This is a genomic window from Corynebacterium sp. HMSC062A03, assembly GCF_001811145.1.
In the GTDB taxonomy this organism is placed as follows: Bacteria; Actinomycetota; Actinomycetes; order Mycobacteriales; family Mycobacteriaceae; genus Corynebacterium; species Corynebacterium aurimucosum.
Map to the genome: position 1 here is coordinate 67,486 of NZ_KV803701.1, position 56,200 is coordinate 123,685.

General features: G+C 62.7%; 50 protein-coding genes and 1 pseudogene (1 of these 51 cut by a window edge). 32 read left to right on the plus strand and 19 right to left on the minus strand.

The genetic code is table 11. From position 1 onward, the window contains the following. A pseudogene (locus HMPREF2781_RS12440) lies at positions 1 to 379 on the minus strand (beta-ketoacyl synthase N-terminal-like domain-containing protein); the annotation flags it as partial. Between the two features lie 484 nt (positions 380 to 863). On the opposite strand from HMPREF2781_RS12440, the gene HMPREF2781_RS10125 reads away from it, so the two are divergent. Beyond that, the gene (locus HMPREF2781_RS10125; RefSeq protein WP_070645764.1) at positions 864 to 2,024 is read left to right on the plus strand and encodes an RtcB family protein; all 1,161 of its coding nucleotides are present in this window, start codon (positions 864 to 866) and stop codon (positions 2,022 to 2,024) included. 137 nt (positions 2,025 to 2,161) lie between these two features. Here HMPREF2781_RS10125 and HMPREF2781_RS12575 read toward each other — a convergent pair whose 3' ends face one another. Both HMPREF2781_RS12575 and HMPREF2781_RS10135 read right to left on the minus strand, forming a co-directional pair. Then, positions 2,162 to 3,439 carry a Fic family protein gene (locus HMPREF2781_RS12575; RefSeq protein WP_070645765.1) on the minus strand — a complete coding sequence of 426 codons (1,278 nt, stop codon included), beginning with the start codon at positions 3,437 to 3,439 and terminating at the stop codon, positions 2,162 to 2,164. Between the two features lie 390 nt (positions 3,440 to 3,829). After that, on the minus strand, positions 3,830 to 12,802 hold the full coding sequence (locus HMPREF2781_RS10135) for a type I polyketide synthase (protein ID WP_070645767.1): 8,973 nt from the start codon (positions 12,800 to 12,802) through the stop codon (positions 3,830 to 3,832). A gap of 372 nt (positions 12,803 to 13,174) precedes the next feature. On the opposite strand from HMPREF2781_RS10135, the gene HMPREF2781_RS10140 reads away from it, so the two are divergent. Continuing rightward, positions 13,175 to 14,101: a hypothetical protein gene (locus HMPREF2781_RS10140; RefSeq protein WP_070645769.1), complete on the plus strand. Its 927-nt coding sequence runs from the start codon at positions 13,175 to 13,177 to the stop codon at positions 14,099 to 14,101. On the opposite strand, the gene HMPREF2781_RS10145 is transcribed toward HMPREF2781_RS10140, so the two are convergent. Together HMPREF2781_RS10145 and HMPREF2781_RS10150 are read right to left on the minus strand one after the other, a co-directional pair. Continuing rightward, complete coding sequence (locus HMPREF2781_RS10145; RefSeq protein ID WP_070645771.1) at positions 14,098 to 15,837, minus strand: long-chain-fatty-acid--CoA ligase; 1,740 nt, start codon at positions 15,835 to 15,837, stop codon at positions 14,098 to 14,100. The two genes, HMPREF2781_RS10140 and HMPREF2781_RS10145, sit on opposite strands and share 4 nt — an antisense overlap. Before the next feature lie 165 nt (positions 15,838 to 16,002). Further along, a complete protein-coding gene (locus HMPREF2781_RS10150; RefSeq protein ID WP_070443956.1) occupies positions 16,003 to 17,715 on the minus strand; it encodes a long-chain-fatty-acid--CoA ligase in 1,713 nt (570 codons plus the stop codon). Positions 17,716 to 17,791: 76 nt separating this feature from the next. Here HMPREF2781_RS10150 and mshA point away from each other — a divergent pair, with 76 nt between their 5' ends. The 4 genes from mshA to HMPREF2781_RS10170 all read left to right on the plus strand — a co-directional run bounded on the left by mshA (position 17,792) and on the right by HMPREF2781_RS10170 (position 21,932). Further along, positions 17,792 to 19,057, plus strand: a complete 1,266-nt coding sequence (mshA, locus tag HMPREF2781_RS10155) for a D-inositol-3-phosphate glycosyltransferase (protein WP_070443953.1) — start codon at positions 17,792 to 17,794, stop codon at positions 19,055 to 19,057. Positions 19,058 to 19,146: 89 nt separating this feature from the next. Then, the gene (locus HMPREF2781_RS10160) at positions 19,147 to 19,896 is read left to right on the plus strand and encodes a phosphoglyceromutase (protein ID WP_070645831.1); all 750 of its coding nucleotides are present in this window, start codon (positions 19,147 to 19,149) and stop codon (positions 19,894 to 19,896) included. A 75-nt stretch (positions 19,897 to 19,971) separates the two neighbouring features. Continuing rightward, the gene (locus tag HMPREF2781_RS10165; RefSeq protein ID WP_070443950.1) at positions 19,972 to 21,237 is read left to right on the plus strand and encodes a sensor histidine kinase; all 1,266 of its coding nucleotides are present in this window, start codon (positions 19,972 to 19,974) and stop codon (positions 21,235 to 21,237) included. Beyond that, positions 21,234 to 21,932, plus strand: coding sequence for a response regulator transcription factor (locus HMPREF2781_RS10170; RefSeq protein ID WP_070443947.1), 699 nt, complete (start codon positions 21,234 to 21,236; stop codon positions 21,930 to 21,932). The genes HMPREF2781_RS10165 and HMPREF2781_RS10170 overlap by 4 nt, the downstream gene beginning before the upstream one ends. Here the strand turns inward: HMPREF2781_RS10170 and HMPREF2781_RS10175 are convergent. Continuing rightward, the gene (locus HMPREF2781_RS10175) at positions 21,929 to 22,810 is read right to left on the minus strand and encodes a DUF3109 family protein (protein WP_070645773.1); all 882 of its coding nucleotides are present in this window, start codon (positions 22,808 to 22,810) and stop codon (positions 21,929 to 21,931) included. The genes HMPREF2781_RS10170 and HMPREF2781_RS10175 overlap by 4 nt on opposite strands. A 33-nt stretch (positions 22,811 to 22,843) precedes the next feature. On the opposite strand from HMPREF2781_RS10175, the gene HMPREF2781_RS10180 reads away from it, so the two are divergent. From HMPREF2781_RS10180 to HMPREF2781_RS12315, 5 genes are all read left to right on the plus strand, one after another. Further along, positions 22,844 to 23,773, plus strand: coding sequence for a Ppx/GppA family phosphatase (locus tag HMPREF2781_RS10180; protein WP_083276404.1), 930 nt, complete (start codon positions 22,844 to 22,846; stop codon positions 23,771 to 23,773). 9 nt (positions 23,774 to 23,782) lie between these two features. Beyond that, a complete protein-coding gene (locus tag HMPREF2781_RS10185; protein WP_070645774.1) occupies positions 23,783 to 24,595 on the plus strand; it encodes a hypothetical protein in 813 nt (270 codons plus the stop codon). Between the two features lie 161 nt (positions 24,596 to 24,756). Continuing rightward, positions 24,757 to 25,548: a pyrroline-5-carboxylate reductase gene (gene proC / locus HMPREF2781_RS10190; protein ID WP_070443935.1), complete on the plus strand. Its 792-nt coding sequence runs from the start codon at positions 24,757 to 24,759 to the stop codon at positions 25,546 to 25,548. Between the two features lie 200 nt (positions 25,549 to 25,748). Further along, on the plus strand, positions 25,749 to 25,937 hold the full coding sequence (locus HMPREF2781_RS10195; protein ID WP_010189818.1) for a helix-turn-helix domain-containing protein: 189 nt from the start codon (positions 25,749 to 25,751) through the stop codon (positions 25,935 to 25,937). Between the two features lie 244 nt (positions 25,938 to 26,181). Then, positions 26,182 to 26,283 carry a 30S ribosomal protein bS22 gene (locus HMPREF2781_RS12315; protein WP_003855542.1) on the plus strand — a complete coding sequence of 34 codons (102 nt, stop codon included), beginning with the start codon at positions 26,182 to 26,184 and terminating at the stop codon, positions 26,281 to 26,283. Between the two features lie 119 nt (positions 26,284 to 26,402). Here HMPREF2781_RS12315 and HMPREF2781_RS10200 read toward each other — a convergent pair whose 3' ends face one another. After that, positions 26,403 to 27,623 carry an HNH endonuclease signature motif containing protein gene (locus tag HMPREF2781_RS10200; RefSeq protein WP_083308562.1) on the minus strand — a complete coding sequence of 407 codons (1,221 nt, stop codon included), beginning with the start codon at positions 27,621 to 27,623 and terminating at the stop codon, positions 26,403 to 26,405. Positions 27,624 to 27,820: 197 nt separating this feature from the next. Here HMPREF2781_RS10200 and HMPREF2781_RS10205 point away from each other — a divergent pair, with 197 nt between their 5' ends. Further along, entirely contained in the window at positions 27,821 to 28,399 is a 579-nt protein-coding gene (locus HMPREF2781_RS10205; RefSeq protein WP_070645775.1) for an LURP-one-related/scramblase family protein, read from the plus strand. On the opposite strand, the gene HMPREF2781_RS10210 is transcribed toward HMPREF2781_RS10205, so the two are convergent. Beyond that, entirely contained in the window at positions 28,396 to 29,412 is a 1,017-nt protein-coding gene (locus tag HMPREF2781_RS10210) for an HAD-IB family hydrolase (RefSeq protein WP_070645776.1), read from the minus strand. The two genes, HMPREF2781_RS10205 and HMPREF2781_RS10210, sit on opposite strands and share 4 nt — an antisense overlap. 106 nt (positions 29,413 to 29,518) lie before the next feature. Between HMPREF2781_RS10210 and HMPREF2781_RS10215 the strand changes: the two genes are divergently transcribed. The 9 genes from HMPREF2781_RS10215 to HMPREF2781_RS10255 all read left to right on the plus strand — a co-directional run bounded on the left by HMPREF2781_RS10215 (position 29,519) and on the right by HMPREF2781_RS10255 (position 38,721). Continuing rightward, a complete protein-coding gene (locus tag HMPREF2781_RS10215) occupies positions 29,519 to 29,758 on the plus strand; it encodes a glutaredoxin family protein (protein WP_070645777.1) in 240 nt (79 codons plus the stop codon). 105 nt (positions 29,759 to 29,863) lie between these two features. Further along, on the plus strand, positions 29,864 to 31,240 hold the full coding sequence (locus HMPREF2781_RS10220) for a glutamyl-tRNA reductase (RefSeq protein WP_070645781.1): 1,377 nt from the start codon (positions 29,864 to 29,866) through the stop codon (positions 31,238 to 31,240). Further along, positions 31,241 to 32,131, plus strand: coding sequence for a hydroxymethylbilane synthase (hemC, locus tag HMPREF2781_RS10225; RefSeq protein WP_070447912.1), 891 nt, complete (start codon positions 31,241 to 31,243; stop codon positions 32,129 to 32,131). It abuts the gene before it with no gap. 179 nt (positions 32,132 to 32,310) lie between these two features. After that, the gene (locus HMPREF2781_RS10230) at positions 32,311 to 33,993 is read left to right on the plus strand and encodes a bifunctional uroporphyrinogen-III C-methyltransferase/uroporphyrinogen-III synthase (protein WP_070645782.1); all 1,683 of its coding nucleotides are present in this window, start codon (positions 32,311 to 32,313) and stop codon (positions 33,991 to 33,993) included. Positions 33,994 to 34,078: 85 nt separating this feature from the next. Next, on the plus strand, positions 34,079 to 35,056 hold the full coding sequence (gene hemB / locus HMPREF2781_RS10235; RefSeq protein WP_070645783.1) for a porphobilinogen synthase: 978 nt from the start codon (positions 34,079 to 34,081) through the stop codon (positions 35,054 to 35,056). Between the two features lie 10 nt (positions 35,057 to 35,066). Further along, positions 35,067 to 35,765: an MFS transporter gene (locus tag HMPREF2781_RS10240; RefSeq protein WP_070645785.1), complete on the plus strand. Its 699-nt coding sequence runs from the start codon at positions 35,067 to 35,069 to the stop codon at positions 35,763 to 35,765. Beyond that, the gene (locus HMPREF2781_RS10245; RefSeq protein WP_070645786.1) at positions 35,762 to 36,259 is read left to right on the plus strand and encodes a tellurium resistance protein TerC; all 498 of its coding nucleotides are present in this window, start codon (positions 35,762 to 35,764) and stop codon (positions 36,257 to 36,259) included. Before HMPREF2781_RS10240 ends, HMPREF2781_RS10245 begins: the two co-directional genes overlap by 4 nt. 38 nt (positions 36,260 to 36,297) lie before the next feature. Further along, positions 36,298 to 37,338 (plus strand): uroporphyrinogen decarboxylase, encoded by a 1,041-nt coding sequence (hemE, locus tag HMPREF2781_RS10250; protein ID WP_070645787.1) that lies wholly within the window; start codon positions 36,298 to 36,300, stop codon positions 37,336 to 37,338. Then, the gene (locus HMPREF2781_RS10255; RefSeq protein WP_070645788.1) at positions 37,339 to 38,721 is read left to right on the plus strand and encodes a protoporphyrinogen oxidase; all 1,383 of its coding nucleotides are present in this window, start codon (positions 37,339 to 37,341) and stop codon (positions 38,719 to 38,721) included. On the opposite strand, the gene HMPREF2781_RS10260 is transcribed toward HMPREF2781_RS10255, so the two are convergent. From HMPREF2781_RS10260 to HMPREF2781_RS10280, 5 genes are all read right to left on the minus strand, one after another. Then, positions 38,718 to 38,972: a Txe/YoeB family addiction module toxin gene (locus HMPREF2781_RS10260; protein ID WP_070645789.1), complete on the minus strand. Its 255-nt coding sequence runs from the start codon at positions 38,970 to 38,972 to the stop codon at positions 38,718 to 38,720. The two genes, HMPREF2781_RS10255 and HMPREF2781_RS10260, sit on opposite strands and share 4 nt — an antisense overlap. A 5-nt stretch (positions 38,973 to 38,977) precedes the next feature. After that, the gene (locus tag HMPREF2781_RS10265) at positions 38,978 to 39,235 is read right to left on the minus strand and encodes a type II toxin-antitoxin system Phd/YefM family antitoxin (RefSeq protein ID WP_070645790.1); all 258 of its coding nucleotides are present in this window, start codon (positions 39,233 to 39,235) and stop codon (positions 38,978 to 38,980) included. A 68-nt stretch (positions 39,236 to 39,303) separates the two neighbouring features. Then, the gene (locus tag HMPREF2781_RS10270) at positions 39,304 to 40,815 is read right to left on the minus strand and encodes an ATP-binding cassette domain-containing protein (RefSeq protein ID WP_070645792.1); all 1,512 of its coding nucleotides are present in this window, start codon (positions 40,813 to 40,815) and stop codon (positions 39,304 to 39,306) included. A gap of 85 nt (positions 40,816 to 40,900) precedes the next feature. After that, entirely contained in the window at positions 40,901 to 41,920 is a 1,020-nt protein-coding gene (locus HMPREF2781_RS10275) for an ABC transporter permease (protein WP_246821842.1), read from the minus strand. Further along, positions 41,917 to 42,495, minus strand: a complete 579-nt coding sequence (locus tag HMPREF2781_RS10280; protein ID WP_070645795.1) for an ABC transporter ATP-binding protein — start codon at positions 42,493 to 42,495, stop codon at positions 41,917 to 41,919. The genes HMPREF2781_RS10275 and HMPREF2781_RS10280 overlap by 4 nt, the downstream gene beginning before the upstream one ends. A 386-nt stretch (positions 42,496 to 42,881) precedes the next feature. On the opposite strand from HMPREF2781_RS10280, the gene HMPREF2781_RS12655 reads away from it, so the two are divergent. Beyond that, positions 42,882 to 43,109 (plus strand): hypothetical protein, encoded by a 228-nt coding sequence (locus HMPREF2781_RS12655; RefSeq protein WP_210386031.1) that lies wholly within the window; start codon positions 42,882 to 42,884, stop codon positions 43,107 to 43,109. 21 nt (positions 43,110 to 43,130) lie between these two features. Continuing rightward, positions 43,131 to 43,505: a Fic family protein gene (locus HMPREF2781_RS12660; RefSeq protein WP_210386032.1), complete on the plus strand. Its 375-nt coding sequence runs from the start codon at positions 43,131 to 43,133 to the stop codon at positions 43,503 to 43,505. A 9-nt stretch (positions 43,506 to 43,514) separates the two neighbouring features. Here HMPREF2781_RS12660 and HMPREF2781_RS10290 read toward each other — a convergent pair whose 3' ends face one another. Further along, entirely contained in the window at positions 43,515 to 44,354 is an 840-nt protein-coding gene (locus tag HMPREF2781_RS10290) for an NAD(P)-dependent oxidoreductase (RefSeq protein WP_070645837.1), read from the minus strand. A 72-nt stretch (positions 44,355 to 44,426) separates the two neighbouring features. Here HMPREF2781_RS10290 and HMPREF2781_RS10295 point away from each other — a divergent pair, with 72 nt between their 5' ends. Continuing rightward, positions 44,427 to 44,741 carry a DMT family transporter gene (locus HMPREF2781_RS10295; protein WP_070645797.1) on the plus strand — a complete coding sequence of 105 codons (315 nt, stop codon included), beginning with the start codon at positions 44,427 to 44,429 and terminating at the stop codon, positions 44,739 to 44,741. Between the two features lie 33 nt (positions 44,742 to 44,774). Here the strand turns inward: HMPREF2781_RS10295 and HMPREF2781_RS10300 are convergent, their stop codons facing one another. The 4 genes from HMPREF2781_RS10300 to HMPREF2781_RS10315 all read right to left on the minus strand — a co-directional run bounded on the left by HMPREF2781_RS10300 (position 44,775) and on the right by HMPREF2781_RS10315 (position 48,953). After that, a complete protein-coding gene (locus tag HMPREF2781_RS10300) occupies positions 44,775 to 46,070 on the minus strand; it encodes an ABC transporter permease (RefSeq protein ID WP_070645798.1) in 1,296 nt (431 codons plus the stop codon). Beyond that, on the minus strand, positions 46,067 to 46,741 hold the full coding sequence (locus HMPREF2781_RS10305) for an ABC transporter ATP-binding protein (protein ID WP_070645801.1): 675 nt from the start codon (positions 46,739 to 46,741) through the stop codon (positions 46,067 to 46,069). The genes HMPREF2781_RS10300 and HMPREF2781_RS10305 overlap by 4 nt, the downstream gene beginning before the upstream one ends. Beyond that, entirely contained in the window at positions 46,738 to 48,348 is a 1,611-nt protein-coding gene (locus HMPREF2781_RS10310; protein WP_070645803.1) for a permuted SH3 domain-containing protein, read from the minus strand. Before HMPREF2781_RS10310 ends, HMPREF2781_RS10305 begins: the two co-directional genes overlap by 4 nt. 125 nt (positions 48,349 to 48,473) lie before the next feature. Beyond that, the gene (locus HMPREF2781_RS10315) at positions 48,474 to 48,953 is read right to left on the minus strand and encodes a hypothetical protein (RefSeq protein WP_070645805.1); all 480 of its coding nucleotides are present in this window, start codon (positions 48,951 to 48,953) and stop codon (positions 48,474 to 48,476) included. Between the two features lie 203 nt (positions 48,954 to 49,156). Between HMPREF2781_RS10315 and hemL the strand changes: the two genes are divergently transcribed. The 7 genes from hemL (at position 49,157) to HMPREF2781_RS10350 (ending at position 55,626) form a co-directional block, all read left to right on the plus strand. After that, positions 49,157 to 50,491: a glutamate-1-semialdehyde 2,1-aminomutase gene (gene hemL, locus HMPREF2781_RS10320; protein WP_070645807.1), complete on the plus strand. Its 1,335-nt coding sequence runs from the start codon at positions 49,157 to 49,159 to the stop codon at positions 50,489 to 50,491. Between the two features lie 31 nt (positions 50,492 to 50,522). Continuing rightward, complete coding sequence (locus HMPREF2781_RS10325) at positions 50,523 to 51,131, plus strand: histidine phosphatase family protein (RefSeq protein WP_070645809.1); 609 nt, start codon at positions 50,523 to 50,525, stop codon at positions 51,129 to 51,131. Further along, the gene (locus tag HMPREF2781_RS10330) at positions 51,131 to 51,739 is read left to right on the plus strand and encodes a TlpA disulfide reductase family protein (RefSeq protein WP_070645811.1); all 609 of its coding nucleotides are present in this window, start codon (positions 51,131 to 51,133) and stop codon (positions 51,737 to 51,739) included. The genes HMPREF2781_RS10325 and HMPREF2781_RS10330 overlap by 1 nt, the downstream gene beginning before the upstream one ends. Beyond that, positions 51,736 to 52,542, plus strand: a complete 807-nt coding sequence (locus tag HMPREF2781_RS10335) for a cytochrome c biogenesis CcdA family protein (protein ID WP_070645813.1) — start codon at positions 51,736 to 51,738, stop codon at positions 52,540 to 52,542. Before HMPREF2781_RS10330 ends, HMPREF2781_RS10335 begins: the two co-directional genes overlap by 4 nt. Positions 52,543 to 52,554: 12 nt before the next feature. Beyond that, positions 52,555 to 54,186, plus strand: a complete 1,632-nt coding sequence (locus HMPREF2781_RS10340; RefSeq protein ID WP_070645815.1) for a cytochrome c biogenesis protein ResB — start codon at positions 52,555 to 52,557, stop codon at positions 54,184 to 54,186. Positions 54,187 to 54,327: 141 nt separating this feature from the next. Then, positions 54,328 to 55,368 (plus strand): c-type cytochrome biogenesis protein CcsB, encoded by a 1,041-nt coding sequence (ccsB, locus tag HMPREF2781_RS10345; protein ID WP_070645817.1) that lies wholly within the window; start codon positions 54,328 to 54,330, stop codon positions 55,366 to 55,368. Next, complete coding sequence (locus HMPREF2781_RS10350; RefSeq protein WP_070447960.1) at positions 55,369 to 55,626, plus strand: helix-turn-helix domain-containing protein; 258 nt, start codon at positions 55,369 to 55,371, stop codon at positions 55,624 to 55,626. It begins immediately after the preceding gene. On the opposite strand, the gene HMPREF2781_RS10355 is transcribed toward HMPREF2781_RS10350, so the two are convergent. Next, positions 55,623 to 55,940: a hypothetical protein gene (locus tag HMPREF2781_RS10355; protein ID WP_070645819.1), complete on the minus strand. Its 318-nt coding sequence runs from the start codon at positions 55,938 to 55,940 to the stop codon at positions 55,623 to 55,625. The genes HMPREF2781_RS10350 and HMPREF2781_RS10355 overlap by 4 nt on opposite strands. Before the next feature lie 43 nt (positions 55,941 to 55,983). On the opposite strand from HMPREF2781_RS10355, the gene HMPREF2781_RS10360 reads away from it, so the two are divergent. After that, positions 55,984 to 56,200, plus strand: partial view of a DUF4229 domain-containing protein gene (locus tag HMPREF2781_RS10360; protein ID WP_070645821.1) — the 5' portion only. Its footprint extends 125 nt past the window's final position; 217 of the gene's 342 nt are visible here — the first part of the coding sequence; its start codon is at positions 55,984 to 55,986; the stop codon falls past the right edge of the window.

Below are 56,200 nucleotides of genomic sequence, written 5' to 3' on the forward strand. Positions count from 1 at the left end.
GGGAGCGCAGCCACACCAGGTTCGGCGCCTTCGGTGCGATGAGCGGGTCGACGCAATCCAGGGACACGTTCGCCGGGATGGAGGTGTGGGCGCCGTCGCCGTAGGAAGCGGCGTGGGCGACCACGGCGAGCACCGGAAGGCCCAGCTCTTGCGCGGGACTACCTCGCACAAGCAGGACGGTGCCGCCGCCCTCGCCTTCGAGGAAGCCGCCGCGGCGGCGGTCGTTGGCGCGGGAGATGAAGCGCTCGTCGATGCCCTTCGCAGCCATCGCTGCAGTCTCTGCGGTGGCGTTCATGTCGCCAAAGCCTTGCAGCGACTCGACTTGAACGTCGTCGATGCCGCCGGCGACGACGACGTCGGCCTTGCCCAGCGCAATCTTGCTGTATAACCCAGATAAAGATCCAGCCCACTCTCGACTAGGTCGAGGCGGGCTGAATGATTGAACAAAGCTTATCACGGCGCACGACACCCCGCCAGACGGACGAACAAATGAGCAGGCACTGAATGCGGCTGAATGGACGGTGTCAAGTTTTCGTGGCTGGGTGAATTTCCTTGCATCATCAATCGCATGCAGAAATCGCGTACATCGTGTAGGCTCACACGCAGCACTAACAGCCCGAAAGAAGAACAAGAAAGCAAAAAGGAGGCGAACCGCGATGATGACCTATAACAATCAGCCGCTAGGACGCCTCTTTAAGCAACTCTTCTAACAGGCTGACTTGACCATTCCCCGGGAAAGCGGCCCTGCTTATCCCGGACGTTGGTGCCAGCCGCGCGACCCGCGCGCACAGCTTACAAGTCAGCCGCCCAAGCAGGCCCTTTCTCACGAACTGCGTTACGCAAACGCAGAGAAAGGCTCTCTTATGCGCCTGCACAACTTCGCCTCCATTGTTGAAGACAAGACGGTGGCGCAGGCACAACTCGTCGCTGACCTGCCCTTCGTCCACCCACACGTGGCGCTCATGCCTGATGCCCACTTTGGCAAGGGCTCCTCGGTCGGCACCGTCTTCGGCACGCTGCGTGCCGTCATCCCGGCGGCCGTCGGCGTGGACATCGGCTGCGGCATGATCGCCGTGCGGACCCACCTCACGCACGCGGATATCCAGGACTTCGCTCTCGAGGACCTGCGCACCGCAGTCGAAGACTCCATTCCGCTCTCGCCCGGAAACTACAACGGCTGGATCATGGACCCGCGCACCGAGGCCCGCACGCGTGAGCTCGCGCAGCTGGCCCAGGACACCGGCGTGGACCTTAGTCATTCGAAGAATTGGCGTCAGCAGCTGGGCAGCTTGGGCGGCGGCAACCACTTCATCGAGCTGTGTCTCGACGAATCAGACCGCGTCTGGCTGTTCCTGCATTCTGGCTCGCGCGGCGTGGGTAACAAGATTGCACAGAAGCACATCAAGGCCGCGCAGCGCCACTGCAAGAAGCACTGGATCCAGCTCGCGGACAAGGACCTGGCCTACCTCGTCGAGGGCACGCCCGAGTTCGACTCCTACATTGCGGATCTCCACTGGGCACAGCACTTTGCGCTGCTCAACCGCGATGAGATGATGGATCGTTTCCTCGACTGCGTCGCCACCTGGTCTGGCGCGGATCGGGAGACGCTTGAACTTGAGCGCATCAACTGCCACCACAACTACACCCAGCGCGAGAACCACTACGGTAAGAACGTGTGGCTCACGCGTAAGGGCGCCATCAAGGCGGACGAAGGCGACCGCGGCCTCATCCCCGGCTCGATGGGCACCGCTAGCTACGTCGTGGAAGGCAAGGGCTACCCGCCGGGCCTCAAGTCTGCGCCGCACGGCGCGGGTCGCGTCATGTCGCGCACCCAGGCCAAGGCCCGCTTCACCGAGGCGGACCTTGCCGCACGCATGGAAGGGATCGTCTATCGTCCCGGCGCCGAGTTCGTCGATGAGATTCCGGACGCCTACAAGGACATCGACCGCGTGATGGCCGATGCCGCCCAGCTCGTTGAGGTCAAGCACACCCTGCGCCAGATCCTCAACGTTAAGGGCACCTAACCTGCGCCATGATGGGACCGTCACTTTTAGTGACGGTCCCTTTCAAGCTTTCCGATGTCCCCTCCTGCAGCGTCGCACCAGCACGACGCTTTGCCTTGTGTAAGGAAACGAAGGGCGTGACCACTAGTGATTACTGCTTATTTATCGCGAAGGGCTGGAACTGCTCGGCCGGTCGGAGGTGAAAGCCGAGTATTAAACTGCGTCGAGGCGAGTTGGCGTTCAGCATCGTCGACTAACATGAAAACATCGTCAGCGAAGTACCCGAGAAGCCCGCCCGCACCGATTACTTTCTTACGCAGAATGCCAGCGTCGGTGAGTGAATCGAGAGCATCTCGGGCCGTGCTTGTCGATGAAATCCCCAGCTCGGACTTCACGATGGGCACCGTGACCAAAGGCATGGCAGGAAGCTTCTTGAGCAGTTGGAACTCCGTCGAATTCGATTTCAATGCGCGCTTGCTTCCTTGCGTAGTGCGATGGCGATTGACCTTGTCCATCCATTCTGCTTCTAGGGCGGCGACGCTATCCGCAAGTTCAGCTGCTTTGGTGGTGGCGACTTGTGCTGCCTCGACGAAGAAAGAGATCCATGCCAGCACGTCACCCTCGCGGAATTTCGTGAGTCCGTCGACGTAACGGTCACCGAGCGTTGCCAGAACCATACTGACGGGGAGAACTGCAGCATCGGTGAGCCCTCTGCGCTGCAAAAGCGCGTGAACCATAGCTCGCCCCACGCGTCCATTCCCATCCGGGAATGGGTGGATGGTCTCGAACTGCGCATGAACGAGCGCTGCTTGAACAAGCGCGGCGTGGTCTGCCCCGTTGAAGTATTCAATGAGATCGTCGAGGAGTCCTGGGACTTGTGCAGGAGGCGGGGGGACAAAAGCCGCATCGATGGGGTGATAGTCAGACCCGCCAATCCAGTTTTGAGTAGTACGTACTCCTTGTAAAGGCTTTTCTGCAACGAGCGCTGTCTGCATTGCAACAATGTCATCCAGGACCAGCTCGTCTTTGTAAGCCAAGTCCGTATTGATGGTGTCGAGGATGGCGACATTGCGGGCGACAGCTGTTGCGGATTCTTTGAAACCCCGAATTTCGGAATCTGATTCACGCGCGAGGATCGCCATGGCCACTTTGTCGGAGTTGGGAGCGATTCCCTCGATCCTGGAGGAAGCGACGGCCTCAGAACGGAGCAGGAGTCGCGCAACTCCTTCAAGGGAGTGGGTATTGTCTCTCATCCCAAGATTGTGAATCTCCCGCTCGATGCGAACGATACGTCGTGAGAGCTCGGACGGCAGCTTCAAAGACATGTCTGCGAGGGGATCGGGAACAAAAGCATAATACTTCCCGCCTTGCTTGGCGCGTCTAGAAAGACCGCTGCCATCAGCAGGGATCCATTCCAATTCGACTGTCTTTGCCACAGTTGACTCCTGTCATGCGCTTGGGGCATCGGGGATAAGGCTTATCTCGGTAGATCGATATCTTAGTTTACTGGGATAGCTGTTATCCCGGTGGGCTGCGAGCGCAATGCGCCAGATAACTCTTATCGTGAGTCACTGCTTTGTTAAAGACTATTGGAAACAGAACGGTGCTGAAGGAAGCTATCAAGTTAGACGGCGGATTCTAAGCGCAATATTTGCTCCGTTTGAGAGGCATGTCGAAGGCCTCGAAGATGCGCAGCTTCAAGGAGAATTGGCTTCTCCTGATTGAAAAGAGTCGGTGAGCAAACATCGTCGCGACATAAAGCGAAACGATGCTTGGGCAAAAGTAAAGGGCCAGTTCAAGTACGAACTGGCCCTGATTGCTAGAGGCTACGCACTCGGGAACTCCCCGTTTGTGCCCAGGCGCGCATCGGCGTCGAGGAGCATGGAGATTTCCGCGGCCTTGTCGGCGTCTACGAGGCCGTAGCCGTCAATCATCACCTTGGCGTCGCGTGCCGGGAGGCGGCGGCCTTCGATGACCTCGAAGAGCGGGGCGCGGCCCAACATGCCGGCCTCAAAGTGGGCGCGGCCAGTACGCAGGCGCTGCTCGGCGCGCTCACGCCATTGGGAAGCGGCATCCACCCCACGCTGCTGGGACACAGCCTGCTCAAACACGCCGGGGTGGGCGTAAACGATGAGCGCGCTGACGTGGCCGAAGCCAAGCGAGGTCAGTGCGGCGGCCTTCACGCTGTGGCCCGCCGCTGCGAGGTCCAGCGGGGAGCGCAGCCACACCAGGTTCGGCGCCTTCGGGGCGATGAGCGGGTCGACGCAGTCCAGGGACACGTTCGCCGGGATGCGGTGCGTGCGGAAGACATCGATGATGCCGCCAGTCTGGAAGAGCGCGGCACCCGCTTTGGAGTGGCCGGTGAGTGTCTTCTGGGAGATGACGAACATCGGCTGATCCTCATCGCGGCCAATCGCTGGCCACAGCAGGGAGTGCAGCTCGGACTCGTTGGGATCGTTGGCGTTGGTGGAAGTGTCGTGCTTGGACAGGACGCTGACGTCGTTGGGGGTGAGGCCCAGTCCGCGCAGCGAACGTGCCAGGCGGGAGTTCTCCCGGCCGCGGCCAGCGCCCAGCGCACCCAGGCCAGGGGCCGGGATGGAGGTGTGGGCGCCATCGCCGTAGGAGGCTGCGTGCGCGACCACCGCGAGTACCGGCAGTCCTAAGTCGGCTGCTAATGAGGCACGAACGAGCAGGACCGTGCCGCCGCCCTCGCCTTCGAGGAAGCCGCCGCGGCGGCGGTCGTTGGCGCGGGAGATGAAGCGATCATCGATTCCCTTGGCGGTCATCTTGGCGGTCTCCGCGGTGGCGTTCATATCGCCGAAGCCCTGGAGGGACTCCACCTGGACATCGTCGATACCGCCGGCCACGACCACATCGGCCTTGCCCAAGGCAATCTTGTCCACAGCTTCCTCAATCGACACCGCTGCGGTAGCGCAGGCGCCGATGGGGTGAATCATGGAACCGTAGCCGCCCACCAGGGACTGCATGGTGTGCGCCGCGATGACGTTCGGCAGGGCCTCCTGCAGGATGTCGGACGGGCGCTCCTCACCGAGGAAGCGGGTGACGAAGACCTTGTGCAGGGATTCCATGCCGCCGATACCGGTGCCCTGCGTGGTGGCCACCTGACCCGGGTGGATGGAGCGCAGCAGCTCCGCCGGGGAGAAGCCGGCCTGGGTGAAGGCATCCACCGCGCTGACCAGGTTCCACACCGCCATGCGGTCCAGGGAGTCGAGCATGTGCTCTGGGATGCCCCACTTGGCAGCGTCGAAGTCATCCGGCATCTGGGCGGCGACGGTGCGGGTCAGCGTGGCCTTGCGCGGGACCTTGACGGTGGCACCCTGGCGGCGGGTGACCTGCCATTCGCCGTCCACCTCGACGATGCTGACGAACTCCGGGTCCGCGTCCTGGATATCGCGGGCGGTGGCCTCCGAATCCACGGTGAAGGTGACGTCGCGGTCGAGGAAGACGGTGGTCAGGTCGATGGAGCCGCGGTCGGTGAGGTGGTACTTATCCGTCAGGGTGCGCACGCCGGAGCGTGCGACGACCTCATCGCGGAAGCGCTCGAAGATGTCCTCCTCGGCGATCTCCTCATCGCTCTCCACGACGAACCAGCCCGGGTGTGGGTCCTCGCGCCATTCCACCAGCCCGGTCATCCAAGCCAGCTCCAGCACACCGGCTGCGGTCAGTTCCGCGGAACCATCGCGCTGCAGGCCATACTCGGCCTCGAAGCGCGTGCGGCCGGAGCCCCACGAGGAGACCTCGCCGATACCGGCGATGACCACCATGTCCTCCAGGTCCGTGGTGACTTGGCCAACTTCTTCCTCCAGGCCAGGCTGTACTGCTTGTACCTGGTTGGGCAGTGCGGTGATGGTGGCGGGGGCGTCCTTTTCCTCATGTGCAGCTGCGCCAGTGGTTCCTGCCGGCTCCACATCTGCGGCGAGCTCCTTGAGGGAGAAGCCCTCCAAGCCGCCGGTGAGGTCCTTCTCCAGCGGGGCGTGAGCTGCCTGCTCGCGCGAATCGGCGCTGGCCAGGTCCATGAGCTCGGCGGAAATCTCCTCCGGGCTCCACACCTTGATGCCGGCCTTCTCGGCGGCGGGCACCAGCCCATCGTTGCCGCCCATGAGGTGCGTGCCGGCGACCCAGCCGATCTTGGCCTGCGCCAGCGTGACACCCTGCGGCCAGCCGGCTTCGACTTTCCACTTGTTGAGGATGGCATCGAGTGCTGCCTTGACCTCGCCGTAGGCGCCGTCGCCACCGAAGGTGCCGCGGTTGGGCGAGCCCGGCAGGACAACGTGGCAGCGCTTGTCCACATCCTCCTGGCTCAGCCTTGCCAGCCCCGCGATGGTGCGCTCGACGGACCACAGCAGCAAGCGGGCCTGCGCCTCGGTGGTGCCGGAGGCATCCGCCAGCGAGCCGGATACGCTCGGCGCGGCGAAGGGGAAGGCCAGCGTCGGAGTGAGGGCCGGTTTGAGGATCTTGACCTCGTTGCCCACGGACTCGCGTTGCTCGGAGCCGATCCAGTCGATGAGCGCATCGATATCGCGGAAGCTCGACAGGTTTGCCGGGACCAGCCACAAGGCGGAACCAGCAGCCCCGTGCTCGGCGTAGAGCGTGCGCGCGAATTCCTTGCGGGCCTGGCTGACACGAGAGGCAGTCATGATGACGGTTGCGCCGCCCTCCAGCAGACGCTCCACCAGCGCGGTGGCGATGGAACCAGGGGCAGCACCCGTGACCAGGGCAACCTCACCGGCAAACGCGCCGGGGGTGGTGTCCATTGCGGCCTTGGCGATATCCTCGCGCTTCCACCAGCGCGCCTGACGCGCCAGATCCTCGCCGGCACCGCGGAAGCTGTTCACCGGGTACTCGGCCTGGCCCAGTGCCAGGCGGGCGAGGCGCTCGCGGGCGATGGCCCAGGAGTCGTCGAAAAGCACGGCCTTGTTCGCATCGAAGGAGGGCGTGACGGACTTGAGCCAGCCGGAGCCGAGCTCTGCCTCGACGGCATCGATGACGGTGGTATCCGGTGCCTCGATGAGCTCCGGTTCGGAGTCCAAGCCCAGCTGGGAAAGAACCTGGCGGGCAACAGTAGCCAGCACACCGCTCTCACCGGTGACGGTCTCGGCGAAGGCATCCAAAGCAGCAGAGTCAACCACGGCACCGCCACCGGCACCACCGGCGGCCGCGCCCTTGGACACGGAGGCACCGTGGGTAGCGGCGACGGCTTGGACGGCGGCGTCGATCAGCTCGTGTGCTGCGGACTTCGAGGTAGTGCTCGCCGGCACGGTGCTCAGCGAGCCGCCGCGCACGGAGTCCTCTTCACGGGAGCCGAGCAGGATCTCCGCCTCGACGTGGGCAACCCAGGATTCGGGCAGGCCCCAGGTTCCGGTGACGTAGTCCGCCACGGCGGTGGGCTTGAGACCCGCAGCGCCGAAGAGCTGGCGCAGGCGCGCGCCGACGGCCTCACCCAGAACCGGGCCGAAAGCGGAGTAGCCCGGGGCGGCGGTGGCGACCTTCTCGCGCAGCGTGGCCACGTCGGCATCGGCGGCGCCATCGATGGCCGGCACGCCGATTTCCGCGGACATGTCCATGAGCAGCTGATTACGGCGCGAAGACACGCCGTTGGTCAGCTCTTCCACGGTGTCGGAGTCCGTGATCTGGTCCACGCGGATCTTGTTCTGGAAGGCGAAGAGCACCATGATGGCCTCCGCCGCACCAAAGCGCAGCTCGGGGGCGTCGCCGGAGGCAGCTGACGCGGTAGGTGCAGGAGCCGGTGTAGCTGGCTCGGCCGCAGCCGGAGCCTCGGCAGCCTCGACTGGTGCTTCGCTGGCTTGCGGAGCTTCCTCCGCAGCGGATTCCGGTGCCGGTTCGGCGGTGGGGGCTTCGGAGACGTCGGCAAGCATGACCTGCTCCTGGTCGCGCTCCACATTGAGCACGCGGATGGTGCCCTCCGGGATGCCGGCGACGGCCAGCGAGCGGGTAGCCAGGTTGGTCAGCGTCGGGGAAGAAGCCAAGCCGACCTCGATGATCTGCTCGACCTTGCCGAAGAGGAGCTCCTGGGTCTCAATCCAGCGCACCGGCGAAGCGAACTGCCAGGACAGCAGCTCGATGAGCAGCAGGCGGGCGAGCTCGTGCTCGTTCAGGTCCTCCGCCTTCAGCCCGTCCAGCTTGCCGGAGGGAGCCAGCGGTGCCACGGCGTCGACGAAGTCCTGGGTGAGTTCGAAGGGGCGGGCCACCAGGTTCGGGATGTAGCGGCCTACCAGGGCATCCAGGTCCAGCTCCTGCGGCAGCAGCTCATCGAGCTTCTCCGCGAAGGCCGGAACGCCCTCGCGCAGTACGCGGGAGTGGAAAGGAACATCGATACCCGGGACCATGACCGCCGCGCGCGGGGCGATGGCATTGGCCTTATCCACCAGAGCTTTGAGTCCTTTCTTGGTGCCGGCGACGGAGTACTGCTGGCCGCGGATGTTGTAGTTAACAATCTCCAGGAACTCACCGGTGGCCTCGGAGACCTCAGCCACCCAGGCGTCGACGCTGTCTGCATCAATGCCGGCCATGTTCGGGCGCAGAGCCGCCATGGCGTACTCGGAGTTGCCCTCCGCATCGCGCGGGACGAGGCTGCCCATGGCGGAGCCGCGGGAGTAGACGATGTCGATGACCCCCTCAAGGTCAAAGATATTCGCCAGCGAAGCCAGCGCGGTGTACTCGCCCAGGGAGTGACCGGCGAAGTAGGAGGTCGGGGCCAGGGCGTCCTCGGCGCGCAGGCGCTCGGTCTGGGCATAGGCCACCACAGCCAGGGCCACCTGCGTGAACTGGGTCAGGTGCAGCACGCCCTGCGGGTGGCGGAAGGTGGTGCCGCGAACGGTCAGCTCCGTCGGGTTCTCATCGATGACTTTCTGGATGCTAAAGCCGAGGTTCTCGCGGGTATGCACATCGGCGCGGCGCCAGGCTTCGCGCGCTGCCGGGGAGGCCTGACGGTCGCCCTTGCCCATGCCTTCGGCCTGGATGCCCTGGCCGGGGTAGACGTACGCCGTGGTCGGCGCGGCAAGCAGGGCCTGGCCGCGGGAGACGACTTCGCCCTCGATGCGGCAGGTGACTTCGAGGGCCTGGTGGATGCCCTTGCGGCCGACGCGCTCGACGGTGACCTCGATGTCATCGCCCAGCTGCACCATGCCGTACATGGAGTAGGTCCAGCCCACCACGCGGCCGTGGCGTCCGGCCACCTGCTGTGCCGCGGCCGAGAGCCACATACCGTGCACCAGCGGTGCCTGCAGGTTAACCAGCTGGGCCGCGTTATAGGAGGTGTGAATCGGGTTATAGTCGCCGGAGACCAGCGCAAAGGGCGTCATGTCCTGCGGGGCGGTGACGGTGGCGCGGTCGATAAAGGAGCGCGGTGTCGGCACCACCTTGGTGGCGGACTTGCCGCCTCCCCACTCCGGTGCTTGGCTCGGTGCGGCGGTGCCGGTGGCGCGGCCGCGGATGGCAAAGCGGTGCATCTGCGTGGCTACGATGTCACCGGAAGCGTGATCCTTGAGCTCGAGCTCCACCGTGACGATGCGTCCGGAGACGGATTCCTCGATGGCGGTGCAGGAGGAGGTGACGTCGATCTGGCGGCCGTCGGCAAGCTGCTCCAGCGGCACGCGCAGGTCGATGACGTGGTCCAAGTGCACCGCGTTAAGCAGGCCTTCGATGACCGGGTAGCCATCCTCTAGGCGGCCGGAGCCGAGCGCGGCATAGATGGCCGGCCAGCACGGGCCGACCAGAACATCCGGGGTGCCGGCTTTCTCTGTGGAGGACTCACCGCAGGTCACCGCGCTGTGTGCGGAGAGCAGCGAAGCAGGGAAGTGGAAGGAGTAGCCGGACTCGACGGTGGGCATCTTAGTGATCTCATCGCCCTGCTCCGCCGTGGAGCCGACACCAGCCAAGCCCTCCAGGAGGGTGAAGACGGAGTTAGGCAGGCGCTCCTCGGAGACCACCGGGGAGCCACCTGTGGCTACATCCTCCGGCAGGTCCACAGGGACGGTGACCTCGCGAACGTAGAAGGGGCGCTGCTCCTCCGGCAGGTCATCCCAATAGGAGTCCGCCGTGATAACAATCTCCCAGTTGCCTTCAGCATCCTGGCGCAGGTCGAAGGCGTTCTCATCCATCTCATAAGCCGGGTTGGCCATGAGGTGGCCGTGCCACAGAAGGGTAGGAGAAGTGCGCAGGAATGCGGCCTCATCGGCGGCGGAGTTCAGGCGGGAGAAAGCCTTCTGCGGCTTGACTCCTTGCTCCAGCAGCGCATCCGTGGTGGCCTGCTCGAAGCGGGCAAGCAGGTCCGCCACGGGCTCGTTCTTCTTGGTAATGCCGGCCACGGCCACGGGGCCGGGGATGATGCGCACCTGGTCAGCGGTGTAGCGCTCATCCTGTGCCTGCCAGAGGGTGTCCTTGCCAAACCAGGACTTCAGGTCACCGTCCAGGGCCGGTACCCACGGCATGGGCTTGACGTGCTTGTAGTGCAGGGAAATCCACCAGGCGGCATCGCGCGCAGAGACCTCGGTGCTGCGTGCGGCAGGGTAAGCATCCAGCAGCTTGGCCACGGCCTGCGGGGCATCGTGGACAGCTTCCACAGCGGGGAAGAGGGTTTCAATCTGGCCGTGGTCGGCCGGGTTCAGGCGGGCCTCAACGCGGTGCAGGAGATCGAAGAAGCGATCATCCCAGCTGGGATCCACGAACGGGTGGGCCAGCTCCACGAAGCGCTCGAGCCACTCCGCGTAGGTCATGGACTCCACATCGCCGAAGTAAGGCTTGCAGGTCTTGGCCAGGGCGTCGATGATCTCCTGGCGGTGGGCCGGGTATTCCTCGATGCTCAGGGAAGTAATCAGGCGCGAGGCCGCGGCGAAGGAATTATCCAGGTCGTGGATGTCCGCCAAAAGGTGCGACTGCGAGGATGCAACGCCGTGCGCGCCGGTGCCGCGGCCGACCCATCCGCCGTTCTTGGAAGGCGAAATGCCTTCCGTGTTGACCAGCAGGTCCTTCACCGAATCGGTGGCCTTGGCTTCCTTGGTGGCCATGGCGACGGTGCCGAGGAAGACGGCGTCGACAGGCATGGCCGGCATAGCGTGCTTCTTCGCCCACTCACCGGTGAGGTAGGAGGTGGCGCGATCCGGGGAGGCGATGCCGCCGCCGACCGCCAGGTAGACGTTGGGGTGCTGGCGGATTTCGGCGTAGGTATCCAGCAGCATGTCATCCAGGTTGACCCAGGAGTGGTGGCCGCCGGCGTGGCCGTCCTCGACCTGCATGATGATGCGGTCCTCCGGGTAGGCCGTGGCGATGGCCAGCACATCCCGGATCTGCTTCGCGGTGCCGGGCTTGAAGGAGATGAAGGGGAAACCATCGGCGTGAAGGCGGTCCAGCAGCTCGCCAGCTTCCTCTACTTCCGGGATACCGGCGGAGATGCACACGCCGTTGAAAGCCGCACCGGCCGCGCGTGCCTTGGGCACGATGCGCGCCTGGCCGAAGTGCAGGTTCCACAGGAAGCGGTCAAAGAACATGGTGTTGAACTGCGCCGTGCGGCCAGGGCGCAGGTGCTGCTCCATTGTGGCCAGGTGGGCGCGGAAGACCTCATCGGAGTACATGCCGCCGCCGGCCATCTCCGTCCAGTGGCCAGCGTTGGCTGCCGCGGCCACGATCTCACCATCAGCGGAGGTCGGCGTCATGCCGCCCAGCATGATCGGGGACAGGCCCGTGAGATCGGAGAAGCGGGTCTGGGTATAGGTGCGACCGTTGGGAAGCTCGATGGTGCGCGGGGCGAAGTCAGCGTAGTTCAGGGCCTTGGGCAGTTCAGCGCCCGGCGTCGCCAGCGCATCAAGCTCCTGCGGGGTGGCGGCCGAGACCACCGTGACTCCCGTGCCTTCCACCACGCGGCGGGTGATGTTCGCCAAGGCGCGGTCGAGAACAATGAGGTGCTCGGAGTCGAGCGCGGCGAGCGTGGCCGGCCAGTCGTGTTCGGTGACCAGGATGGCTTCGGCCTGCGCGCGGGCCTCATCCGCGTCGAGGCCGCACTGCTTAGCCAGCGTCACGGTGCGCTCGGCCGCTGGGGCGAGCACCGGGTTGTGGAAAGGAAGGGCCACGGGCAGCTCATCAAAGCGGGGGCTGAGCTCATCGCCGCCGACGGTACGCTTCTCCAGCTCGGCGTTGAAGCTCTTCACGGCCTCGTCGATGGCGGTGCGGGTGGCAGCCAGGTCCTCCGGGCTGCCGGACAGCGCAAAGTGGCGGCGGCCGTTGACCACGGCGATGGCGGCGGTGCCGTGCAGGTACTCGGTGATGAAGCTGCGCTCCAGGCCGCGAATGGACAGCATCTGGGAGCGCGGATCGGAGCCGTTGACCGCGCTGGCGGCGGTGCCCATCAGGATGGCCAGGGCCAGGGCTTGCGCTGGCTTGTCGACGGCCAACGCGCCCAAGCTGCCCTGCGAATGCCCAGCGCGCTCGTCGATGTCGACGCCCAGGTCACGCAGCTGCTCGATAGCGGCAATCTGGCCGAGGACGATGCCGGGGATGGAGACCGCCGGCAGGGCATCGAGGGACGTGGACTCGGTGGAACCCGCAATGAGCTGCTCGAGGCGCTCGAGCGCGCCGGGGCACGTGGAGGCGATGGTGCGTGCGGCGGGGCCGGTGAGGCTGCGTGCCTGGGCGAGGGTCTCGCGCAGGGTGTCAGCAGTGGCGGCAGACTGCGCGGCGGTGGTGATGAAACCCTGCCAATCGGAGCCTTGTCCGGCGAAAAGCACGGCCGGGCGGGGCATGGAATGCAGCATAGTAACAGGCATCTTTCCTCTTTTGAGCTGATGGGGAACGGTTTTATGAAGAGCTGTGGGCAAGATTAGTTAGCCCTACAGAACAATCATGATGTGCCACCGTAGTCGAAGCTTTCACGCAAAGCTGTCTCCCGCGCGGAAAATGTGAGGTTTTTCTCACGTTTGGGTTGTGGGGGTACTCGCCGCGTCTCCGCCGCGCGAAGTTGCGCAACCTTTTGTATTCTTGGCCTCACTGCAGCGGCTCGGGGAGGAGCAGGGGTGGCTCAGCATCGGTTCGCGCAGCATGAAAGAAAAGAAAAACAAGGGGGGACTATGTCTCAATCAGCAACCGAGAAAACAAACAAGACACCAGCTCGGCTCAGCAAAAGCCGAGTAATCAAAACTATGACCAAGCTGGCCGGAAAGCTGGAGGAAGATTCCTCCACCGGCTTGCCCACCATCAGAATTGCCGGCGGGCTCTTAAGCATCGACGTCAACGAGGACAAGGGCGGCCTCTGTGTCTTCGGGTATTGGGGCGGTGCAGTGCGCTTCAACCCGGACCGGCAGCCTTTGCGCATGGAGGTCAATGATCTCAACGGCGGTGGAATCTCTGGCAACCTCGTTGCCGAGCCCTGCGGAAGCTCCACTATGCATACCCACCTGCTGGTCCTCGCGCCGCCTTATCTGCCGTCGACGGCCACGAATGCCCAGCTCAAGAGCATTATCGCGGGCTATGCGGCCGAAATGTCGGCGGTCTTCGCGCGCCTGGATGAGCAGTTTCCGGAAGAGCCCTCCAAGCCACGGAAGGGGTCTGGGCTTAAGCCGGTATCGCCCCACTATTTCAGCGAGGCCTATGGGGTTTCAGCGGTAGGGATGTGGCGAGTGTACGAGCGCGCCACGCGCCTGGCAATGATCGGCACGCCCGTTCACGTGGTGGACCACCGGAATAGGGCCGTGAGCATCCTCATCAATGAACACGCGATCACTATTGAATCCGCTCGTGATGGCTCCGGGGATATTGAACTCAGCCTCGTAACGCCCTCCGGCCGCTGTGCGTGCGACCTTGATGCGCTCGTGCGCTGGGCTGAGTTTATGAACGATGATCAGTACGTCTACTCCGCGCGCATCGAGGCGGTGAACCTCGACGGTGCCGAAGAACAGGACCTGGTGTTAGTGACCACGGCCCGCATTCCCACGAAGTGGGGCTACACCGATGAGCAGCTGGATTGGCAGCTCAGCACGTTAGTGAGCCAGCTTGTCGGTGCGGGTGAAGCGTTCTACCGAACCTTCAACCCCACGCGCGTGATGCGCTATATCGACCGCGCGGCTTAGGCGGAAGCTTCTTTGCCGAGCAGTTTCAGGAGGTCCTGCTGCACTTCGCGGCGGCGGACCTTGCCCAGCTGGTCGGAGGCCAGGTGCTCGAAGTGGTAGAAGGTGCGCGGCACCTTGTAGCGGGTCAGGCGCTCGCGGCAGTAGTCCTTGAGGCCCTCCGGATCGAGCACCGCGCCATCCTCCAGCACGATGCAGGCCACGACGTCTTCGGAACCATCTGCGCGCGGGCGGCCGACGATGGCCACGTTGGTAACGTCCGGGTGCTGGCGGATAACGTCTTCCACTTCGGCCGGGTACACATTGAAGCCGCCGGTAATGATCATCTCCTTGATACGGGAGACGATCTTGATGAAGCCATCGGACTCCATGAGTGCCATGTCGCCCGTGCGGTACCAGCCATTATGGAAGGCGTTCTCCGTGGCTTCTGGCATGTTGAAATAGCCCTTGAATACCTGCGGTCCGCGCACGAGGAGCTCGCCCGCGGTGCCGTCCGGCTGAGTTTCATCGAGGTTGTCTGGGTTGCCGATGCGCACCGCGGTATCCGGGAAGGGGATGCCGATATAACCGGGACGGCGGTTCTTGTTGAGCGGGTTCGCGGCCACGATCGGAGAGGTTTCCGTGAGCCCATAGCCCTCCACGAGCAGGCCGCCGGTCAGCACCTCCCATTCCTCAACGATCTCCGCTGGTAGCGCTGCTGCACCCGAGAGGCTGTTCCCGATGCCGTGGAGATCGATGTTCTGTTCCTTGGCTGCCTCCATAACCTTGGAGTAGATCGTGGGCACGCCCGGCATCCAGGTGGGGAGGCGCTTCTTCATGATGTCAAGGAGCAGCGGAACCTTCGGTGCGGGGGTGAGGACGAGCTCGCCACCAATGTGCACGCCGAGGGCGGCGATGAGGGTGAGTCCATAGACATGGAAGAGGGGGAGGGCGGCGAGCATGCGCTCGGGCTTCTTGCCCAATTCAGGGACCCACGCTTCCGCCATCTTCATGTTGCAGTACAGGTTGGAGTGGGTCAGCTCCGCTCCCTTGGGTCTGCCGGTGGTTCCGGAGGTGTAAAGGATTAGTGCGGTATCGTCGCGGTTGACCTTGGCGTCTTCGAGCTTCTGGCCCTGCCCGCCGATGGCGCGGCCTGTGAGCGTGCTCCACGGAACGGTGTTGGGGGCGGGAACTGAAAGCTCGGCCCGCTTGTCCTTAATGAAAGGAAGGGGCAAGCGCAGGAGCAGCTGCTTGGGGCGCGGCATGGCCTCAATCATGTTGACCGTAACGATCGTTTCCAGCGGCGTGGAATCACGCAGCTCCTCAAAGACCGGGCTCGCCTTATCCCAGACCACGGCCACGCGGGCGGCGTGGTCCTGGAAGAGGGGCTCGAGCTCAGCCGCGGTGTAGAGTGGGTTGTGCTCCACGACGGTCGCCCCGAGCTTCAAGATGGCGTAGAAGACCGCCACGTGCTGGGGGCAGTTGGGGAGTGCCACGGCGACGCGGTCGCCGGGGCGAATGCCGAAGGCCTTGAGGCCCGCTGCGGCGGCGCGCACGTGGGTGTCGAGTTCGCGGTAGGTCATCTGGTGACCAAAGAACCACGTGGCGGGCCTTTCGCCGAATTCCTCCACGGTTTCTCGGTAGGAGTCCAAGAGCGTTTCGGTACCGTAATCCAGATTGGGCTTAGTCCACTCAGGGTAATACTGGAGCCAGGCTTTCGTCTCAAAGGCGGAGGAGGCCTGGGCAGGGGATTCGGTCATGTTCGCGAACTCCTTAGGTGGTCAAACTTGTTATGTTTGGAACAGTATAACCAATCTGTGACAGAAGTCTCGCAAAACTTAGCAAAGTTGCTTCGAGGAGTGAAAATACTATAACCCCGGTGATATGCGTCTATCACGCAGGGATCGCTCCGGGGCTATGGAGTGCTACTTCTCCGCCTTGAGGCGCTCGAGTAGATCCGCCTGAACCTCGCGGCGGCGAATCTTGCCCAGCTGGTCCGTGGCCAGCTTCTCAAAGTGGTAGAAGGTGCGCGGTACCTTGTAGCGAGTCAGGCGCTCGCGGCAGTAGTCCTTGAGGCCTTCGGGGTCGAGCGCGGCGCCGTCGTTCAGCACGATGCAGGCCACGACGTCCTCCGAGCCGTCCGAACGCGGGCGGCCCACCACGGCGGCCTCCGCCACATCTGGGTGGTCCAGCAGCGTTTCCTCAACCTCGCCGGGGTAGACGTTGAAGCCGCCGGTGATGATGATTTCCTTAATGCGGCTGACCAAGCGGATGAAGCCATCTTCCTCCATCACGCCCATATCACCGGTGCGGAACCAGCCATTGTGGAAGGCCTTCTCGGTGGCTTCCTCATCGCCGAAGTAGCCCTTGAAAATCTGCGGGCCGCGGGCCAGGACCTCACCTTCTTGGCCGTCCGGCATGGTCTCATCCAGGTTCTCCGGGTTGGCGATGCGAATTTCGGTATCCGGGAAGGGGATGCCCACGTAGCCGGGGCGGCGGTCGTTGCTCATGGGGTTGCCCACGATGATAGGCGAACACTCCGTCAGGCCATAGCCCTCCACGAGCAGGCCACCGGTGTACTTTTCCCACTTCTCCACGGTATTGACCGGCAGGGTCGAGGCACCGGAGAAGGCCGCGCGCACGCCATCGAGGGAGACGTCGTTTTCTTCCGCCTTCGCCACAATGCGCTCGTACAAGGTCGGCACACCCGGCACCCAGGTTGGGGTGTGCTTCTTCATGAGATCCATGATGAGCGGCATCTGCGGGCTCGGAAGCAGCACCAGCTCGCTGGCGATGAGCGGCGCCAAGGTGGCGTTCATGGTCAGGCCATAGGCATGGAAGAAGGGGAGGGCGGCGAGCATGCGCTCAGGGGAATCGCCCAGGCCCGGTACCCAGTGCTTGCCCATCAAGATATTGGAGAAGAGGTTGCCGTGGGTCAGCTCCGCACCCTTGGGGCTACCAGTGGTGCCGGAGGTGTAGAGGATCAGCGCGGTGGTGTCCTTGGTGACTTCCTCCGGGGTGATGACATCGGAACCATCGCCGCCGATCGCGTTGCCCACGAGGGATTCCCACGGCACCGTATTCGGAGCCGGGGCGGTGAGCTGATCGCGCTTGGACTTCAGCGGCGGAATAGGCAGGCGCAGGGCTAGGCGCTGCGGAGTCGGCATCGCGTTGATCATGTTGATGGAGACGACGGTCTCCAGGGAGGTCGTCGGACGCAGCTTCTCCAACGTGGAGGCCGTCTTATCCCATGCAATGGCGATGCGTGCGCCGTGGTTCTTAAACAGGCCCTCCAGCTCGTGGGCGGTGTAAAGCGGGTTGTGTAGCACCGCGATGGCGCCCAGCTTGAGTACGGCCCAAAAGGCGGAGATGAACTGCGGGCAGTTGGGGGCGACGATGGCAACGCGGTCTCCCGGGCGCACGCCGAAGGCGCGAAGGCCGGCGGCTGCGCGGCGAACCTGCTTGTCCAACTCGGCATAGGTCTGCGTGCGGCCGAAGAAGTAGGTTGCCGGCTTGTCGGGGTGGAGCGCGAGGTTGTTGTCGTAAACGTCGAGAAGCGTGGTGTCCCCGTACTCCAAGCTGTGCGGGGTCCACTCCGGGTAGTACTGGAGCCACGCCTTGGACTCGTATGCCGACATCGATTCACCTTTCGGTCGCGTAGGTTGAGGTACGGGCCAGTATAACGCGGCTCGTTTCGGGATACACTGGAAAATTATGCGCATCGCGATGATTTCCATGCACACCTCGCCCCTTGAACAGCCCGGTTCCGGGGACGCGGGCGGCATGAATGTCTATGTTCTTAACACTGCCCGCCAGCTCGCGCGCCTCGGCGTAGAGGTCGATATTTTCACTCGCGCCACGCGCCCCAGTCAGGGGGAAGTGGTGGACGTCGAGGAGCGCCTGCGCGTCATCAATATTGTGGCGGGACCCTATGAAGGCCTCAGCAAGGAGGAACTGTCCACGCAGCTGGCCGCGTTCACGGGCGGCATCTTCAACTTCGCGCGCTGTTTTGAGGTGGAGTATGACGTTATCCACTCCCACTACTGGCTCTCCGGCCAGGTGGGCTGGCTGCTGCGTGACCTTTGGGACGTCCCTCTTGTCCACACCGCACACACGCTGGCCGCGGTGAAGAACGTGCACCGCACGCTCGATGACACCCCGGAAACCGAAGCCCGCCGCATTTGCGAGCAGCAACTGGTGGATAACGCCGACATCCTGGTGGTCAACACCGCCCAGGAAACCCGCGATCTGATCGAGCATTACGACGCCTCGCCGGAGAATATCGTCGTGGTCTCCCCGGGTGCAGATACCGAGCTGTATACCCCGGGTACAGACCGTATGACGGAGCGCGCCCGCCGCCAGCTGGGCATCCCGCTGCACACCAAAGTCGTGGCCTTTGTGGGTCGCCTGCAAAAGTTCAAGGGCCCCGACGTGCTCATCCGCGCCGCCGCGGAGCTGATGGAGCGCGATCCGGATCGTCGCCTGCGCGTGATCATCTGTGGCGGTGCCTCTGGGGCGAATTCCTCGCCGGATGCCTACCACAACCTCGCTCGTGAGCTGGGGGTGGAGCGCGTCGTGCGCTTCCTGAGCCCGCGCCCGCCGCAGGAGCTCGTGGCCATCTATCAAGCCGCGGATATCGTCGCGGTGCCCAGCTATAACGAGTCTTTCGGGCTGGTAGCCATGGAAGCGCAGGCCTCCGGAACGCCCGTGGTGGCAGCGGCCGTCGGCGGCTTGCCTATTGCCGTCGCGGATGGTGACACGGGCTTGCTCGTTCACTCCCATTCGGCGCAGGATTGGGCTGACGCGCTAGAGCAGTTGCTTGACGACGACCCCCGCCGCATCGCCATGGGCGAAGCCGCCGTCGATCACGCCCAGCAGTTCAGTTGGGCAGCGGCCGCCACCCAGCTGGAGAATATTTATGCCGATGCGATGAGTATCGAGATTCCGGACTGTCATGCGCGCCGGGCAATCGGATACTAATCCCACATAAATGGGCATAAACCCACACTTAGGGGTGATGTGCTCGGGTTCACAGGCGAGCCGCCGAAAAACGTGGCATGCTGGTGTTTATGAGTAACGGAAAGCTGATTCTACTTCGACACGGACAGTCCGAATGGAACGAGTCCAACCAGTTCACCGGTTGGGTTGATGTCAACCTCACCGCCAAGGGTGAGGGCGAGGCCAAGCGTGGCGGCGAGCTGCTCAAGGAACAGGGCATCTTGCCGAATATCGTCTACACCTCCCTGCTGCGCCGTGCCATCCGCACCGCCAATATTGCGCTCAACGCTGCGGACCGCCACTGGATCCCGGTCGTGCGCGACTGGCGCCTCAACGAGCGCCACTACGGCGCCCTGCAGGGCCTCAACAAGGCAGAGACCAAGGATAAGTACGGTGAGGAGCAGTTCATGGCATGGCGCCGTTCTTACGGCACCCCGCCGCCGGAGCTGGAGGATGGCGCCGAGTACTCCCAGGCCGGTGACCCGCGCTACGCCAACCTGGATCAGGTTCCGCGTACCGAGTGCCTGAAGGACGTCGTCGAGCGCTTCGTTCCTTATTTCGAGGAGGAGATCCTCCCGCGCGCCAAGAAGGGTGAGACCGTTCTCATCGCCGCACACGGCAACTCCCTGCGCGCGCTGGTCAAGCACCTGGATCAGATCTCCGATGAGGAGATTGCCGGCCTTAATATTCCAACTGGTATCCCGCTGGTCTACGAGATCACCGAGGACGGCTCCGTGGTGAACCCGGGCGGCACCTACCTCGATCCGGAAGCTGCTGCTGCCGGCGCTGCCGCCGTGGCCGCTCAGGGTGGAAAGAACTAAACACCGAGCAAGCTGCGTGCTGCGCACAATCCCCAGGGAGCATATACTCCTTGGGGATTCTTTGTAGGGGCGTGAATGATTGTGGAACTGGTTTTAGCTTTTCTTGCCGGCGTGGTGGCCTGTGGTCTGGCCATTCCGGTGCTGGCTCGGTTCCGTGAACGCATGGAGCGCCGCCGCGTCCGCGATGCGGACGCCAACCAGGTCACCAGTGTGAGCCAGGTCCTGCATCTCGCCGTGGCGGGCTCGCCGGCCGGTATGACGGTGCTCTCGCGCGACAAAGAGGTCATCTTTTCCAACCCTGCGTCCCATCAAATGTCGATGGTGCACGACCGTGCCGTGAACCCCGATATTTGGAAGGTCGCGGAGGAGGTCTTCGACGATAAGGAGACTCGAACGCTGGACCTTGCCATTCCCAAGCGGCGCACGGGTAACCGCGTGATTCAGGTACGCGCGGTGGTTCAGCCGCTGACGCTGAACGACGATCGCTTCGTCATCGTCTACGGCACCGACGAGTCCGAATCGGTGCGCATGGAATCTGCCCGCCGTGACTTCGTGGCTAACGTGTCGCACGAACTGAAGACCCCAGTCGGCGGCATCGCCCTGTTAGCCGAGGCCCTCCTCGAAGACACGGGGGATCCCGAGCATGTCGAGTACTTCGGCAGCAGGGTGCAAAAGGAAGCCGCTCGCATGGCCGAGATGGTCAGCGAGCTCATTTCCCTGTCCAAGCTGCAGGGTGCGGAGGCGCTGCCAGAGATGGAGCCGCTTGACCTCGATGACGTCATCGATGAGGCCATCACCCGCAACCAGCTCGCCGCCGATTCCCACCACAACCAGCTCACCCGCGGCGAATCCGCAGGTGTTCACGTCATGGGAGATAAATCCCTCCTGGTTACGGCGATCTCAAACTTGATCTCCAACGCCATCCACTATTCGCCGGATGAGCTTCCGGTATCGGTGACGCAGAAGGTCGTCGGCGGGAAGGTCGTGCACATCCGAGTCACGGACCGCGGCATCGGCATTGCTCCGGAAGACCAGAAGCGGGTATTTGAGCGCTTCTTCCGCGTGGATAAGGCACGCTCCAGGCAGACCGGCGGGACTGGCCTTGGCTTGGCCATTGTGAAGCACGTCGTGGCTAATCACGGCGGCAATATCAAGCTGTGGTCACGCCCCGGAACTGGCTCGACGTTTACTATCGAGCTCCCTATATACGCCGAAGAGAAGCCAGCGGATAATCTTATTAACCGGGATAATATAGAAGACGGAGCCGTCAGCTCTGCCGCCCCTGGTTTGCAGCGCGCTGTGGCGCGTGTAGCAGCTCGTCGAAAGGATAAAGCGCAATGACCACCATCCTCATCGTTGAAGATGAAGAGTCGCTGGCCGATCCCCTCGCCTTCCTCCTCCGAAAGGAGGGATTCGACGTTCTCCTCGCCCCCGACGGGCCCAGCGCGCTCGAACAGTTTGCGGCACATAACGTAGACATCGTCCTGCTGGACCTCATGCTGCCGGGAATGTCTGGAACGGACGTCTGCAAGCAATTGCGCACGACGTCTTCTGTGCCGGTGATTATGGTGACCGCGCGCGACTCGGAGATTGACAAGGTTGTGGGCCTGGAGCTCGGCGCGGATGACTATGTGACTAAGCCTTATTCCTCCCGCGAGCTCATCGCCCGCATCCGCGCTGTGCTGCGCCGTGGCCAAGATGTCTCTTCCGAGCACGCCGAGGAGGAGCCCGACGAGCAAATCCTGGAAGGCGGCCGCGTGCGCATGGATGTGGAGCGCCACACCGTTCTCGTGGCCGGCGAGCCGGTATCCATGCCGCTCAAGGAGTTTGACCTCCTCGAATACCTACTGCGCAACGCCGGACGTGTACTGACTCGCGGCCAACTCATTGACCGCATCTGGGGAGCGGATTATGTGGGCGATACCAAGACCCTCGACGTTCACGTCAAGCGCCTCCGCTCCAAGATTGAGGCCGAACCTTCCCGCCCACAGCAACTCGTGACGGTGCGCGGCCTGGGCTATAAGTTCGAGGCTTAAACGCGGGGGTCAGCCGGGTGCCGCGGGAACTCGACTCCGGACCGTGCCCGGGCCTCGCAGTGTGTGGCCAGGATGTCGTAGCACTCCTCTCCGAGTAGCGCGATCAGCTCGGTTTTCTGCGACTTCCACAGCGGTTCTTCCGCGATGTGGCAGGAGGGATCTGCCGAGCAATACCAATCAAAGTCCTCGCCGCCGTTACCCCACCCGCGGCGGTCATATTCGCCGATAGTGGTGCGCAGGATTTCCTCCCCGTCGGGGCGCTCCTCATAGTCCTCGTGCCGGCGAATCGGCAGCTGCCAGCACACCTCGGGCTTGACCACGGTGAGTTCCTCACCCGCCTCGAGCGCCCATTGGTGGATAGCGCAGCCCGCGCCCGTGGGCCAGCCGGCGCGGTTGGCAAAGATGCAGGCGCCGTCGACAAGCGGCGTCTTCAGGGCCGGTTCCGGCTCGCCATCATCGCCGTCGAGCTCATCCCACTCCAGCCAGGGCTCCAACTCCTCAGGTTCTCCGTGTTCCAGGAACTCATCTACCCCCGCAGGGCGGTGCTGCCAGAAGCGGGCGGGCATGCGCGCGACGGCGTCGCGAAGCTGCTCCCGATCCGTCTCATCAGCCATGTAGGCGCCGTGCACGCAGCAGCCGACATCGGGCTGCTGCTTATCGATGCCGTGGCACCTCTCCGTCCCAAACTGGCAGGCATAGTGCGATTCGAGCCAGGTCAGGTCGATGGAAAAGATGTGGAGTGGATCGTTTGGATCCGTAAATTCAAACCACTCTCTGGGAAAATCGGGGGCCTTTTCGCGGCCGGCCAAGATGGACGCCGCCGCCGGGGAGGAGGCGGGAAAACCCAGGTAAACTTCATTTGATTTCGGGCGATTCACACCTACCCACGGTAGACCTACTACTCTAGAGGCGTGCGATTAGGTGTATTAGACGTCGGAAGTAATACCGTCCACCTCGTTGCGGTCGACGCCGCAACCGGTGGGCGGCCTTCGCCGATGAGCGATTGGAAGACCCCGCTGCGTCTGGTGGAACAGCTAGACAAGGACGGCAACATCCACGAGAAGGGCATGAAGAAGCTCATCTCCGCCGTGAGTGAGGCCGCTGAGCTGGGCCAGAAGCTGGGTTGTGATGAATTCATCGCTTTTGCTACCTCCGCCGTGCGCTCGGCCACGAACTCGGCCAAGGTTCTCGATGAAGTTGAGAAGCAAACCGGCGTCCGCCTAGAAATCTTGTCGGGCGAGGAGGAAGCGCGTTTGACCTTCCTCGCCGCCCGCCGGTGGTATGGCTGGTCCGCTGGCCGCATCACCAACCTCGATATCGGTGGCGGTTCGCTGGAGCTGTCCACCGGTACCGATGAGCATCCGGAAATGGCTTTCTCCCTCGACTTGGGAGCAGGCCGCCTGACTCATAATTGGTTTGATACCGATCCTCCGCAGAAGTCCAAGGTAAATTTGCTGCGGGATTACATTGACGCGGAATTGGTCGGCGTGGCCGATAAGATGCGCGCCCTGGGCCCTGCGGGATTGGCCGTGGGAACCTCGAAAACATTCCGTACGCTGGCCCGTTTGACCGGTGCTGCGCCCTCGTCTGCGGGTCCCTACGTCAAACGCACCCTTACGGCGCCGGGTTTGCGTCAGCTGATTTCCTTCATCTCCCGTATGACTGCAGCTGACAGGGCGGACCTTGAGGGTGTAAGTTCTACCCGATCGCATCAGATCGTCGCCGGTGCTTTAGTGGCGGAGGCGAGCATGCGTGCCCTGGGAATCGAAAAGCTGGAGATCTGCCCCTGGGCTCTCCGAGAAGGTGTCATTTTGCGCCGTACCGATAAGGGACTGGAATAGGAAAGAAACGTGGCTGACAAGAAACAGTTGACAGTTGCGGAGCTGCTGGCCCGTAACGCGAAGGACCGACCCGGCGAGGAGAAGACCCCGCGCCGCCGTCGCCGGAGCCTCGATGAAGGCGGCATCTCAGTTGCGGAGCTGACCGGCAATCTCGAAAAGGTGAAGGCAACCCCGGCTGAGGCAAAGCACTCGAACGTCTCCATCGATGAGACGGCCCCGGTCATTCCTGCTCCGAAGAAGGAGACCAAGAAGGAGTCCAAGGAAGAGACTCCGAAGAAGGAAGCCCCCAAGCAGGAAGCAGCCCAGAAGGTGGACAAGCCCCAGGCCGCTGCCGTTCCTGTGGAGAAGCCCGCGGAGTCCGAGTCCAAGCCTTCCCAGCCTTCTGATGATGACACCCGCGTCATCCAAAAGGTCAAGGACGAGCCAGAGAAGCCTGAGGTAAAGACCGCCGCACCGGTCGATGAGAAGCCGCAGGACGCCGCCGAGGACACCTTCACCACGGGTGAGCTCGAGGCAGTCGATGAGGACGTTGACGAGTATGACGAGGACTACGACGAGGAAGACGAAGGCAAGCTCAACCCCTTCGCCGTCGTCCTGCTCGCCCTCGTGGGCATCGTGTTCGGCGCCATCGTGTTCAAGGGCTTTGAGATCCTCTGGGATCGCTTCGACCGCCTCGTTGTCCTGGTGCTTGGTGTAGTTGTCACCGGTGTCATCGTTGGCATCGTCCACGCACTGCGTACCAGCCGCGATGGTCTTTCCATGTTCCTCGCAGCCGTGGCCGGCTTGGTGCTGACCTTCGGCCCGCTCCTCGTGGTGATGTAAGAACCAGCTCCATAGGACACCTTCTCATAAGGCATCTGTTAAAAGGTATCTTTGCCCTGAAAACGCCTTCTGGCAGATGCCTTTTGCATGCGCGGGGTCAGCCTGCGTGCACAGCCTTGACCTGGTGGCCGCATCCTAGCCTTTCTGGCACCCTGGATAGCATGACAAAAATTGCAGTACTTGGTGGAGGACAAATCGGCGAAGCCCTAGTTTCCGGGCTGGTGAATGCGGGCTATGACGCCGCGGACATCGTGGTGACCAACCGTCGTTCCGAGCGCAGCGAGGAGCTAAAGAGCGCCTATGGCGTGTCGGTCACGAGCGATAATGCTGCGGCTATCGACGGCGCGGAATACATTTTCGCGTGCGTGAAGCCCTATGCCATCGAGGAGCTCCTTGAAGGCCTCGACATCCCCAAGACGGCCGTGGTTGTATCCATGGCTGCCGGCCTGACCCTCGAGACGTTGGAGAAGGCCGCCGGCGAGGGCGTGCCAGTCGTCCGCGTCATGCCGAACACCCCCATGTTGGTGGGCAAGGGCATGTGCACCTGCGCGGGTGGTTCCCACGTCACCGAAGAGCAACAGGCTGGCGTGGTCAAGCTTCTGGAAGCCGTCGGCGAGGTTGCTGTCATTGAGGAGAAGCACATCGACGCCGCCACCGCACTGGCAGGCTCTGCTCCCGCGTATTACTTCCTTGTCACCGAAGCGCTGATCGACGCCGGTGTGCAGCTCGGCCTCACCCGTGACGTCGCCGAAAAGCTAGCCACCCGCACCGCCCAAGGCGCGGGCACCATGCTGGCTGAATCCGGCAAGGATCCGGTGGCTTTGCGCGCAGGGGTAACCTCCCCGGGGGGAACCACTGCTGCCGCCCTTCGTGAACTCGAGGAGTCTGGCCTGCGGGGCGCGTTCTTCCGTGCCGCCGAAGCATGCACCCAGCGTGCGCAGGAACTTGCTTAAAATTTCCCGCCGTTCTGGTAGCCCTGTGGCATATGTTGTCACACGGGCTTGATGGGGAACAGCGGTGCGAAAGAGGAAAAAATTAGCTCTTGGGTCGCATTAGTCACACGTTTCACGCTAAGCTGGCAGGAGCGCGTGCGTGATAGTCCTGTGGGAGGGGAAGCCTACAGCGCGTCACGTGCTGAAGGGTTAAATAAACTATGACGAATGAAGATAAGGGAACTTTCCTGACCATCGCCGAAGTTGCGGAGATCATGCGTGTCTCCAAGATGACGGTGTACAGGTTGGTTCATGCAGGTGACATGCCGGCCGTGCGCGTGGGACGCTCCTTCCGCGTCCACGAATCTGCCGTCAAGGAATACCTTGAGGCCTCCGTATACGGAGCCTAGCGTTCACCTCTTTCTGGCAGCGCCCACCACTGCGGACCACTCGCGGTCCGCGGCGGTGGGCGCTGCCCTTAGTTTTGGTGCTGGGCAGGCCGCTAGGTAAGATAGTGAACATTCGTTTCGGCACTGGTATGCCTGTGTCTCCCTGTTTCGCAGGGGCCGCCACGAGTGCACCGTGTGTGGTTTCATTCCAGGCGTTGCCGGCCGGTTTACGTACGTACTGATACCGAAAGTGAGGAAACCTACTATGGGTTCTGTCATCAAGAAGCGCCGCAAGCGCATGTCCAAGAAGAAGCACCGCAAGATGCTGCGTCGCACCCGCGTTCAGCGTCGCAAGCTGGGCAAGTAAAGCTTCGCCTGTAACTCCCCGCATGGTCCTTTCAGGATCGTGGCGGGGAGTTTCTGTTATCTTTTCTCCTTCCCGCCGTTTCGGATGACTGCGCCGTCGTTTCAGACGACGGGAGCCGCTTAGAACGGAATGTCCTCCTGCGGGGAGGTCGGGGTACGGGGTTCCTCGGCAGCGGCCTGTGCTTCCTTAGCTTCTTGCTGGGCGCGCTCGCGGGTGGCCGAAATCTTTTGAGCCACCGTTTGTGCCCAACGCTTCGTCTTCTGTGCCAGCGGGCCAGTCGGCTCCGTCATAGCCCAGGTCCCGTCTTCGTAGAGCCACACGATGTCCCCGGTGTGCGGGTCCATGATGTAGTGCGCGCGCCCATCAGTCTTCATATTGTGGTGGTGCTGGCACAAACTGGCCAGGTTGCGTGGGTGCGTGGCGCCGCCGTCGGCGTAGTTGACGCGGTGGTCCATCTGGCACAGGTAGGCCGGCCGGTTGCACCCCGGAGCGCGGCAGGTGCCATCCCGGCCTTCCACGTATGTGCGGATGAGCTCCGAGGCGATGTAGCTGCGCGATTCCGGTGGCTGCGAGGAGAGGTCGCGCGTGCGCGTGACAGGCATGTCCTGTGACGTCCACCCATGGCCTTGGGCGAAGGTGGGGGCGTTGTCGATATCGCTGGCTTGGTAGGTGTGCAGAATGACAGTCGCCGGCGGCGAGATACTACCGGCGATGAGCTTTTTCAGGGCATCAGCCTGTGAGAGTCCGTTCTCCTTTGCCGCTTGTTTGATGTAGCTATCCAGAATCATGCCCGTGGCGCTATCGGTATTGAGCTCAAGGATGCCGCGCTGGCCAGTATCGGTGAAGGTATACGTATCTTTCTGCGGGGAATTGCGAAAGCTAAAAGTCTTGTCAATACTCTTGCAAATATCGCGCAGTTTGCGCCCAATCTGCGCCGGGGTGGGAAAGACCTGATTCGGGGAGGTGGGGGTGAAGAAGGTGATCAGGGCATCGTCGATAAGCGCGAGCGTTTCTGGCGGCAACGCGCCCAGCTTTGTCAGGGTGCGGTCAATAGTGATGAGGGCCTTCATATCCAGCAGGAACTGGCTGTCCTGTAACGCCTTGACCTGCGGGAGCTCCGTGAGTCGGTGCACGGCCAGGCAGCATTCGCTCACGGTATAGTCGCCGACGCCAAGCTTGGCGACGAGCCTCTGGCACGCGACATCAAAATCCTCATCGAGGTCTGGCATGGCAGCTACCCACGAGCGGTAGTCTGCGCGGCGGGCGGCGCTGCGCTCCACAGCGAGGGCGCAGTCAGGGTTCATATGGGAAAAGTAGGCGGTTTGGGTAGCAGTATTCACGATGTCCTCTAAGCTTCTATCTCGATTCTATGTTCTAACAGAACTATAAAACACGCTTCGGACATCTATTCTGACCTGCGTCTATGCTAATAGTTGAGTGGGTGTTATGGGGTGTATATTTGCCTCTATAAACTAGGCGGGGGAGTGTCATCCTTCTGGCCCCACAGGAGCCCATCACGTACGTAAAATGGCGAACTATGTTGCCTCGACTCCTCACTCTTGACAGCCTGGTTATCTCACAGACCAAGTCCTTCATGCAGGATGAATTCCTGATCGCCGATGAACAAGGCGTGCCCGTCGGGACGATTCTGCAGTCGACGAGCCTGAAGGACATGTTCTTCAACTCCTCCCGCAGCCTCGAAGTCGCCTTCACTGATGAACAGGGCAATCCGCAGCAGCCGCTCATGGTGATTAAGGATCCGCCGAACTTCGTGCGGGATACCTATGAGGTGTACCTGCCGGGCGTCGAGAAGCCCATGGCGGTCGTAACTAAAAAATTCTCCCTCCTGAAGACGCGCCTGAACTTGGAAATGGAGGGCTTCCCGGAGATTGAGATTGAAGGCGATGTCTGGGATTGGAATATCACGATTACTAGCCAAGGCCAGCCTCTAGCGGAAGTTCGCAATGAGTGGGCGGGCGTGGGCCGGTTCCTCGCTGGGAAGAATACGTACCGCCTCAGCATTGCGCCGGGGCTCGACCCACAACAGCATGCCGGGCTGATTGGTGCGGTCATGTGCATGGACATGCTGCGCACCAAGGCACAGGGCAGCAGTTAGCGGCGCACGAAGCGCCAGCTGCCATAGGAGAAGAGCGCGGTGGCTAGCGCGGGGAGGCCATAAGCGCGCACGGCCTTGCGCACGGAGCGGTAGTCGCGGATGAGCCAGCCTTTTTCCTCTGCAATATCGCGCAGCTTGGAATCCGGATTAATGGCCACGGGGGTTCCCACCATGGAAAGCATCGGGACATCGTTGGCGCTGTCGGAGTAGGCGGTACAGCGCTCAAGATCGAGGTTCTCCAGTGTGGCGAGCGCCGCCACGGCGTGCTTCTTACCCGGCCCGTGGAGGATATCGCCCACGAGGCGGCCGGTGAAGCGGCCATCTTTGACCTCCGCCACGGTGCCGAGCGCGCCCGTGAAACCGAAACGCTGCGCCAGAATCTGCGCCAGCTGCACGGGGGTGGCCGTGACCAGCCATACCTGCTGGCCAGCGTCGAGGTGCATTTGCGCCAGCTGCTTCGTGCCCGGGTAGGCCTTGCGGGCCATGGATTGGTCCACGATGCTCTCGCACAAAGCCACCATTTCCTCCACTGAGCGGCCCTTGACAAACTCGAGCGCTTGCACGCGCCCTGCGGCCACGTCGGCGGCGTTCTCCGAACCGGAAATCCGGAATTTTAGCTGCTTCCATGCGATGGGAAGGATTTCAGAAAGTTTGAAATAGCGGCGGCGTGCCAGCCCCAGAGCGAAGGACACGAGCGAAGAGCCCTGGACCAAGGTGTTATCCACGTCGAAGAAGGCGGCAGCGCCGGCGTCCTGGGGGATGTCTGGGTCGGGCTCAGTGATGGAGCGCGCGCCGGCGGATTCGAAGGAGCCCCGAACGGAATCCACACCAGAAGAAAAAGCATCCAGGTCGATGCCGAAGAGGTGCTCTACCGCCGCGGCTGCCGACGCCTCACCGGCCGCCCTCTGGTGCTCTTCGCCCAGCGGGGCGAAAGCCTGCTGCTCCAGGAAATTACGCAAGTTTCCCTTGCTTGCGGTCCAATTGGCAAGGAACTCACGGGGAGAATCGGGCATACCAGGAGGGAGCGGGAGAGGCACGCGTTCAGCTTTCATAAGGCGGGAAGACTAACGTGTCCATAGTAAACCGCGAACCGTTCTACGTCCTATCGAGGAGTTCTTAATGTCTCACGTCGTCGAGCTGATGGTGCGTACCACGTGCGGCTCCTGCGCGCGCGTTCTGGAGCAGATTACCCCGGTGGTCCGGCAGGCTGGGGCAGAGCTTAAAGTGCGCAACGTCGATGAGGATGCGGAGCTGGCCATGGAATATGGTGATCGCGTCCCCGTTGTGGTGATTGATGGCGAGGAGTTCTTCTGCTGGGAAGTGGACAATGAGGAGCTAGCGCAGGCGTTGGTGGAGTAGCTTTCCTCGGGGACTCCCGCGAGTTTCGGAAACGAGCTGAAAACTAGTAGTCTTTTGGATGATCTATGTCATCCAAAGGGATGATGCAAAACTGGAGGGTAGTGCATGAGTGTGCTCGTCGTGGGCATGTCGCATCAGTCGGCGCCGGTGGCGCTGCTGGAAAAGCTGAGCATGGACGAGACCGTGCAGAATGACACCTGCCGGGCCATGGTATCGGCAGGCTCGTTGACCGAGGCGATGATTATCTCCACCTGTAACCGCCTCGAGGTTTATACCGTCACGAGCTCTTTCCACACGGGCGTCCAGGATGTCGTGCGCAACCTCGCTGAAGTCTCCGGGGTGGAAGAGGAGAAGCTGCGCTCCTATCTTTATGTGCGCTATGCCGACGCCGCCGCCGAGCACCTCATGATGGTGGCCTCCGGCTTGGACTCGATGGTGGTGGGTGAGCAGCAAATCATCGGCCAGGTGCGCACCGCCTACCAGTTTGCTTCGGAGCAAGGAACCGTCGGCCCGCGCATCCACGCGCTGGCACAGTCCGCGCTGCGTACCGGCAAGCGGGTGCATTCCGAAACTGAGATCGATGAGGCGGGCTCCTCCATGGTCTCCTTTGCTTTTGATCAGGCGCTGAGCCGCATGGGCAGGGAAGATCTCGCGGGCAAGCGCGTGCTCATCTTGGGTGCAGGTGCAATGGCCTCGCTGGCGGCAACGCACGCGGGGCGTCTGGGGGCGCACCTGATTATTGCGAACCGCACCATTGCCCGCGCTGAGCGCGTGGCGCAGCACGCCCATGAGGCGGGCGTGTACGCAGACGTTATTGAATACTCGGAACGCGCCCAAGCCCTGCGCGATGTGGACGTGGCGATCTCCGCCACCGGAGCCCAGGACTTCACTATTACGGCGACCGACGTCGAGCGCTATCACGTGGCCGACCGCGAACTCATGCTCGTGGACCTGTCTCTGCCACGCGATATTGATGACGCCGTGGCAGAAGCCGAGGGGGTCGACCTGGTCAATATCGAACGTCTCAATAACTCGCTGCAGGCGGCCGATACCGATCTGGCAGCGGGTACCAGCCCACACGCGCAGGCGCGGCGCATCGTCAGTGAAGAACTGGAAGCCTATGCTTCCGAGCAGCGCGTCCGCGACGTCGTCCCAGCCGTATCGGCACTGCGCAAGCGGGCGGCAAACCTGGTCCAGTGCGAGGTGGCGCGGATGGAGCAGAAGCACCCCGAGTTGGACGAGCGCCAGATGGGAGATATCAATCGCGCGCTCAAGCGCGTTGCGGATAAGCTGCTCCACGAGCCCACGGTTCGTGCGAAGCAGCTCGCAGCTAACTCTGGCACCGTAAGCCATGAGACCGCGTTGCAGGAACTCTTTGGACTCCACCTGGAGGGCAGCGGCGTAGCGGTAGACATGGCAGATCTGCCGGATGCCGCGCAGATGGAAGCCGCGGAAAGTACTAAGGAAGAAAAGGACGCATAGATGTTGAAGATCGGTACCCGAGGATCCCTCCTAGCCACTACTCAGTCGGGCCACGTGCAGGAGTGGTTGCAGCAGGAAGGCTATGAGGCCGAGCTGCACATCGTTACTACGCAGGGTGACGTCAACATGGCTCCTGTGGAGCGCATCGGCGTGGGTGTGTTTACGCAGGCCCTGCGTGAGGCCGTCGACCGCGGCGAGTGTGAGATCGCAGTGCACTCCTTCAAGGACCTGCCCACGGCTGCCGACGAGCGTTTCGACCTCGTGGTGCCGCAGCGCCAGGACGTCCGTGAGGCGCTCATCGCCCGCGATGGTCTGACCCTTAAGGAGCTGCCGGAAGGCGCACGTGTGGGTACCTCCGCGCCGCGGCGCATCAGTCAGCTGCGCGCTATGCGCCCGGACCTGGACATCCGTCCGCTGCGCGGCAACATCGATACCCGCATGGGCAAGGTCACCAGCGGCGAGCTCGACGCCGTCCTGCTAGCCTACGCTGGCCTCGTGCGCGCGGGCTATGCCGATCGCGCCACCGAGGTTTTCGATCCGGAGGTCTTCATGCCCGCACCCGCGCAGGGCGCGTTGGCCATCGAGGCCGTCAAGGGAACTGAGGCAGCGAAGGCCATTGCTCTGCTTGCCGACGCCCCCGCCACCGCCGCCACCCGCGCCGAGCGCACCGTGCTCTCCCAGCTGGAGGCCGGTTGCACCGCGCCGGTCGCTGCCACTTCCCACTGGGAAGGCGAGCAGCTGGTCGTTCGCGGCGGTGTCTTCGCCCTCGACGGCTCCCGTCAGCTCATCGCTCAGGCCCAGGGCTCGGCAAGCGAGGCAGAAGAATTGGGACGTGCAATCTCCAAGGAGCTCTTCGCTCAGGGCGCTGCGGACGTGCTGGCAGCGGAATAACCGCACGTAATTTTTGCTTTGGGGCCTTTTCCTTTAGTGTGTATCTAGCACACGATCATTGAGAGCAATGATTTAGGCCCCCTTAACTCGCGAGTGAGGGGCTTTCTTGTCTCCACTCCCGCGCCTGCCACAGCGGTGGCGCCGGGGCACTCGGAATCCACAAACTAGAAAAGAACCTTATGAGCAATGCCGTTCCGGATACCCAGCCTGAGCTGGGTAAGTCTGATCTGGGCAAAGTCGTCTTCGTCGGTGCCGGACCAGGTAATCCCGACCTGCTGACCGTTCGCGCCCGCGAGGTTCTGGAGACGACCGCCAACGTCGTTACCGACCCGGGGGTCTCGCAGGGCGTGCGTGACATGGTGGCGCAGCAGGTGCCGGTTCCGCAGGAGCTTCTCGACGCCGCCGAGGAAGAGTACGAGCGCATCTGCGCCGCCGCCAAGGAAGCGGGCGCACGCCGCAAACCGCCGCGCCCGGCACCGCCGACGGCAGCGGTCTTTGAGGAGGTCGAGGGGGACGTCGTCAAGCAACTGCGTAACGCGCTCGAGCGCGCTGAGGGGCACGACGTGATCCGTCTGGTTACCGGTAACCCGCTCAACCGTGAGTCCATCAAGGCGGAGATCAGCGCCGTGGCCAATGCGGGCATGGAATTCCAGGTGGTCCCGGGTATGTCTCTGCCTTCGACGGTTCCCTCCTTCGCGGGCATTGCTCTCGGTGCGACCTATACCGAGGCCGACATCACGGAAGGCGCGGACTGGGATGCGCTGGCCACCGCGACGCAGCCGCTGGTTTTGCAAGCTACGGCAGATGACCTGCCGGTTATTTCCGCCGAGCTGGTGGAGCGCGGGATGCCCGCGGAGACGGAAGCATACGTCACCGTCCACGGCACCACGCGCCTGCAGCGCACGCACGAGACCACGCTGGGAACACTCGGCAAGCTCGATGCTGAGCTGCCGGGCGAGCTCGTGGTCACGCTGGGGCGTAGCTTTGATGATCGCTCGAAGTATTCCTGGTGGGAGAACCGTTCGCTCTATGGTTGGCGCGTGCTGGTGCCGCGCACGAAGGAGCAGGCCGCAGCGATGAGCGCCCGACTGGCTGGCCACGGCGCCATCCCGCAGTCGGTGCCCACCATCTCCGTGGAGCCGCCGCGTAACCCGGCGCAGATGGATCGCGCCATCAAGGGCATTGTCGAGGGCCGCTACAAGTGGGTCGTGTTCACCTCCGTCAATGCGGTAAGCGCGGTGTGGAAGAAGATCGCGGAGCTCGGCCTCGATGCTCGCGACTTCGCCGGCGTGCACCTCGCTGCGGTGGGGCAGAAGACCGCCGATGCTATTCGCGCCAAAGGCATGGTCCCGGAGCTTTTGCCGCCGGCGACGAAGCAGAACGCCGAGGGCCTCGTGGAGGTCTTCCCCAACTACGTTGAGGATATCGACGCCGTGGGGCGTGTACTGCTGCCGCGCGCCGATATCGCCGGCGAGGCGCTGGTGACGGGCCTGCTGGACTTGGGCTGGGAAGTCGATGATGTCGTGGCCTACCGCACGGTGCGCGCGGCCCCGCCGGCGGCGGAGATCCGTGACATGATCAAGACCGGCGGCTTCGACGCCGTTGCCTTTACCTCGCCGTCGACGGTGCGCAACCTCGTCGGCATTGCGGGCAAGCCGCATGCCCGCACCATCATCGCCTGCATTGGCCCCTCCACCAAGGCGGCGGCTGAGGAGGTGGGCCTGCGCGTGGACGTGGTCCCGGAGGTCGCGGATGTGCCGATGCTTATCGACGCCCTCGCTGACCACGTCGCAGCCCTGCGTGCTGCCGGCAACCTGCCAGCTCCGCGCAAGAAGCGCCGCTCGCGCAAGAAGACGGCGTAGACCGCTTCTGAGCGGGCAGGTAAGGGGCGACTAGAGTCGGGAAGGTAGTTCAATTTTCTCGTAGCTCAAAGGAGAGTTTTTACTCATGAGCATTGCTCGCCGCCCCCGCCGCCTACGTCAGAACCCGGCTTTTCGGGATTTGGTTGCGGAAACGTCGCTGCGCCCCTCCGACCTCATCCTCCCGATGTTCGTGGTCGACGGTCTGAATGAACCCCGTGACATCCCCTCCATGCCGGGCGTGCAGCAGCACAGCCTGGATTCCCTCAAGCGTGCCGCGCACGAGGCTCTCGATGCCGGCGTGACCTGCGTTGACCTCTTCGGCGTGCCGCGTGAGGAAGACAAGGACGCGACCGGCTCCGTGGCCTGGGACCCACAGGGCATCCTCAACGTGGCGATTGCGGAGCTGCGCCAGGAATTCGGCGATGACCTCATTGTCATGGCGGATACCTGCCTCGATGAGTTCACCTCCCACGGCCACTGCGGCGTGGTCGATGACCAAGGCCGCGTGCTCAACGATGAAACCGTGGAGCTTTACCAGGATATGGCCCGCTCCCAGGCCCGCGCTGGTGCACACATGGTCAGCCCGTCCGGCATGATGGATGGACAGATTGCCGCCATCCGTGAGGCCCTCGATGAAGCCGGCCACGAGGATGTTGCGATCATGGCCTACTCGGCCAAGTACGCCTCGGCCTTCTTCGGCCCCTTCCGCGATGCCGTGGGTTCGTCCCTGGAGGGCGACCGCCGTACTTACCAGCAGGACCCGCGCAATTTCCGTGAGTCCATGCTGGAGGTAGACCTGGACATCGAGGAAGGCGCGGACATCGTCATGGTTAAGCCTGGCCTGCCGTACATCGATGTGCTGGCCGGTGCTGTCGAGCGCTCCTCCGTGCCGGTAGCTGTCTACCAGGTCTCCGGCGAGTACGCGATGATTCAGGCCGCTTCCCAGAACGGGTGGATCGATGGCGAGGCCGTTATGCTGGAGTCCTTGACCGCGTTCAAGCGTGCGGGCGCGGATCAGATCCTGACCTACTTCGCCACGGACGCCGCCCGCTTGCTCAAGTAAAAGGAGAATCGTGACGTTCAGCCCGAACACTACGCCGTCGGCCCACAGGCCGGCGAAGCAGGATACGGAGCCGGATAAGGAGCAGACCAAGCGCACCGAAGCCGTCTCCCTCATGCTCAAGGTGTGGACCGTTGCCTTGGTGCTCGAGGTGGTGCACCTGGTCTTGAGTATCGTGCTGACCCTGCTGAATAGGGAAGAGCTCTTTGCCCAGGCCCGCACTACGGCGGAGTCCGCAGCGGAGAAGTCCGGGCAGGACGTCAGCGATGCCCTCGTACAGCTCGTGGGCTATGGCTCGGTGGCCTTCAGCTCGCTGATTTCACTCGCCATCGTGGTGCTGTTGGGCATCATGCTGGGCTTTATACACAAGAACTCCAAGGCAGCCGGTACTGGCCGGCGCCTGTGGTTTGCCTTCTCCCTCTACTTTGGCCTCCGCGTGCTCATCGTCTTCATCAGCAGCCCCGCCGGGGCGAGCGCGCCGGATTGGCTCTTCCTGCTTGATGGTGCCGTGCAGATCCTCGTCGGCGTGGCGGCCGTGATGGGCTTGATGTTCTCCACCAAGGAAGAGGTACTTGAATACACCGGCGAAATGGAGCAGCTGCGCCAGATGCGCAAGGAGATGGAGGAGCAGCGCCGCCAGGAAAACCTGGAGGAGCGCGAGAAGAAAAGCAAGGACAGGGAGAAAGAGGACAGCAAGGACGGCAAGCGATGAGCGAGCGCCCCGGCCCCGCGGACTATAACCGTCGCCCACGCCGCCCTAAGAAGCAGGGCGAGCAGGACTTTTCCACTTGGCCTTCCCAGCTGCGCATTGCCTACTGGGTCTGTGTCATCGCCGCAATCGTCATGCTCACCGCCGGGATGGTGGGCCTCTTCGGCTCCTATACATCGGTGACGAACACCCAGCTCAGCCCAGAGCAGGTGGACTATATCCGCTTCAACACACGTTTCACGGCCATCTCCAACGTGGTGGGTGCCGTCGTCATTGCGGCGTGCTCCGCGCAGCTGGCGAGTGGCTCGATATGGGCGCGTCGCATCATTACCGCGGTGTCTGCTTACATCATGTTCGTCAGCATTGCGGCGCTGATCGCGGGCGTGGGCGGGCTGCTCTTGTTGCTTATCCCGATGGCGCTCATGGTGGCCATCTACTTCCTCTTTCACCCGGATTCGACGGCTTTCATTAAGGCCCGCCGCGACCAAAACTCCTGATTGGCGCCTACTCCAACTTTTGATTCATAATGGACGGTATGTCTCGACTGTCTGATGCGCCGCTGATTGCTGCCGCTACTGGCCACACGCCCTCCCGCCCGCCCGTTTGGTTCATGCGCCAGGCGGGGCGCTCTTTGCCGGAGTACCGCAAGGTACGCGAGGGAATCAGCATGCTGGATTCCTGTTTCATGCCGGAGCTCCTGGCGGAGATTACCCTGCAGCCGGTGCGTCGCCACGATGTTGATGGCGCCATCCTGTTCAGCGATATCGTTGTCCCGCTCAAGGCAGCGGGTGTCGGCGTGGAGATCGTCCCCGGCCGCGGCCCCGTCATGGATGCACCCGTGCGCACCAAGGAGGACGTGGCCAACCTGCCTATCCTCGACGTTGATGTGCCAGAGGTACGCCAGGGCATTGAGATCATCCTGAGCGAGCTCACCGACAAGCAGGCCCTCATCGGCTTCGTCGGCGCGCCCTTCACCTTGGCCAGCTACCTCATTGAGGGCGGCCCCTCGAAGAATCACGAGCGCACTAAGGCTCTGATGCATTCCGATCCGGATACCTGGCACCGCCTCATGCAACGCCTCACCCCGACGATCATCTCCTTCCTTCAACTCCAGCTGGATGCCGGCATTGACGCCATGCAGCTCTTCGATTCCTGGGCGGGCTACCTCAACGAGCGCGATTACCGCGAGTTCGTGCTGCCTTATTCGGAGCAGATCCTCAAGGTTGCAGAAGGCCGCGTGCCGCGCATCCACTTTGGTGTGGGGACCGGCGAGCTGCTCGGCGCGATGTCGGAGGCTGGTTCTGAGGTCATGGGCGTGGACTACCGCGTGAGCATGGATGCCGCCGCGGCCCGCGTCAACGCGGACATTCTCCAGGGCAACCTCGACCCGGCTCTGCTGTTCGCCGGCGAGGATGCGGTGCGCAAGGAAGTACACGCCATCAAGGCAGAAGTAGATGCCGCCCGCGCGGCAGGGAACCTGCGTGGACACATCTGGAACCTTGGCCACGGCGTGCTGCCGACCACGGAGGCGGAGGCCATTACCCGCGCCGTCGCCATCATTCACGAGGAGGGCTAAATGAAGATCGCGATCATCGGTGCGGGCCTAGCGGGCCTCACCGCGGCATGGGAACTCAAGCAGAACACGAAGGGCCCCCACGACATCTTTGTCTTCGAAGCAGCCGACCGCATCGGCGGCAAGCTGCACACCGTGGCCTTCAACGGCGGCCCCACGGACATGGGCGCGGAGGCCTTTATCCGCCGCCGCCAAGACGCCGTGGACTTCTTCACGGAGCTGGGCCTGCAGGATTCCTTCGTGGAGCCCAATCCGGAGCTGCGCCCGCGCGTGTATACCGGTGGCGCGCTGCACTTCCTGCCGCAGGGCGGGGTCATGGGTATTCCTTCTGAGCCGCAGGACTTCTTCTCCGAGGCGATCAACGAGCGCATCACCAACGAGCAGCCCTTCGAGTGGGAAATTGGCGGGGATGTCTCCGTGGGTCAGCTCGTGCGCCAGCAATATGGCGATGACGTGGTAGACCACGTGGTCTCCGCGCTGCTCGGTGGCGTTTACTCCTGCTCGGCCGATGACCTGGGCCTGCGCGCCACGGTTCCGCACCTGGCGGCCACGCTGGACTCACTGGCCAAGGAAGGACCCGTCACGCTGTCGGCAGCTATCAAGCAGATCGAGTCTGGCCGCAGCCCGGCCGAAGGTTCCGTCTTCGGCACCTTCAAGGGCGGCTACGCAGAGCTTTACGAGGCCCTGGCTGAGAAGTCCGGCGCGCAGATTCACCTGGACGCCTTTGTTTCTGGTGTGACGCGCAAGGGCGATGCCTTCGAGGTCAAGGGCGCGCCGGGGGATATCGGTCCATTCGACCGCGTGCTCTTTGCCACCCCGGCTCCCACGACGGCGCGCCTGCTCAAGGCCGTGGCCCCCGAGGCCGCCCAGAAGCTGTCCACCGTCCAGCTGGCCTCCTCTGTGGTCGTCGGTTTCAACTTTGCCTCCGCCACGGATCCGGAGGGCAATGCGCTTCCCGACGCCACCGGCATCCTCGTCGCCTCCGACGAGCCCGACGTGCGCGCCAAGGCCTTCACGCTCTCTTCTAACAAGTGGCCGCACCTGAACGAGCGCGAGGGCTTCCTCGTGCGCGCCTCCTTCGGCCGCTTCGGGGATGATGCCCTCGTGCGCGCGGAGGAGGATGATCTCGTGGACTATGCCCTCGATGACCTGCAGAAGATCACCGGTTTCGACGGCCGTGCTAGTGGCGTGGAAGAGATCTACACGCAGCGCTGGTTCGGCGGCATTCCCCGCTATGACGAAAAGCACCTGGCCACCGTTGCCGCCGTGCGTGCCGCGCTTGCCGACGTCCCCGGTATCGCCACCGCCGGCGCCTGGGCCGATGGAGTCGGCGTGCCCGCTGTCATCGCCGGCGCCCGCGCTGCCGCGCAAGTACTCGTTAGCTAGTAGTGGTATCTGCACCCAGCAATCTCAATTGTCGCGCCCTTAATGCGATAGATCAGTCGGTGCTCTTCGGTAATTCGCCGAGACCAGAACCCGGACAACTCGAATTTGAGAGGTTCGGGTTTTCCTATTCCTTCGTTGCCGTTTCGCGCAATGTCCTTAATGAGGTTATTGATTCTCTTGAGGAACTTCTTGTCGTGAGACTGCCACCAGAGGTAGTCCTCCCATGCTTCCTCTGTCCACGAAAGAATCATGGAGCTTAATCTTCCTCAATGAGCTCGTGTTCCGTTGCTTTCCCCGTATTGAGGCTCTCAATGGAGTCAAGTAGGCGCTGGGCATTGCGAGGGGAACGCAGAAGGTAAGCAGTTTCGCGAAGAGAGTTGTAGTCATCGAAGGAAACGATGACTGCAGACTCATGACCATTGCGAGTGATGATGACTTCCTCGCGGTCATCAACAACCGACTGCAATACTTCGGCGTACCGTGCTCTCGATTCCGAGTAAGACATGGTCTTCATAAGCGATCTCCCTTCTTGTACAAGAAACTGTACAACGAAAAGAGGATGGGCGCTAGAGAAGTTTCAGTTTATGGGGCCACGTGAACAGCGCGCGTCAGGTTGAGCCGCTCGCACACGTGCTCATCGTGGCTGACCAAGATGAATGCTCCGCGGTAGCTGGTGAGCACCTCAACCAGCCAGTCGGTGGTGGGGATGTCGATGTTGTTCGTCGGCTCGTCGAGAAGCAGGAAGCGCGGGGCTGGATCGCTGAGCAGGACGCGGGCGATTTCGACGCGGAAGCGCTCGCCACCAGAGAGTTGTCCCACGGGCTGGTGGATCTTGTCGTTGATAAAGAGCATCTGGGCCAGCTGGTCGCGCAGGAACTGCGGGTCCGCGCTGGGGTTGGCCTCCCGCACGATGTCGAACACCGATTTCTCTTCAGGCAAGACGATGCGCTGGCGGATGTATCCGCAGGGCAGCGCGTATTCGACGTCGCCGCGGACAATGCGGTTGAGGAAGGTGGTCTTGCCGCTGCCGTTGGGCCCGGCGAGGCGAACGCGCTCGGGGCCAGTGATGCTGAGCAGATCGCTGACGAGCACTCGGGTGCCCGCGGGCAGCTCTGTGCCGGGGAGGTCGATGTGGACATGGGTGTCGTCGCGAAGCGCGCGCTGTGCCTTGTCGTGCGCCGACTGGGCGGCAGACACTGCATCGTTGGCCTGTTGAGAACGCCCAGCGGCGGAGCGCTCGGAACGGTTCTTGTCCAAGCCCATGGCCATGCCGGGTTTGCGCTTCGAGGCGGCGAAGTTCTTGCCGCGGCGGGCATCGCGGGCGATGCGGGTCTGCATAGCGGCGCGCTCGCGGATTTGTTTGCGGTGCTCGGCCTTGGTTTCCCTGACCTTGGCCTGCGCGGAATCCTGTTCGGTATCAATCGCTGCACGGTAAGAGGAGTAGTTTCCCTCGAACTCACGGAGTGTGCCGTGGTAGAGCTCCGCAATGCTGTCCGCGTGCTCGAGGAGTTCGCGGTCGTGTGAGACGACGAGAACCGGCATTGGTGCGGTGCGAATGAGTTCGAGTAAGCGCTGGCGTGATGAGGAGTCCAGGTTATTGGTGGGCTCGTCGAGGATCAGGAAATCCGGCTTGCGGAAGAAGGCTGCAGTCAGCGCCACGGTCACTGCTTCACCGCCAGATAAAGTACCAATGGTGCGCTCTAAGAGGAAGGGGATACCTGCGGCGTCGAGAGCCGCTTCGATGCGCTCTGCCACATCCCACTGCTCACCAACAGTGGTGGCGAGCTCTTCTGAGTATTCGCCAGCCTCAATGCGGGCAATGGCGCTGAGGATCTCTGTTGCGCCAAAGACATCGGCGATGGTGTCAGACGTGTGGAGGCCTAGGTCTTGGTCGACATAGATGACTGAGCCCGCGGATACGGTTCCCGAAGTCGGAGCAATGAGGCCAGCAAGTACCTTGGCTAGCGTTGATTTTCCGGAGCCATTCGCCCCGACCAAGCCCGTGAAGTGGGAGGAAAAGGAGCCGGTGAGGTCCGTGAAACAGGGGGTGCCGTCGGGCCAAACGACGGTGAGATGAGAAAAAGAAATAGGCATGAAGAAATCCACCTTCGAGTAAGTCGCGCAAAAAGAGTGACGTCGAATTAGGAAAAAATCTTCATGCCTGAAAGGCTAGCCCCGGCTAATACCCGAGCGCAAGGGCCGCCACGCCAAAACCGAGGGCGCCGCGGGCAATGTAGTGCAGCACCTCGGGGGAGAAGGAGACGCCGAAACCGCCGCTATCCAGCATGGACATGCTGTCTACCCGTGCCGGGCGGGAACGCTTAAACGACGCCCAGCTAAGACCGGCGATGATGAGCGCCACTGCGATGGCGGAAAGATTCCACACCAAGAGGAGGATACCGGCACCAAGGAGCGCTGTGCCCACAGAAGCTATAAGGGGAAGGCCCCAGTCGGGCCATGCATCGTCGCTGACGCGGCCGAAGGAGGCGGCGCGCCCAACCGCCGCACCGACGATGCTCCACGCGGACATGAAGCCGACGATGGCCAGCGCCCCGAACTGTGGGGCGAACCCCAACGACAAGCCGAGGGCCGCGAGCGCACCGACGCCGATGTACCACCGTCGTCCCAAACGACGGAAGAAGAGACTCATTAACGTCGATGGCGCATGGGCGCGACGAGGAATCCACGCGGATTGGCTCGCAATGGCATCAGAGGTGACTTCCGAATCGAGAAGGCTTAGGCCAGAACCGCCGACCAGGCGCGTGCGCCCAGCGCTGAGTAGCGAAGCCAGCGTGAACGAGCGCCACCCCACGACGAAACGTAGGGCCGGGACTGCTAGCGCGAACCACGGGGATAGCCCGGTGGACACGCAGATGCCGAGTCCCAAGACTCCGAAGCCGACCAGCTGCGCCCACGTGATCCAGTCCGTGCCGCGGAGCCGGCCGCGCGGGCGATCAACGTACACCCAACGCTCCCGCGATAATGCGCGCAGGGGATAGAGAACCTCGGTGAGCACCATGAGCGCGAGCAGTCCCACGACGGCGGCAATCGGGGCGACGCTAGTTAGCGCGATGCGGGCCGGGATGATAGGCAGGACGGCGCCGACTGCTTGCCAGCCTGTATAACCGAAGCCGATGACAATGCCGGCGAGGATGAGATACCAGATACCATCGCCCAGCCGGGACAGTACGCGCATCATAGCTGTACCACCTCGTCGCAGGCCTGGGTGATGGTGTCGGAATGCGAGGCCACGACGATGCAGTGATTCTCCTCGTCGGCTAGGTGACGTAATTCGCTGGCGAGGAACTCGGTCCAGGCGGCGTCGAGGTGGCGCTCGGGCTCGTCGATAAGCACTGCACGTGCCGGCTGGTACAGCTGCGCGGCCAGAAAAACGCGCTGGCGCTGGCCCGAGGACAGGTGCGAGGCAGGGTGCGGAAGGAGAGGCTCAAGCGCCCAGAGTTCGCAGAGCTTGGCGACGTCCACCCCTGCCGCTTTCCCCATCAAGTCCAGGTGCTCGCCCACAGTGAGGTCGGGGAGGAAAACCGGCTCGGCCACCGTAATCACAGCACCCGGCTGTTCCTTCGTGCCGATAGGATGTCCGTCCCACTCCACTGATCCATCGAGAGGGGCAAGCTCTCCGCCGAGCGTGGCCAGCAACGTGGATTTACCGGAACCGTTGGGCCCAGCGAGGCCATAGATGCGGCCTGGGGCGAAGTTCTTTTCAAGGTGTCCAAGGGGCGTGGAATGCCCATAATTGGCGTCGATGGAAAGCATTACTGAGCGGCGAGCTCCTCACATTGGGCGGCTAGATAAAAGTTAAAAATTATTGATGAAGTTTAGCAAAACGCACGCCCTGAACGTTGTCCTAGTGATGGGAAACGCCCTTGGGATTAGCGTTATGAGCTGCTAAAATGAGAGAAAATGTAGTTGAAAACTCGGGAGGGCAGCAATGTCGGAGCCTATTCAAATTGAAAGCAGCAGTAGTAGCGGCCGTAATCCGTTAGCGTTGAGTGATGCTGCGTTACGTTTAGCAGGCCACGATGTGACTGATGAGTACGTGCGCCAGCTAGGCCGCGAGATAGCCGCAGGGACACTATCTGCCGACGAAGCAATCGCTCGTGTGCGGTGTGCTTCGCTGAAGTAGAGCGCGGGGGAGAAACATGAGCGGGGGCTGGGAGAACTATTTCATTCCAGGGACCAAGGTTCTGAAGAATCGCTTGGGGTTAGATGACGCAGAAGAACTACGGATCTTGGAAGAAAAGCTTGTATTTCTTCGGATGACCGAGTTGGACTCGGCACCTGTGGAAGGTGCTTTTGATTATGCGCATTTCAAGGCCATACATCGACATCTTTTTCAGGATGTGTATGAATGGGCGGGTGAAGAGTGAACTGCCCCTACAGACCAGTTCATGATTAAGGCTGGGCATGCCTACTACCCGGCGGGACCGGAAATGACGAAGGCAGCAGAGAAGCTGTTTGCGGGGCTTGCGAAGGACAATTTTCTGCGTGGTCTAGGGTTTGATGATTTCGTAGCCAAGCTGGCGGAGCTGTGGGGTGAGCTCAATGTGGTGCACAGCTTTAGGGAAGGGAATACCCGCACACAGACGGTGTTCTTTGACGCGCTGGTTACGGCGGCAGGATATCAACTCGACGTGGAGCGGCTAGCGAGTGATAGCCGCGTGCGCGCGGAGTTTATTGCCGCGCGCTTTCACAGTCAGGACACTGGAGATAACGCGCAGCTGGAGGAGGTGCTGCGCGGGATCGTCGCACCGCAGGGCGGCTAGAAGCCGGGTTTATCCCTTGTTGCGGAAGACGAAGATGGAGGAGAAGTCCTGGTCGCCGTGGCCCATGGCCTGCTGCTCCTCAAAGCGCTCGATGGCGGCGGCCACTGCCGGCAGCGGCTTGTTGGCGGTCATCTCCATGAGCTTGGCGTCCTTGCACAGGGCGTCCACGGTGAAGTCACCCGGAGTGGTGTTGCGCTCGCCGGTGATGAACGGGCCCTTCATGTTCTTCATGAAGGCCAAGCCGGTGATGTCGAGCATCTCGAGGACGACTTCGGAATCGAGACCCTCAGACTCACCGAGGTGGAGTGCTTCGAGCACGCCCTCCGCGGTTACGGCAAGGGCCAGGTTGGCCAGGAGCTTGCCAATCGCTGCGGTGGCGGCGGATTCTACGCCGATGAGCTTGTTCTCGTCGGCCCAGGACTCGGCGATGGTCATGGCGAGCTCACGGCGGTCGTCGTCAGGCGTGCCCACGTAGACGCCGAGCTTGCCCTCGCGCGCTGGGCCCAGTGAACCAACGACGGGCGCGTGGACATAAGAGTCAACCGCGGCGGAGAACTCGCGGGCGGCATCGGGGGAGACGGTCGTGGTATCGATCCAGGTCACGCCCTCCGGGATGAGGTTGGTGTCAATGACTCGCTCACGGATGTCATCGGGCCCAAAGAGCGAGGTGATGATGACCTCTGCGCCCTCCACGGCGGCGGTGGGGGAATCGGCGAGGGCAGCGCCGGCGTCGACCAGCGGCTGTGCGCGCTCGGCGGTGCGGTTCCACACAGTGAGCTCATGGTTCTTGAGAAGGTGTCGGGCGAGCTCGGTGCCCATGCGGCCAGTACCAAGGAATGCAATCTTCATGCCGCCCAGTGTGCCATCATTGTGGGCAGGATCGCCGCGATTCATGCGAGCCCCGGACGAGGGAGGCTGGCTATGTCGTGGTTCGTGTTGATCTTCTCCGGTGCCTTCGAGGCCGTGTGGGCAGCGGCGCTGGATAAGTCGGAGGGCTTTAGCCGCCTGTGGCCCTCAGTGATCTTTTTCGTTGCCTGCGCCATTTCCATGGGTGGGTTGGGCTGGGCCATGAAGTCCATCCCCGTGGGCACGGCCTACGCGGTGTGGGCCGGCGTGGGCGCGGTGGTCACCGTCATTTACTCCTTCGCCGCCGGGCACGAGGCGGCAACTGTCTGGAAGGTGCTGTTCCTCGTCATGATCATTGGCGGGATCGTGGGCCTGAAGGTAGTGCACTAGGAGGCGTCGTCGTTTGAAACGACGACGCGGGATTTATTCGTAGCGCAGTGCCTCAATCGGGTCCAGCTTCGCAGCCTTGCCCGCAGGGTAGTAGCCAAAGAAGAGGCCAATAGCCAGCGAGAAGAGCAGCGAGAGGATGACCGCCCACAGTGGCGGCGCTACGAGTGAGCCGATGGCCGCTGCGCCCGCCATGCCGGCGGCGCTGCCGATGGCGATGCCGATGAGTCCACCGATGAGGCAGACCACGATGGCCTCCGTGATGAACTGGATGCGGATATCACGGCGGCGTGCGCCAAGCGCCTTGCGGATGCCAATCTCGCGGGTGCGCTCGGTGACGGTGATGAGCATAATGTTCATCACGCCAATGCCGCCGACGAGCAGCGAGATACCGCCGATGGCCGCGAGCACCAGGCTCATCGTGGTGAAGATCTGGTTCAAGGACGCGAGGTCATCGCTGAAGTCGGTCACTTTGACCATGTAGTCCGGGTTGTCCTTGTAGTAGCTATCGAAGACGCGCTGCAGGTTGCTGGCTACCGCGGCCTTGTCCAAGTCTGGGTTGCCGCGAACGGTGACCTCGCTGAAGGCGGTGCCGGCACCGGGGGAATCGGAAAGCTCGGCTTCCAGCGGGTAAGGAACGAAGGCGGATTGGCTGGGGCCACCGCCTACAAGAGGGCCGGTTTGCGGTTCTTCAAAAACACCGATGACGGCGAGTTCAATGGGGGAGGCCTCCTGGCTTTCAAAACTCACGTATTGGCCAATAGCGTCTTCAGGAGCGCCGAAGAGATTGGTGGCGGTTTCCTTATCCAGCATGGTTACTGCCCGGCTGGAGTCGATATCGTCTTCGCTGAGGAAGCGCCCGGCCACGATGGAATAGGAGGAGCCTGAGACATAGTCCGGGTTGGTCGGGCGGATGAGGAGGTTGGCGGTCTCCTCCCCGGATTCGCCCTCGACTACGAGGGTGCCGGAATAAGAGCTGTATTCGCCGATATTGATGCCGGCGATCTGACCCCCCATGACTTCCTTGGCGCGGTCCAGCATGTCCGGGGTGAGCATCGCGGATTCGTCTTCGACATAGCCGCCGCCCATGAAGGGATCGTCGGCTTCTTCCTCTTCGCCCTCCTCAGGGCGCTCCTTGACCTGAACGGTGAAGTTATTGGCGCCGACCTTGTCCAAGTCTTTTTGAACCGAGGCCTGCAAGGAGTGGCCGAGCGTGACGATGGCGATCACCGCGGCGATGCCGATGATGACGCCTAAGAGTGTTAGCGCCGAGCGCATCTTGTTGGTGCGCAGGCTCGTCAGCGCCATCTTGGTGGATTCAGCAAAATTCATGACAGCACACCGTCCTTCATCGTGACGGTACGGCTGCATTCATCAGCCAATTCCGGGTTGTGGGTAATGAACAAAATTGTTTTTCCATGCGTGCGGTGCAGTTCGTGGAAGAGGTCCATGACCATGCGGCCGGTCTGCGAATCCAGCGCGCCGGTGGGCTCGTCCGCCAACAGAATCTCCGGCTGGTTGGCCAAGGCGCGGGCCACCGCCACGCGCTGCTTCTGACCACCGGAGAGCTCATTGGGCAGATGGTTCATGCGGTCACCCATGCCGACCATCTCCAAAAGCTCTTCCGCGCGCTGGGTGCGCTCGTGGGATGAAACGCCCGCATAGACCATGGGCATCTCCACGTTCTTCAGCGCGGACATGCGGCCGATCAGATTGAAATTCTGGAAGATGAAACCGATTTTTTGGCCGCGGAAGGAGGCTAGTTTGTCGTCGCCAAGCGCCAGCGCATCCACGCCAGCCAGCTGGTACTCGCCGGCGGTGGGGCGGTCGAGGAGGCCGATGATGTTCATGAGCGTGGATTTGCCGGAGCCGGACTGGCCCACGACGGCTACAAATTCGCCTTCGTCCACGCTGAAGTCGAGGCCCGGGATGACGGTCAGCTCGCTGTCGAGGCCCTCGTTGAAACGTTTGACGATTCCCCGCATCTCAATGAGGCGGCTCATGCGTTCTCTTCCGCATCATCGGAGCCATCGACGGAGGCGGACATGCCGACCATGTCCTTGTGCGTATCCGCCTGGCTGATGACGGTCTCGCCCTCCTTGAGGCCGGAGGAGATGGCGGCGGAGAAATCAGATTCGCTGGCGATCTTCACCTCGCGGGCCTGGATCGTGCCATTGTCGATGACGAGGACCTTCTTCTTGCCGCCTTCTTCATAGATGGCGGAGAGCGGCACGGTGATGGCGTCCTTATCCTTCTTCGTAATGATCTTCACCTTCGTGGTGGAACCGAGGCGCAGGCCTTCGCGGTTGCCATCGACGCGGATATGCACGGGGAATTCGGGCTTGGAGGAACCAGATGGTTTGCCGGAGCCGCCCCCTGCGCCGGCCTCGACGTCGGGTTGCTCAGCGGTAGGAGAGATGAAGGTGACCTTGCCTTTGTACTCCTTGCCAGGGCTGGATGGCGAGGTGAATGAGACTTCATCGCCGACCTTGATGCGGGCGATATCGCCCTCCTTGACCGTGGATTTCACCAGCAGGGAGGAATCATCCGCCACGGTGAGGATGGGGCCTTCGGCGGGCATGCCGGCTTGGCCATTAACGGCGGTGACAACGCCCGCCAGAGGGGAGCGCAGGTCGGCTTGGGAGAGTCGGTACTCTAACGGCCCATTTTCCTTGGCATTATTCGCGCTTGCCGACGCCGCCGATTCCACCGCGTGGTTCACCGCCTGGGACTGGGAAGAAATCTGCTGCTCGATGGCCAGGTTGCTGGCTTGCAGCGCGCGTTCGGCATCGGCAACCGCTTGGTAGGAGGAAGCGGTGGCGCGCTGTTGCTCGCCCAGCTCGCGGTCGATACCGCGGAGGACGCGGCCATAGGATTCCTCGGACTGCTTGAGCTGGCGCTCAGAGTCCTGCACTGCCTCATCGGAGTCCAGATAGCTCAAGAAAGCGCTGGCGGTGTTGAGGCCGGAGGGATCCTCGGTGGCGGTGCCGAGGGAGGCCAGTGCGGACTGGAAAGACTTGGACTCCGCATCGCGCACGCCGGAGCGCGCCTGCTCGACGGCCGCGCGGGCTTCGGCAACCTCGGGGCGGTCGCCCTTGGCGGCGAGGGCATCATCGAGCTTGCGCTGCGCCTCGGCGTACTCGGTCTGCGCCGAGTTCACGGCGGATTGTGCGCTGTTGACCTCCGGGTTGAGGCCTTGGTCGAGGGAATCCTGAAGCTGGCGCAGCTGGAGTTGGGCGTCCTCGATTTGGTGGACGGCCTCGAGCTTTCCTGCCTCTTGGGAGGTGCGCTGGGCTTCGAGCTCGCGCTCGGTTTCGGTGGTGTCCATGCGGCCGAGGAGCTGCTGGGCCTCGACGCGGTCACCCACCTTCGCGTCCAAGGACTGGATGGGGCCGGTCAGCGAGGTGGTCAGCGAGAGTTCGCGCTCGGCAGAAACGGTGCCGGTGGCGGAGACGGAACTGATGAGGTCTTCTTTTGCGGTTTTCGTGACATCGGTTGCGGTGAGCTGAATATCGGAAGACCCACTGGTCAGTGCGTACATTCCACCGCCGCCTGCGAGGAGAACCGCGGCAATAGCGCCAGCAGTGATGCCGAGAGCTTTCTTGTTCATGAATCCCTTACTGTCAGGTTAACGCCGTCATTGAAAATCGGCTTCAGATTAACTCTTGGGATTGCTTCCTGTCATGTACAGCGGGGGAATATAGGAGGTAGATCAGGGTCTACCCTTAGAGGTTTTTAGAAGGGAACATCGATGCGGATATCCTCTGCGCGCGGCAGCGGGGGAAGCGTCGGCATCTGGTCGATGCCGTCCTGGACTTCTGGAGGGATCGGTATAGAGGTGGGGATCTGCGGCGGCGGGGGAAGCTCGGGCTGAGGTTTGGGTCGCTGCGGTGGGGCCGGGCGCGGTGCTGGTGCGGGCGCGGGCGCTGGGGCACGGACGGTGACGGTTTCTACCTGTGGTGATGGTGCCTCAACCGTCGTGGGTGCGGGAGCTGGTGCCTGGGCTTCAGGTTCCGGTTCGGCTGGGGCGGGAGCAATAGATGTGGTGTCGCCCAAGCGGTTGACCGGCTGGGGGACCGCATCCGGCTCCCAGGACGTCGGTTGGGCCGAGGTGATGGGACTGGGTTCGATTCGCGGAGCGGTTTCTGCCTGCGTAGCAGCACAGGCAGAAAGCGGAAGGCAGGCAAGAATGACAAGAAATCGGCGTGAAGCCATGGGAATCCCCCTTAAGTAGTGCCTCTCCGCAGCGCACCCCAGCGCCGAAATAAAGAAAGGCAGGATCAACAGTGTGCTGCCAGCATAGCGCCACAGTGACGGGTGCGCAGCGCGAGTGTGTCGAGGGCGCGCGCGAGGCTTTGGAGGAGCGACCGTGGGACACGAGGGGAGTCCAACTTTTGTATAGGGCTAAAACCGATACAATGTGGGCTATGCCTAACTCCAGCCAGCGAAATCAGCAGAATACGTCCCAGTCCGCCGAGTGGTTCGAGCGCGCCACCAAGGTCACCCCGGGTGGTGTGAATTCCCCGGTCCGCGCCTTCGGATCCGTGGGCGGCCAAGCCCGCGTCATCGCGCGCGGTGAAGGCTCGCGCCTCTGGGATATCGACGGCAACGAGTACGTCGACCTGGTCAGCTCCTATGGCCCGATGATCCACGGCAATGCCCACCCGGCCATCGTGGAGGCAGTGCAGAAGGCGGCTACCGACGGCCTCTCCTTCGGCGCCCCGACCGAGGGCGAGACGCTGTTGGCGGAGCACATCGTCAAGCGCACCGCCGTGGAGCAGGTGCGTCTGGTCAACTCCGGTACCGAGGCCACCATGTCTGCTGTGCGCCTGGCCCGTGGTTTTACCGGTCGCGCCAAGGTACTCAAGTTTGAGGGCTGCTACCACGGCCACGTGGATGCGCTGTTGGCGTCGGCTGGCTCTGGCGTGGCCACTTTCGCGCTCCCGGATTCCCCGGGCGTGACCGGCGCTTCGGCTGCGGACACGATCGTCGTCCCCTACAACGATCTTGACGCGGTCCGCGAGGCCTTTGCCGCGCACCCGGGAGAGATCGCGTGCATTATCGCCGAGGCAGCCGCCGGCAACATGGGCACCGTGGCGCCGGAGGAAGGCTTCAACGCGGCGCTCAAGGAGATCGCGCATGCCGACGGCGCCCTGCTCATCCTCGATGAAGTCATGACCGGCTTCCGTACCTCCTACAAGGGCTGGTTCGGCGTCGATGGGGTAGCGGGTGACCTGGTGACCTTCGGCAAGGTGGTCTCCGGCGGCCTGCCGGCCGCTGCCTTCGGTGGTCGCGCCGACGTGATGGCTTCGCTGGCACCTTCGGGCCCCGTCTACCAGGCGGGCACGCTGTCCGGAAACCCGGTAGCGATGGCCTCCGGTCTAGCATCCCTGGAGCTGGCCAACGAAGAGTTGTACCCGCGCCTGCAGGCCAACGCGGACTGCCTGACCAGCCTGATAACGGCGGCACTTGATGCCGCCGGCGTGGCACACCACATCCAGCGCGCGGAGACGATGTTCTCCATCCGCTTCGCCGAGGGTCAGGGTCGCAACTTCGCCGACATGCAGGCCGCCGATACCTGGCGTTTCGCCCCCTTCTTCCACGCACTGCTGGAGGGCGGCGTCTATGTTCCGCCGTCAGCCTTCGAGACTTGGTTTGTCTCTGACGCGCTCACGGACAAAGATTTTGAGGTAATCGAGGCAGCTCTCAAGCCTGCCGCCAAGGCCGCTGCCAGCGCGCAGCGCCCGCAGTAAACAGACCATTTGAGGGGATAGACACAGGCATATGTCCACCACCATCGTCCACTTCGTCCGCCACGGCGAGGTTTATAACCCGGATAAGATCCTCTACGGGCGCATCCCGGGCTATCACTTGTCCTCCCGTGGGCATTCCATGGCCGCACGCACGGCGAAAGCCTTTGAGGGCCATGACGTGACCTACCTGGCGGCCTCGCCGCTGCAGCGCGCGCAGGAAACCGCGCTGCCGATTGCGCAGGTGACGGGCTTGGAGGTGGACGTCGACAAGGGCGTCATCGAGTCCGGCAACCGCTTCGAGGGCCTGCGCACCAAGGGCTGGAACTCGCAGCTGTGGAACCCGCAGCGCTGGCCGCTCATGGTTAACCCGCTCAAGCCTTCGTGGGGAGAGCCTTTCGAGGAAATCGCCGCACGCATGATGGATGCCGCCGAGCGCGCCCGCTCCAAGGCAGAAGGCCATGAGGCCATCGTGGTCTCCCACCAGCTGCCCATCGTCATGGTGCAGCGCACCGTGCTGGGCAAGCGCTTAGCCCACGCACCGTGGAACCGCGAGTGCGACTTGGCCTCGGTGACCTCGTTGGTCTACCGCAACCGCGAGATCATCGATATCTTCTACTCCGAACCGGCACAGGACATCTAATGGCGCACAGAACTATCCGCGCCGCCGCCGTGGCCGGTGTCGTTGCTGTGTTTGCCTTAGCTGGCTGTACACAGAGCGAGGAGAATGCACAGAACGCCGTTGCTTCCGGCGGCACCTTCGAGTTCATTTCACCCGGCGGGCAGACCATCATTCGTTACGAGGAAGCAGACCGCAAACCACTCAAGGATTTCTCCGGTGAGGACCTGCGGGATGAGTCCACGACGATCAAGCTCTCAGATTTTCAGGATCAGATCGTCGTCCTCAACTCCTGGGGTCAGTGGTGCGCGCCGTGCCGCTCCGAATCAGATGACCTCCAGGCCATCCACTCGGAGCTGCAAAAGCGCAAGGTCGGCACCGTGCTAGGCATCAATGTCAAGGACTTCAACCCGGAGATCTCCCGGGACTTTATGGCCGATAACGGCCTGGAGTACCCCTCCATCTACGATCCGCCCTTCAAGACGGCCGCGGCCCTTGGCGGCGTTCCTACCTCCGTGGTGCCCACCACCATCGTGTTGGATAAGCAGCACCGCCCCGCCGCAGTCTTCCTGACGGAGATTACGGAGAAGGATGTCCTCGAGGTCGTCGACGAGCTGGAGAAAGAACAGTGATCCTTGCCGCTGACGGCGTGGGACAAAGCTTTGCTGATGCCGCCGTGTCCGGCCCGTTCCTTATCGGAGTGCTCGCCGCCGCTGTGGCCGGGTTGGTCTCCTTCGCCTCGCCATGTGTGGTTCCACTGGTTCCGGGTTATATCTCCTACCTCGCCTCCGTGGTGGGCGGAGAGGTTAGTTATGACGAGGAGCTGGGGGTGGGCGTCGGCAAGCGCCGGCGTTGGGCCGTGGTCGGTGCCGCAGCACTCTTCGTGCTGGGCTTTACCATCGTGTTTGTCCTCGCTACGGTGTCGGTTTTCGGTGCCATTTCGGCGCTGACGCTCAACGCGGACACCCTCATGCGCGCCGGTGGCATCATCACCATCCTCATGGGTGTGGTGTTCATGGGCGTGGTGCCGGTGCTGCAGAAGGACACGCGCATGGCACCGCGGCGCTGGACCACGTGGCTGGGCGCGCCCCTGCTCGGCGGGGTTTTCGCCCTGGGCTGGACCCCGTGCCTGGGCCCCACGCTGGCCGCCATCCTGTCCGTTTCTTCCGGCACCGAAGGGACCACCGCGCTGCGCGGCACGATCCTGATCATCGGCTACTGCCTGGGCCTCGGCCTGCCCTTCCTGCTCGTGGCACTGGGCTCCGCCAAAGCCATGCGCACCGTGACCTGGATGCGCAAACACTCCCGCGCCATCCAGATTGTTGGCGGCATCGCCATGATCCTCGTCGGCTTGGCGCTGCTGACCGGGCTCTGGGCAGATTTCATCAACGCCATCCGCCAGTGGACCGTGTCCTATGGCGCGACGCTGATTTAAAGGAGAATTTTCGTGAGATATATCCGCAAGGCCTGGCACTGGCTGACCAGCATGCGCACCGCGCTGGCGCTGCTCTTCCTGCTGGCCATTGCTGCCATTCCGGGCTCGCTCCTGCCGCAGCGCTCGCTCAATGAGTCCAACGTCAATGACTTCATTGAGACCAACGGTAAAGTGGCGGAGATCTACGATAAGCTGCAGCTTTTCGACGTCTTCTCCTCCGTCTGGTTCCAGGCCATCTACGTCCTGCTCATGATTTCTCTGGTGGGCTGCATCATCCCGCGATCGTGGGATCACTACAAGGCCTACCGCACACCGCCGACGCGCGCGCCGAAGTACTTAGAGAAGATGCCGCTCAACGCCACCGGGCACTCGGAGAAATCCCCGGAGGAGATCGCCGCGGCCACCAAGGCCATGCTGAAGAAGTGGCGCGTCAATGAGGTTTCCCCGGAGAAGGATCGCGCGGGCGCGCAGTCTTTCTCCGCCGAGCGCGGCTATGCCCGCGAGCTGTGCAACCTCATCTTCCACATCGCGCTCGTGGCCATCCTGCTCACCATGGCAGCCGGGCGCTTGGTGCACTACGAGGGCCAGGTCATCGTGGTGACGGAGAAGAATTCCCAAGGCGAAACCCAGGAGCAGCCGCAGTCCACGGAGTTCTGTAACACCTCGACCTCGGTCTATGACTCTTTCCGCGCGGGCCCGCTTTTCGACGGCACCGGGCTGCACCCCTTCTGCTTCCTGGCCCACGACTTCACCGCGGACTACCTGCCCAATGGTCAGGCGGAGATGTTCACCTCGAACGTGTCCTATGCCGCGGGCGACGACATCTTCACGGACCCGGAGACCTGGGAGGACTACCAGCTGCAGGTCAACCACCCGCTGCGCATTGAGAGCAACCGCGTCTACCTGCAGGGACACGGCTTTGCGCCGACGATGACGGTGGAGTGGCCAAATGGTGAAAAGCGCACGCAGACCATCCAATTCCAGCCCAATGACACCACGTTCTTCCTCTCCTCGGGCGTGATGCGTTTCGACCCGCCATCGGGCATGTACCCGGACCTGTTTGAGCGCCGCCAGAACCAGATCGCTATCCAGGGCCTGTTCGCCCCGACCGCCGAGTGGTCCGGTGAGAACGGCAAGCTGCTGCAATCTTCCTACCCGGCGATGCTGGATCCGGCGGTGGCCATCGATATCTATCGTGGCGATGCCGGCCTGGATACGGGTACCCCGCAGTCCTTCTTCTCCCTCGATTCCAACCTGGTCCACACGGGCCAGCTGCAGAAGATCGACCGCGTTAATTTGAATCAGGGTGAATCGGTCACGTTGGACGACGGCACGAAGATCACCTTCGACGGCGCCTCCGAGTTCGCGAACTACCAGGTTTCCTACGACCCCTTCCAGAGCTGGGTTCTGGTGTCCGCGCTGGTCATGTTGGTATCCCTGGTCGGCTCGTTGGTGATTAAGCGCCGCCGCGTGTGGGTGCGCATCCGGCCGGGCGCCAACGGCGGCACCGACATCGAGATGGGTGGTCTTGCCCGTACCGACCGCGCCGGCTGGTCCGAGGAATTCCACAAGCTGCACCGCGAGCTCTTGGAGTTGCCGGATCCCGATGACGTGGAGGAAGACGAGCTCTACTCCGCCGACTAAAGGCGCGGATTGCATCCTTCAAAAGTTGGATACTGCAGCGGTTGAGGGGTAGCCTTATGTGCACCATAAATCTCTCCGCTCATGCAGCCTCGTGCGCGAAGCACGGTGTAGGCACGATTGTGAAGGCAAGGTTTCCCACTCATGCAGGTTGATCAAAATCTGTCCAACTTTTCAGACATCGCGGTGCAAACCGCGTTCGTCATTTATGCTCTCGCCTTGGTGCTGTCCCTGGTCTACTACGGCCGGATGCACAGCATCATCGAGGCCATGCGAGCCCGCACGACTGCCGCGGCGCAGCAGCGTGAGCTCGCCACTGTGGGGGCTTCGGCAGATGGCGCCGTGCTTGGCGACGTCCCCCCGACAGCCAACGCAGACAGCGCTGCCCCCGATGCTGACCTAGATACGGATCTGGCGAAGAAGCGGGAGAACGCCGACAAACTCGGCGGCATGACGCAGATGCTGCTGTGGCTGGGCATCGCCCTGCACTTGGCGGCCATCGTGCTGCGCGGCCTGGCAACGGGGCGCTTCCCGTTTGGCAACCTCTACGAGTACGTGCTCATGGTGACCGCCGGCGCCATGGTGGTGGCGACCATTGCCATGCAGCGCAAGGAGTGGCGCACCCTGTGGCCGTGGCTGCTCACGCCGATTCTGGCGTTGATGTTCTATGGCTCCACCAAGCTTTATGCGGAATCCGCTCCGGTGGTTCCCGCACTCCAGTCCCACTGGCTGCCGATTCACGTCACCGTGGTCTCGTTGGGCGCGTCCATCGGCGTGGTCTCCGGTATTGCATCTCTGCTTAGCGTGCTGCGTGAATTCCAGCCGAAGGGCGTTGAGTCTGGTTTCTTCGGTGCGCTTGCCCGCCCGCTTCCTTCGGCGAAGAAGCTGGACCGCTTGGCTTATCGCTTGGGCGTGGTGGCGCTGCCGACCCTGGGCCTGGGTATTGTGCTGGGCGCCATTTGGGCGGAGTCTGCATGGGGCCGCTACTGGGGCTGGGACCCGAAGGAGACCGTCTCCTTTGCCACCTGGATCCTCTACGCCGCCTACCTGCACGCCCGTGCGACGCCGGCCTTCCGCAAGGCCGCACCGTATATCAACATCGCGGCGATGCTGCTCATGATCTTCAACCTGTTCTTCATCAACATGGTTGTCTCCGGCCTGCACTCCTATGCGGGGCTGAACTAAATGGCGGAGACCCCTAAGCCGCGGCACAAGCAGGGCAAGCCGGCGGGCGATAACCCGCAGCTCATCGCTCTCGGTGAGGGCTTTGCGCAGCGCCGCCGAGAACTCGGTATCTTGCAGCAGGCGCTGGCTGAGAAGGCCGGGATTTCGCGCTCCACGCTGCACACCATCGAGCACGGCGGCTCTGGCGTGCGCTGGGAAAAGGTGATTGCGGTGGCTGAGGCCCTCGGCCTTGAGATGACCTTCGAGCCGAAGGCTTAGGCTTCGTCGGCTTCTTCGCCTCTACCGTCTTTGTCCTCGGGGGCCTTGGGTTTCTGGGAACCTTGTGAACCCTGTGAGCGACGGCGGCGCTCTTCTTCTTGGCGCTCTGCCTCCCGCTCCCTGGCGCGGCGCTCTTTGAAGCGCTGCTTCTCTAGGTTCCACAGGAACTCTTCGTCATCGTCTGGGCCCTTGATTGCGGGGCGCTGCGGCTGCTGTGTCTGCTGCACCTTCTTATTCCAACTCGACGGACCAAAGGCCTTCCATACGAGGACCGCCGCGAGGACAAACAAGAGTAGTAGTATCAATCGACCCATGCGTTGTATTCTACGGAATGCCCGCAAAGCAAAAGTGAGAATTATGAGTCAGACAGAAAACACCACCAACACTTCCCAGAACCCCGAACCACCCCAGCCGGATCCGGCCCTCAAGCGCCGCTCCCGCGTCGCTTTGTGGAAGTACGGGGCTGCCCGCGTGGTGCTGTTCATTGTGCTCACCGCGGTGATTCAGCTGCTGGCCATGGCGGTTCTCGGGACCTTTCCGCTGCTGGTCTCCGCCCTGTTGGCGTTGTTTGTGG

Coding starts and splice junctions, on each gene's coding strand:
- HMPREF2781_RS10215 (WP_070645777.1), top strand. CDS start 29,519: ATGTCTCACGTCGTCGAGCTGATGGTGCGTACCACGTGCGGCTCCTGC.
- HMPREF2781_RS10150 (WP_070443956.1), bottom strand. CDS start 17,715: ATGTCGGCATACGAGTCCAAGGCGTGGCTCCAGTACTACCCGGAGTGG.
- HMPREF2781_RS10210 (WP_070645776.1), bottom strand. CDS start 29,412: ATGCCCGATTCTCCCCGTGAGTTCCTTGCCAATTGGACCGCAAGCAAG.
- HMPREF2781_RS10315 (WP_070645805.1), bottom strand. CDS start 48,953: ATGGCTTCACGCCGATTTCTTGTCATTCTTGCCTGCCTTCCGCTTTCT.
- HMPREF2781_RS10125 (WP_070645764.1), top strand. CDS start 864: ATGCGCCTGCACAACTTCGCCTCCATTGTTGAAGACAAGACGGTGGCG.
- HMPREF2781_RS10330 (WP_070645811.1), top strand. CDS start 51,131: ATGGCGCACAGAACTATCCGCGCCGCCGCCGTGGCCGGTGTCGTTGCT.
- HMPREF2781_RS12655 (WP_210386031.1), top strand. CDS start 42,882: ATGAGCGGGGGCTGGGAGAACTATTTCATTCCAGGGACCAAGGTTCTG.
- HMPREF2781_RS10305 (WP_070645801.1), bottom strand. CDS start 46,741: ATGAGCCGCCTCATTGAGATGCGGGGAATCGTCAAACGTTTCAACGAG.
- HMPREF2781_RS12315 (WP_003855542.1), top strand. CDS start 26,182: ATGGGTTCTGTCATCAAGAAGCGCCGCAAGCGCATGTCCAAGAAGAAG.
- mshA (WP_070443953.1), top strand. CDS start 17,792: ATGCGCATCGCGATGATTTCCATGCACACCTCGCCCCTTGAACAGCCC.
- HMPREF2781_RS10325 (WP_070645809.1), top strand. CDS start 50,523: ATGTCCACCACCATCGTCCACTTCGTCCGCCACGGCGAGGTTTATAAC.
- HMPREF2781_RS10145 (WP_070645771.1), bottom strand. CDS start 15,837: ATGACCGAATCCCCTGCCCAGGCCTCCTCCGCCTTTGAGACGAAAGCC.
- HMPREF2781_RS12660 (WP_210386032.1), top strand. CDS start 43,131: ATGATTAAGGCTGGGCATGCCTACTACCCGGCGGGACCGGAAATGACG.
- HMPREF2781_RS10255 (WP_070645788.1), top strand. CDS start 37,339: ATGAAGATCGCGATCATCGGTGCGGGCCTAGCGGGCCTCACCGCGGCA.
- HMPREF2781_RS10170 (WP_070443947.1), top strand. CDS start 21,234: ATGACCACCATCCTCATCGTTGAAGATGAAGAGTCGCTGGCCGATCCC.
- HMPREF2781_RS10140 (WP_070645769.1), top strand. CDS start 13,175: ATGACCAAGCTGGCCGGAAAGCTGGAGGAAGATTCCTCCACCGGCTTG.
- HMPREF2781_RS10165 (WP_070443950.1), top strand. CDS start 19,972: ATGATTGTGGAACTGGTTTTAGCTTTTCTTGCCGGCGTGGTGGCCTGT.
- HMPREF2781_RS10350 (WP_070447960.1), top strand. CDS start 55,369: ATGGCGGAGACCCCTAAGCCGCGGCACAAGCAGGGCAAGCCGGCGGGC.
- ccsB (WP_070645817.1), top strand. CDS start 54,328: ATGCAGGTTGATCAAAATCTGTCCAACTTTTCAGACATCGCGGTGCAA.
- HMPREF2781_RS10135 (WP_070645767.1), bottom strand. CDS start 12,802: ATGCCTGTTACTATGCTGCATTCCATGCCCCGCCCGGCCGTGCTTTTC.
- HMPREF2781_RS10280 (WP_070645795.1), bottom strand. CDS start 42,495: ATGCTTTCCATCGACGCCAATTATGGGCATTCCACGCCCCTTGGACAC.
- HMPREF2781_RS10275 (WP_246821842.1), bottom strand. CDS start 41,920: ATGATGCGCGTACTGTCCCGGCTGGGCGATGGTATCTGGTATCTCATC.
- HMPREF2781_RS10300 (WP_070645798.1), bottom strand. CDS start 46,070: ATGAATTTTGCTGAATCCACCAAGATGGCGCTGACGAGCCTGCGCACC.
- HMPREF2781_RS10230 (WP_070645782.1), top strand. CDS start 32,311: ATGAGCAATGCCGTTCCGGATACCCAGCCTGAGCTGGGTAAGTCTGAT.
- HMPREF2781_RS10260 (WP_070645789.1), bottom strand. CDS start 38,972: ATGATTCTTTCGTGGACAGAGGAAGCATGGGAGGACTACCTCTGGTGG.
- HMPREF2781_RS10160 (WP_070645831.1), top strand. CDS start 19,147: ATGAGTAACGGAAAGCTGATTCTACTTCGACACGGACAGTCCGAATGG.
- HMPREF2781_RS10195 (WP_010189818.1), top strand. CDS start 25,749: ATGACGAATGAAGATAAGGGAACTTTCCTGACCATCGCCGAAGTTGCG.
- hemC (WP_070447912.1), top strand. CDS start 31,241: ATGTTGAAGATCGGTACCCGAGGATCCCTCCTAGCCACTACTCAGTCG.
- HMPREF2781_RS10295 (WP_070645797.1), top strand. CDS start 44,427: ATGTCGTGGTTCGTGTTGATCTTCTCCGGTGCCTTCGAGGCCGTGTGG.
- HMPREF2781_RS10205 (WP_070645775.1), top strand. CDS start 27,821: ATGTTGCCTCGACTCCTCACTCTTGACAGCCTGGTTATCTCACAGACC.
- HMPREF2781_RS10265 (WP_070645790.1), bottom strand. CDS start 39,235: ATGAAGACCATGTCTTACTCGGAATCGAGAGCACGGTACGCCGAAGTA.
- proC (WP_070443935.1), top strand. CDS start 24,757: ATGACAAAAATTGCAGTACTTGGTGGAGGACAAATCGGCGAAGCCCTA.
- HMPREF2781_RS10310 (WP_070645803.1), bottom strand. CDS start 48,348: ATGAACAAGAAAGCTCTCGGCATCACTGCTGGCGCTATTGCCGCGGTT.
- HMPREF2781_RS10355 (WP_070645819.1), bottom strand. CDS start 55,940: ATGGGTCGATTGATACTACTACTCTTGTTTGTCCTCGCGGCGGTCCTC.
- HMPREF2781_RS10270 (WP_070645792.1), bottom strand. CDS start 40,815: ATGCCTATTTCTTTTTCTCATCTCACCGTCGTTTGGCCCGACGGCACC.
- HMPREF2781_RS10245 (WP_070645786.1), top strand. CDS start 35,762: ATGAGCGAGCGCCCCGGCCCCGCGGACTATAACCGTCGCCCACGCCGC.
- hemB (WP_070645783.1), top strand. CDS start 34,079: ATGAGCATTGCTCGCCGCCCCCGCCGCCTACGTCAGAACCCGGCTTTT.
- hemL (WP_070645807.1), top strand. CDS start 49,157: ATGTGGGCTATGCCTAACTCCAGCCAGCGAAATCAGCAGAATACGTCC.
- HMPREF2781_RS10290 (WP_070645837.1), bottom strand. CDS start 44,354: ATGAAGATTGCATTCCTTGGTACTGGCCGCATGGGCACCGAGCTCGCC.
- hemE (WP_070645787.1), top strand. CDS start 36,298: ATGTCTCGACTGTCTGATGCGCCGCTGATTGCTGCCGCTACTGGCCAC.
- HMPREF2781_RS10220 (WP_070645781.1), top strand. CDS start 29,864: ATGAGTGTGCTCGTCGTGGGCATGTCGCATCAGTCGGCGCCGGTGGCG.